This window comes from Paraburkholderia sp. BL6669N2, assembly GCF_003387275.1.
Lineage (GTDB): Bacteria > Pseudomonadota > Gammaproteobacteria > Burkholderiales > Burkholderiaceae > Paraburkholderia.
Genome location: NZ_QUNA01000001.1, coordinates 3,039,229 through 3,096,899, shown reverse-complemented (window position 1 = coordinate 3,096,899; position 57,671 = coordinate 3,039,229). Strand labels below are relative to the sequence as shown.

The 57,671-nt window shown below is 59.3% G+C and carries 44 protein-coding genes, 2 tRNA genes, 2 rRNA genes and 2 pseudogenes (2 of these 50 only partly in view); 24 read left to right on the top strand and 26 right to left on the bottom strand.

Annotation, left to right across the window (positions count from 1 at the left end; translation table 11 throughout):
- Both B0G80_RS13995 and B0G80_RS13990 read left to right on the top strand, forming a co-directional pair.
- Positions 1 to 1,045, top strand: the 3' portion of a protein-coding gene (locus B0G80_RS13995; protein ID WP_116118385.1) for an aminopeptidase P family protein. The gene continues 770 nt to the left of window position 1, outside the view; only the last 1,045 of its 1,815 coding nucleotides appear in the window; its start codon lies off the left edge, out of view; its stop codon occupies positions 1,043 to 1,045.
- Positions 1,046 to 1,076: 31 nt separating this feature from the next.
- Positions 1,077 to 1,700 carry an HAD family hydrolase gene (locus B0G80_RS13990; RefSeq protein WP_116118384.1) on the top strand — a complete coding sequence of 208 codons (624 nt, stop codon included), beginning with the start codon at positions 1,077 to 1,079 and terminating at the stop codon, positions 1,698 to 1,700.
- A gap of 21 nt (positions 1,701 to 1,721) precedes the next feature.
- Here B0G80_RS13990 and B0G80_RS13985 read toward each other — a convergent pair whose 3' ends face one another.
- The 7 genes from B0G80_RS13985 to ugpB all read right to left on the bottom strand — a co-directional run bounded on the left by B0G80_RS13985 (position 1,722) and on the right by ugpB (position 9,690).
- Positions 1,722 to 2,843, bottom strand: a complete 1,122-nt coding sequence (locus B0G80_RS13985) for a DUF748 domain-containing protein (RefSeq protein ID WP_116118383.1) — start codon at positions 2,841 to 2,843, stop codon at positions 1,722 to 1,724.
- Positions 2,844 to 3,150: 307 nt separating this feature from the next.
- Positions 3,151 to 4,815 carry an energy-dependent translational throttle protein EttA gene (gene ettA / locus B0G80_RS13980; RefSeq protein WP_012434465.1) on the bottom strand — a complete coding sequence of 555 codons (1,665 nt, stop codon included), beginning with the start codon at positions 4,813 to 4,815 and terminating at the stop codon, positions 3,151 to 3,153.
- A gap of 233 nt (positions 4,816 to 5,048) precedes the next feature.
- Positions 5,049 to 5,348 (bottom strand): DUF3761 domain-containing protein, encoded by a 300-nt coding sequence (locus tag B0G80_RS13975; protein WP_116118382.1) that lies wholly within the window; start codon positions 5,346 to 5,348, stop codon positions 5,049 to 5,051.
- A gap of 49 nt (positions 5,349 to 5,397) precedes the next feature.
- Positions 5,398 to 6,486: a sn-glycerol-3-phosphate import ATP-binding protein UgpC gene (locus B0G80_RS13970; RefSeq protein WP_116118381.1), complete on the bottom strand. Its 1,089-nt coding sequence runs from the start codon at positions 6,484 to 6,486 to the stop codon at positions 5,398 to 5,400.
- 80 nt (positions 6,487 to 6,566) lie between these two features.
- Positions 6,567 to 7,412, bottom strand: coding sequence for a sn-glycerol-3-phosphate ABC transporter permease UgpE (ugpE, locus tag B0G80_RS13965; protein WP_116118380.1), 846 nt, complete (start codon positions 7,410 to 7,412; stop codon positions 6,567 to 6,569).
- The gene (ugpA, locus tag B0G80_RS13960; RefSeq protein ID WP_116118379.1) at positions 7,409 to 8,293 is read right to left on the bottom strand and encodes a sn-glycerol-3-phosphate ABC transporter permease UgpA; all 885 of its coding nucleotides are present in this window, start codon (positions 8,291 to 8,293) and stop codon (positions 7,409 to 7,411) included. The genes ugpE and ugpA overlap by 4 nt, the downstream gene beginning before the upstream one ends.
- A gap of 71 nt (positions 8,294 to 8,364) precedes the next feature.
- Positions 8,365 to 9,690: a sn-glycerol-3-phosphate ABC transporter substrate-binding protein UgpB gene (gene ugpB, locus B0G80_RS13955; protein ID WP_116118378.1), complete on the bottom strand. Its 1,326-nt coding sequence runs from the start codon at positions 9,688 to 9,690 to the stop codon at positions 8,365 to 8,367.
- Positions 9,691 to 9,994: 304 nt separating this feature from the next.
- Between ugpB and B0G80_RS13950 the strand changes: the two genes are divergently transcribed.
- The gene (locus B0G80_RS13950; RefSeq protein WP_116118377.1) at positions 9,995 to 10,972 is read left to right on the top strand and encodes a glycerophosphodiester phosphodiesterase family protein; all 978 of its coding nucleotides are present in this window, start codon (positions 9,995 to 9,997) and stop codon (positions 10,970 to 10,972) included.
- 95 nt (positions 10,973 to 11,067) lie between these two features.
- Here B0G80_RS13950 and ychF read toward each other — a convergent pair whose 3' ends face one another.
- Complete coding sequence (gene ychF / locus B0G80_RS13945; RefSeq protein ID WP_116118376.1) at positions 11,068 to 12,162, bottom strand: redox-regulated ATPase YchF; 1,095 nt, start codon at positions 12,160 to 12,162, stop codon at positions 11,068 to 11,070.
- A gap of 159 nt (positions 12,163 to 12,321) precedes the next feature.
- Here ychF and B0G80_RS13940 point away from each other — a divergent pair, with 159 nt between their 5' ends.
- Positions 12,322 to 13,473 carry an integrase family protein gene (locus B0G80_RS13940; RefSeq protein ID WP_116118375.1) on the top strand — a complete coding sequence of 384 codons (1,152 nt, stop codon included), beginning with the start codon at positions 12,322 to 12,324 and terminating at the stop codon, positions 13,471 to 13,473.
- A gap of 61 nt (positions 13,474 to 13,534) precedes the next feature.
- Positions 13,535 to 18,538, top strand: a complete 5,004-nt coding sequence (locus tag B0G80_RS13935) for a type ISP restriction/modification enzyme (RefSeq protein WP_116118374.1) — start codon at positions 13,535 to 13,537, stop codon at positions 18,536 to 18,538.
- Positions 18,539 to 18,614: 76 nt separating this feature from the next.
- Here the strand turns inward: B0G80_RS13935 and drt2 are convergent, their stop codons facing one another.
- Positions 18,615 to 19,886: an antiviral reverse transcriptase Drt2 gene (gene drt2 / locus B0G80_RS13930; protein ID WP_116118373.1), complete on the bottom strand. Its 1,272-nt coding sequence runs from the start codon at positions 19,884 to 19,886 to the stop codon at positions 18,615 to 18,617.
- 1,193 nt (positions 19,887 to 21,079) lie between these two features.
- Positions 21,080 to 23,977 (bottom strand): BT4734/BF3469 family protein, encoded by a 2,898-nt coding sequence (locus B0G80_RS13920; RefSeq protein ID WP_181919955.1) that lies wholly within the window; start codon positions 23,975 to 23,977, stop codon positions 21,080 to 21,082.
- Positions 23,978 to 24,379: 402 nt separating this feature from the next.
- On the opposite strand from B0G80_RS13920, the gene B0G80_RS13915 reads away from it, so the two are divergent.
- Positions 24,380 to 25,084: a recombinase family protein gene (locus B0G80_RS13915; protein WP_116118370.1), complete on the top strand. Its 705-nt coding sequence runs from the start codon at positions 24,380 to 24,382 to the stop codon at positions 25,082 to 25,084.
- A gap of 43 nt (positions 25,085 to 25,127) precedes the next feature.
- On the opposite strand, the gene B0G80_RS13910 is transcribed toward B0G80_RS13915, so the two are convergent.
- Positions 25,128 to 25,430 (bottom strand): helix-turn-helix domain-containing protein, encoded by a 303-nt coding sequence (locus B0G80_RS13910; protein ID WP_116118369.1) that lies wholly within the window; start codon positions 25,428 to 25,430, stop codon positions 25,128 to 25,130.
- Positions 25,431 to 25,620: 190 nt separating this feature from the next.
- On the opposite strand from B0G80_RS13910, the gene B0G80_RS13905 reads away from it, so the two are divergent.
- The 6 genes from B0G80_RS13905 (at position 25,621) to B0G80_RS13880 (ending at position 30,813) form a co-directional block, all read left to right on the top strand.
- On the top strand, positions 25,621 to 26,577 hold the full coding sequence (locus tag B0G80_RS13905) for a lysozyme inhibitor LprI family protein (protein WP_116118368.1): 957 nt from the start codon (positions 25,621 to 25,623) through the stop codon (positions 26,575 to 26,577).
- Positions 26,578 to 26,760: 183 nt separating this feature from the next.
- On the top strand, positions 26,761 to 27,576 hold the full coding sequence (locus B0G80_RS13900; RefSeq protein WP_116118367.1) for an alpha/beta fold hydrolase: 816 nt from the start codon (positions 26,761 to 26,763) through the stop codon (positions 27,574 to 27,576).
- A gap of 23 nt (positions 27,577 to 27,599) precedes the next feature.
- Positions 27,600 to 28,583, top strand: a complete 984-nt coding sequence (locus B0G80_RS13895) for an ADP-ribosylglycohydrolase family protein (protein WP_116118366.1) — start codon at positions 27,600 to 27,602, stop codon at positions 28,581 to 28,583.
- A gap of 56 nt (positions 28,584 to 28,639) precedes the next feature.
- Positions 28,640 to 28,855 (top strand): hypothetical protein, encoded by a 216-nt coding sequence (locus B0G80_RS13890; protein WP_116118365.1) that lies wholly within the window; start codon positions 28,640 to 28,642, stop codon positions 28,853 to 28,855.
- 38 nt (positions 28,856 to 28,893) lie between these two features.
- Positions 28,894 to 29,946 carry a PIN domain-containing protein gene (locus tag B0G80_RS13885; RefSeq protein WP_116119652.1) on the top strand — a complete coding sequence of 351 codons (1,053 nt, stop codon included), beginning with the start codon at positions 28,894 to 28,896 and terminating at the stop codon, positions 29,944 to 29,946.
- Between the two features lie 87 nt (positions 29,947 to 30,033).
- Positions 30,034 to 30,813, top strand: coding sequence for a hypothetical protein (locus tag B0G80_RS13880; protein WP_147309864.1), 780 nt, complete (start codon positions 30,034 to 30,036; stop codon positions 30,811 to 30,813).
- Between the two features lie 202 nt (positions 30,814 to 31,015).
- Here B0G80_RS13880 and B0G80_RS13875 read toward each other — a convergent pair.
- Positions 31,016 to 31,114: pseudogene (locus B0G80_RS13875) on the bottom strand (GTPase); the annotation flags it as partial.
- 316 nt (positions 31,115 to 31,430) lie between these two features.
- Between B0G80_RS13875 and B0G80_RS13870 the strand changes: the two are divergent.
- The 5 genes from B0G80_RS13870 to B0G80_RS13850 all read left to right on the top strand — a co-directional run bounded on the left by B0G80_RS13870 (position 31,431) and on the right by B0G80_RS13850 (position 36,553).
- A complete protein-coding gene (locus B0G80_RS13870; RefSeq protein ID WP_116118363.1) occupies positions 31,431 to 31,796 on the top strand; it encodes a hypothetical protein in 366 nt (121 codons plus the stop codon).
- A gap of 90 nt (positions 31,797 to 31,886) precedes the next feature.
- Positions 31,887 to 33,059: a UbiH/UbiF family hydroxylase gene (locus B0G80_RS13865; RefSeq protein WP_116118362.1), complete on the top strand. Its 1,173-nt coding sequence runs from the start codon at positions 31,887 to 31,889 to the stop codon at positions 33,057 to 33,059.
- Positions 33,060 to 33,191: 132 nt separating this feature from the next.
- Positions 33,192 to 33,917 (top strand): DsbC family protein, encoded by a 726-nt coding sequence (locus tag B0G80_RS13860; RefSeq protein WP_116118361.1) that lies wholly within the window; start codon positions 33,192 to 33,194, stop codon positions 33,915 to 33,917.
- 94 nt (positions 33,918 to 34,011) lie between these two features.
- Positions 34,012 to 35,802, top strand: a complete 1,791-nt coding sequence (locus B0G80_RS13855; protein ID WP_116118360.1) for a M61 family metallopeptidase — start codon at positions 34,012 to 34,014, stop codon at positions 35,800 to 35,802.
- A 154-nt stretch (positions 35,803 to 35,956) separates the two neighbouring features.
- Positions 35,957 to 36,553: an FMN-dependent NADH-azoreductase gene (locus B0G80_RS13850; RefSeq protein ID WP_106284235.1), complete on the top strand. Its 597-nt coding sequence runs from the start codon at positions 35,957 to 35,959 to the stop codon at positions 36,551 to 36,553.
- 127 nt (positions 36,554 to 36,680) lie between these two features.
- Here the strand turns inward: B0G80_RS13850 and B0G80_RS13845 are convergent, their stop codons facing one another.
- From B0G80_RS13845 to rpe, 8 genes are all read right to left on the bottom strand, one after another.
- The gene (locus B0G80_RS13845) at positions 36,681 to 37,526 is read right to left on the bottom strand and encodes a uracil-DNA glycosylase (protein ID WP_116118359.1); all 846 of its coding nucleotides are present in this window, start codon (positions 37,524 to 37,526) and stop codon (positions 36,681 to 36,683) included.
- A gap of 89 nt (positions 37,527 to 37,615) precedes the next feature.
- The gene (locus B0G80_RS13840) at positions 37,616 to 38,242 is read right to left on the bottom strand and encodes a CYTH domain-containing protein (protein ID WP_116118358.1); all 627 of its coding nucleotides are present in this window, start codon (positions 38,240 to 38,242) and stop codon (positions 37,616 to 37,618) included.
- 46 nt (positions 38,243 to 38,288) lie between these two features.
- Positions 38,289 to 39,074: an indole-3-glycerol phosphate synthase TrpC gene (gene trpC, locus B0G80_RS13835; RefSeq protein WP_116118357.1), complete on the bottom strand. Its 786-nt coding sequence runs from the start codon at positions 39,072 to 39,074 to the stop codon at positions 38,289 to 38,291.
- A 30-nt stretch (positions 39,075 to 39,104) separates the two neighbouring features.
- Positions 39,105 to 40,136, bottom strand: coding sequence for an anthranilate phosphoribosyltransferase (trpD, locus tag B0G80_RS13830; protein ID WP_106284259.1), 1,032 nt, complete (start codon positions 40,134 to 40,136; stop codon positions 39,105 to 39,107).
- A 17-nt stretch (positions 40,137 to 40,153) separates the two neighbouring features.
- A complete protein-coding gene (locus B0G80_RS13825) occupies positions 40,154 to 40,756 on the bottom strand; it encodes an aminodeoxychorismate/anthranilate synthase component II (protein ID WP_116118356.1) in 603 nt (200 codons plus the stop codon).
- A 13-nt stretch (positions 40,757 to 40,769) separates the two neighbouring features.
- Complete coding sequence (gene trpE, locus B0G80_RS13820; RefSeq protein WP_106284240.1) at positions 40,770 to 42,263, bottom strand: anthranilate synthase component I; 1,494 nt, start codon at positions 42,261 to 42,263, stop codon at positions 40,770 to 40,772.
- Between the two features lie 372 nt (positions 42,264 to 42,635).
- Positions 42,636 to 43,352: a phosphoglycolate phosphatase gene (locus B0G80_RS13815; protein WP_116118355.1), complete on the bottom strand. Its 717-nt coding sequence runs from the start codon at positions 43,350 to 43,352 to the stop codon at positions 42,636 to 42,638.
- Between the two features lie 26 nt (positions 43,353 to 43,378).
- Positions 43,379 to 44,062, bottom strand: coding sequence for a ribulose-phosphate 3-epimerase (gene rpe / locus B0G80_RS13810; protein WP_116118354.1), 684 nt, complete (start codon positions 44,060 to 44,062; stop codon positions 43,379 to 43,381).
- A 279-nt stretch (positions 44,063 to 44,341) separates the two neighbouring features.
- On the opposite strand from rpe, the gene apaG reads away from it, so the two are divergent.
- Positions 44,342 to 44,716, top strand: a complete 375-nt coding sequence (apaG, locus tag B0G80_RS13805) for a Co2+/Mg2+ efflux protein ApaG (protein WP_012434444.1) — start codon at positions 44,342 to 44,344, stop codon at positions 44,714 to 44,716.
- A 56-nt stretch (positions 44,717 to 44,772) separates the two neighbouring features.
- Here apaG and B0G80_RS46820 read toward each other — a convergent pair whose 3' ends face one another.
- Positions 44,773 to 44,946 carry a hypothetical protein gene (locus tag B0G80_RS46820; protein ID WP_258878978.1) on the bottom strand — a complete coding sequence of 58 codons (174 nt, stop codon included), beginning with the start codon at positions 44,944 to 44,946 and terminating at the stop codon, positions 44,773 to 44,775.
- A 16-nt stretch (positions 44,947 to 44,962) separates the two neighbouring features.
- Here B0G80_RS46820 and B0G80_RS13800 point away from each other — a divergent pair, with 16 nt between their 5' ends.
- Positions 44,963 to 46,087 carry a murein transglycosylase A gene (locus B0G80_RS13800; protein WP_116118353.1) on the top strand — a complete coding sequence of 375 codons (1,125 nt, stop codon included), beginning with the start codon at positions 44,963 to 44,965 and terminating at the stop codon, positions 46,085 to 46,087.
- A gap of 195 nt (positions 46,088 to 46,282) precedes the next feature.
- On the opposite strand, the gene paaK is transcribed toward B0G80_RS13800, so the two are convergent.
- The 5 genes and pseudogenes from paaK to paaN form a co-directional block, all read right to left on the bottom strand.
- Positions 46,283 to 47,587: a phenylacetate--CoA ligase PaaK gene (gene paaK, locus B0G80_RS13795; protein ID WP_116118352.1), complete on the bottom strand. Its 1,305-nt coding sequence runs from the start codon at positions 47,585 to 47,587 to the stop codon at positions 46,283 to 46,285.
- Between the two features lie 157 nt (positions 47,588 to 47,744).
- Complete coding sequence (paaI, locus tag B0G80_RS13790) at positions 47,745 to 48,206, bottom strand: hydroxyphenylacetyl-CoA thioesterase PaaI (protein ID WP_116118351.1); 462 nt, start codon at positions 48,204 to 48,206, stop codon at positions 47,745 to 47,747.
- A 2-nt stretch (positions 48,207 to 48,208) separates the two neighbouring features.
- Positions 48,209 to 49,000 carry a 2-(1,2-epoxy-1,2-dihydrophenyl)acetyl-CoA isomerase PaaG gene (gene paaG / locus B0G80_RS13785; RefSeq protein ID WP_116118350.1) on the bottom strand — a complete coding sequence of 264 codons (792 nt, stop codon included), beginning with the start codon at positions 48,998 to 49,000 and terminating at the stop codon, positions 48,209 to 48,211.
- Between the two features lie 50 nt (positions 49,001 to 49,050).
- A pseudogene (pcaF, locus tag B0G80_RS13780) lies at positions 49,051 to 50,246 on the bottom strand (3-oxoadipyl-CoA thiolase).
- A gap of 126 nt (positions 50,247 to 50,372) precedes the next feature.
- Positions 50,373 to 52,073, bottom strand: a complete 1,701-nt coding sequence (gene paaN, locus B0G80_RS13775) for a phenylacetic acid degradation protein PaaN (RefSeq protein WP_116118349.1) — start codon at positions 52,071 to 52,073, stop codon at positions 50,373 to 50,375.
- Positions 52,074 to 52,209: 136 nt separating this feature from the next.
- Here paaN and B0G80_RS13770 point away from each other — a divergent pair, with 136 nt between their 5' ends.
- The 5 genes from B0G80_RS13770 to B0G80_RS13750 all read left to right on the top strand — a co-directional run.
- Entirely contained in the window at positions 52,210 to 52,986 is a 777-nt protein-coding gene (locus B0G80_RS13770; protein WP_106284249.1) for an enoyl-CoA hydratase, read from the top strand.
- Between the two features lie 489 nt (positions 52,987 to 53,475).
- Positions 53,476 to 55,006, top strand: a 16S ribosomal RNA gene (locus B0G80_RS13765).
- 80 nt (positions 55,007 to 55,086) lie between these two features.
- A tRNA-Ile gene (locus B0G80_RS13760) sits at positions 55,087 to 55,163 on the top strand.
- An 85-nt stretch (positions 55,164 to 55,248) separates the two neighbouring features.
- A tRNA-Ala gene (locus B0G80_RS13755) sits at positions 55,249 to 55,324 on the top strand.
- 318 nt (positions 55,325 to 55,642) lie between these two features.
- Positions 55,643 to 57,671: ribosomal RNA gene (locus tag B0G80_RS13750) — 23S ribosomal RNA — on the top strand (it continues 853 nt past the right edge of the window).
- The 16S and 23S rRNA genes sit together here with 2 tRNA genes alongside, the layout of an rRNA operon.

Genomic DNA, 57,671 nt, shown 5'->3' with positions numbered 1-57,671 from the left:
CGTCGAGCCGTATGCGAAGGCGGCGGACGCACTGGCCGCGCTGCCCGCCGGCAGCACGCTGCTGATCGACCCGCGCCGCATCACGTTTGGCTCGCTGCAATCGGTGCCGTCGACGGTCACCGTGGTCGAGGCCGTCAATCCGTCCACCTTCTTCAAATCGCGCAAGACCGAGGCGGAAGCCGAGCATGTGCGCGAGACAATGGAACAGGACGGCGCGGCGCTGGCGGAATTTTTCGCGTGGTTCGAAGGCGCGCTCGGCAACGAGACGATCACCGAACTCACCATCGACGAACGTTTGACGGCGGCTCGCGCGCGCCGTCCGGGTTTCGTGTCGCTGAGCTTTGCGACGATCGCCGGCTTCAACGCGAACGGCGCGATGCCGCACTACCGCGCCACTGAGGAATCGCATTCGGTGATCGAAGGCAACGGCCTGTTGCTGATCGATTCGGGCGCGCAGTATCTGAGCGGCACGACCGACATTACGCGCGTGGTGCCGATCGGCACCCCTAGCGACGCGCAGCGGCGCGATTTCACGATCGTACTGAAGGGCACCATGGCGCTTTCGCGCGCGCAGTTCCCGCGCGGCATCCGTTCGCCAATGCTCGACGCGATCGCCCGCGCGCCGATCTGGGAAGCCGGCGCCGATTATGGCCACGGCACCGGTCACGGCGTGGGCTACTTCCTGAACGTGCACGAAGGTCCGCAAGTGATCTCGCACTACGCGCCGGCCGAACCGTGGACGGCGATGGAAGAGGGCATGATTACCTCGGTCGAACCGGGCATTTACCGTCCGGGCAAATGGGGCGTGCGAATCGAGAATCTGGTGCTGAACGTGCCGGCCGGTGAAACCGAGTTCGGCGATTTCCTCAAGTTCGAGACCTTGACGCTGTGCCCGATCGATACGCGCTGCCTCGACCTGTCGCTGCTGCGCGAGGACGAACGCGCGTGGCTGAACGCGTATCACGAGACGGTGCGCACGCGGCTGTCGCCGCATGTGTCGGGCGACGCCAAGGCGTGGCTGGAGCTGCGCACGCAACCCATCTGATCGCAATCGGAAACGAGCTTACGGAGCGTGCATGGCCATCAAGGCAGTGGTGTTCGATTTCGGCGGCGTGCTGATCGACTGGAGTCCCGAGTATCTGTATCGGGAACTGATCCCTGACGAAACCGAGCGGCGCTGGTTTCTGACCCACGTCTGTTCGATGGACTGGGTGATCCGTCAGGACGGCGGCCAGCCGATCGTCGAGGCCACCGCCGAACTGGTGGCGAAGTTTCCCGATCACGAAGCGCTGATCCGCGCGTTCTACGAGCGCTGGCACGAGATGGTGGCCGGTGTGCTGGAAGAGGGCGTGGCAATCATGGAAAAGCTCGAAGCGGCCGAAGTGCCGCTTTTCGGGCTGACCAACTGGTCGGCGGAAACCTTTCCGTATGCGTGGGAGCATTACCCGGTGCTGCGGCGCTTTCGCGACATTGTCGTGTCGGGGCGAGTGAAGATGGTGAAGCCCGATCCGGCCATTTTCGCGGCCATGCGCGAGCGGATCGAGATGCAATTGCCGGGCATCGAGCCCGCCGAACTCGTCTTCATCGACGACAACCTGAAGAATGCCGAGGCCGCGACGGCGCTCGGCTGGCATGGCGTGCATCACACCAGCGCCGCGGGAACCGAAGCGAAACTGCGCGAGCTTGGCTTGCCGGTTTAAGGCTGAGGCGTTTGCCCCAGCCTACTGGCCGAGCAGATTTTTCAACGCGTTACCCAAGCCTTTCACGGTTTCGCCTGCGCCCTTTGCCACGTCTTCGACGCTCACACCGAGCGCCTTCGCAAAACCGTTGCCGATGCGCTTTATCAGCCCCTCCTGCACCGAGAATTTCGGGTCGCGCAAATTCCCATCCAGTACGAAATGCAGCGTGATGTCGCCGTTGTGCGACTTGAGCGCGGCGACCGCAGCCTTGGTCGGAATCGACATGAACGTGTCGAGCGGATTGCCGCTGTCGGCGAGTTGCAGATTGTGAATGGTCAGTGTGCCGGGTGCGTGCAACTGATAGTTGCTCACCGTCGAGTCCACCGTCAGATCGACCGTGCCGCCTGCCACTTGCGCCTTGGCGCCGGCCTTCTTGATGAGATACGGGTCGAGCATCACGATATCGACGCCGCGCAGCTTGCTCGTAGTCTGCGAATCCTTGCTGGCAACCTTGATCCAGCCGCCGAACGACACCGTGCCCGTATGCTGCGGGCCCTTGATCGAGCCCGTGACATTGACATGGGTCGGGTCAGTGAGCGCGGGCAGGCGCAGATTATCGACGGTCGCGTTGGCATCGCTGACCGTCACCTTAAAGGGCGGCGGCCCAACTGTCATGTCGTAGAAGTGGAAGTTGCCCCGTTCGAAGCTGATGTGGTCGATCTGCTTTTCGCGTGGAATGGACGCCGCCGTGCCGCTGCCTTCGGTGTCGGATCGATTCACCGTTTCTCGTAGATTCGGCATCAGGCGAATCGCGCCGTCCTTCGTGCGCAGCACGGCGATGTCGAAGCCGCGTACCACCACGCTGCGAATATGCATGCGCCGCGCGATCAGATCGCGAATGTCGGGTGTGAGGGTGACTTCGTCCGCCCGGAGCGGATCGCCGGCCGGCCAGCCGGGCGGCGCTTTGAGAAGAACGTTGGTGAGATGAACCGAAGTGAGGCCGACCTCGATAGTTTCGGCGCTGCCCAAGGGACCGAGCGCCGCGATCACACGCTCCTTGACCTCGCGTTGCGCGAATTGCAAAGCGCCGACCGCGACGACGATCAGCACCAGCAGCACGCCGCCCGCGGCGACGGCCCAGCGCTTGCCCTTCGACATCGCCATGCTTGCCTCCTCGTCACCGCCTGTCGCGCGGTGTGGCAGTGATCGGTCTGTGCGCACGCCGGGCGGCGCGCGCTCTTAGATGTGTCTGTCCAAGGCGGAACGCGCGACACGAATTCCGCCGCGATGACGTGTATCACGCCATAGCGAGCAATGCGTGTGCCCTGCCGCTCATACGGGTGACGCCCAGGCGTGTTTGCGCCGCGAGGCAGGTTGCGCTGCGAAGTGACGCCGTTCGAGCGCCTGAGAAACGGCCATCGAAGCGGCGCACGCATCAATAAATCCGACGCGCAGGCCGCCCGATCCGGGCTTATCGCGCGATCGGCTTGTAACGCAGACGCTTCGGACGCGCAGCTTCTTCACCCAGACGCGCGCGCTTGTCCGCTTCGTATTCCTGGTAGTTGCCGTCGAAGAACGTGATTTGCGAATCGCCTTCGAACGCCAGGATGTGCGTGGCGATCCGGTCGAGGAACCAGCGATCGTGCGAGATCACCAGCACCGAGCCGGCGAACTCGAGCAAGGCGTCTTCGAGCGCGCGCAGCGTTTCGACGTCGAGGTCGTTCGACGGTTCGTCCAGCAGCAGGACGTTGCCGCCCGCGATCAGCGTTTTCGCCAGATGCAGCCGGCCGCGCTCACCGCCCGACAGGTTGCCGACGATCTTTTGCTGATCGCCACCCTTGAAGTTGAAGCGGCCGATGTACGCACGCGACGGCGTTTCGTACTTGCCGACCGTCAGCACGTCGGCGCCGCCGGAAATTTCTTCGAACACGGTCTTCGAGCCGTCGAGCGCGTCGCGGCTTTGATCCACGTACGCGAGCTTGACGGTCGGGCCTTGCACGATCTCGCCCGAGTCCGGCTGTTCGCGGCCGGTCAGCATGCGGAACAGCGTCGACTTGCCGGCGCCGTTCGGCCCGATGATGCCGACGATCGCGCCCGCCGGAATCTTGAAGCTGACGTCGTCGAGCAGCAGACGGTCGCCATACGACTTGCTGACATTCTTGAACTCGATCACTTCGTTGCCCAGACGATCGCCGACCGGGATAAAGATTTCCGAGGTTTCGTTGCGCTTCTGGTAGTCCTGGCTATTCAGTTCCTCGAAGCGAGCAATACGCGCCTTCGACTTCGCCTGACGGCCCTTCGGGTTCTGGCGCACCCACTCCAGTTCCTTCTTGATCGCCTTCTGACGCGCCGACTCCGACGATTCTTCCTGCTTCAGGCGTTCTTCCTTCTGGTCGAGCCAGCTGCTGTAGTTGCCCTTCCACGGAATGCCGTGGCCGCGGTCGAGTTCGAGAATCCACTCGGCGGCGTTGTCAAGGAAGTAGCGATCGTGAGTCACGGCGACCACGGTGCCCGGGAAGCGCGTGAGGAACTGCTCGAGCCAGTCGACCGATTCCGCGTCCAGGTGGTTGGTCGGTTCGTCGAGCAGCAGCATGTCGGGCTTTTCGAGCAACAGCTTGCACAGCGCAACGCGGCGCTTTTCGCCGCCCGACAGATGTTCGATCTTCGCGTCCCAGGCCGGCAGGCGCAGCGCGTCGGCAGCGATTTCGATCTGCTGCTCAGCGCTGCCGTCGGTGGTGGCGAGGATCGCTTCGTACTTTGCCTGTTCGGCGGCGAGCGCATCGAAGTCGGCGTCCGGCTCGGCGTAGGCCGCGTAGATTTCGTCCAGTTTCTTTTGCGCGCCGAAGACATCGCCGAGACCTTCCTCGACCGCTTCACGCACCGTCTTGTTCGGATCGAGCTGCGGTTCCTGCGGCAGATAGCCGATGTTCAGGTTCGGCATCGGCGTGGCTTCGCCTTCGATGTCTTTGTCCACACCGGCCATGATGCGGATCAGCGTCGACTTGCCCGAGCCGTTCAGGCCGAGCAGGCCGATCTTCGCGCCGGGGAAAAACGACAGCGAGATGTCTTTCAGGATTTGACGCTTGGGCGGCACGATCTTGCCGACCCGGTTCATGGTGAAGACGTATTGGGCCATTTGCTTGCAATAGACGTTGACGACGCCGGCCGCAGGGGGGCGGGCGGTCGTGGGTGGATGGGTAATCGGTGTTATGGCCGGGCGGAGCGCCCGGCGCCGGCCGGCGCGGCATGTAGCGCGGCGTCGAACTTCGCGACGCCCCGCGCGCGGGCGGGTGGTTCAGGTGGCATTGTACTTCGGCGCAAGCGCGGGGCGGCAGCGGCTACCCGTTCAGCCAGGCCCCGCTCGGGTGTTCAGAGCCAATCCGCCACGCCGCCATGGCGCGAACAGGTGCCGCTGCGATGCCGGCTGAAGCTGTAGGTGGAATCGCGGCAGCGCGCGGTTGCGCCTTCCGGCGCCTTGCCGGATAACGAGCGGGCCGGCGCGTGCACCGTACTGCCGTCGCGATTGGTGTAGGTGTTGTGGTTGCTAAGGTCTGCTTCGTCGGGCGTGGTGCCCGGCGCTACGTAAGCGAACGCGGTCGATGCGCTGAACAGCAGCGCTGCGGCAATCGCCGCGCACGAGCGCAGGCTCTTGTGGATCATGCGTGTCATTGTCTTTCTTGCGCTTGTTGTTCTGAGTTCCGACGCGCTTTGCCGCGCTTCAATTCGCGCGCCGTCCGCTCACCGGATCGAAGAAATGCAGATGCCGCGCGGGCAGCGCCACCTGCAGCGCGTCACCCGCCGCGGGCCGATGCGCGTGCGGCAGGCGTACCGTGACGTCGTGCTTGCCCCAGCGGCCGTGCGCGAGGTTGTCCGCGCCGAGCAACTCGCAGGAGTCGACGGTGAGCGTTCCGTGAGGCGCGTCCGCCTGGCCGGGGCTCATGTGCTCCGGACGAATGCCGAGCGTCCATTCGCGTCCTTTGGCAACTTCCTGGCCGATCGACGCGACGTCGGTCAGCGGCAGCTTCGGGCCATTGCCCGCCACTTCGAAAAACGCGCCGTCGTCCGATACGCGGCCTTCCAGCAGATTCATCCCCGGCGAGCCGATGAAGCTCGCGACGAATACCGTCGCAGGCCGTTCATACACCTCGGTCGGTGCGCCGATCTGCTCGGCATGGCCCTTGTTCATCACGATCACACGCTGCGCCAATGTCATCGCTTCGATCTGATCGTGCGTCACGTACAGACTCGTCGTGGCGAGCCGCGCATGCAGGCGCTGGATTTCGAGCCGCATCTGCACGCGCAGGCGCGCGTCGAGATTGGACAGGGGTTCATCAAACAAAAACACGGCCGGCTCGCGCACGATTGCGCGACCCATCGCGACGCGTTGCCGCTGGCCGCCGGACAACTCGCGCGGCTTGCGTTGCAACAGCGCTTCGAGTTCGAGAATCTGCGCGGCGGCGTCCACGCGCTTCGCAATCTGCGCGCGGTCCACGCCCGCGATCTTCAGCGCGTAGCCCATGTTTTCGGCGACGCTCATATGCGGATACAGCGCGTAGTTCTGGAACACCATCGCGATGTTGCGATCCTTCGGCTCCAGTTGATTGACTACTTTGCCGGCGATCGAAATGCTGCCTTCCGAGATGCGTTCGAGTCCCGCCACCATCCGCAGCAAGGTCGATTTGCCGCAACCCGACGGACCGACCATCACGACGAACTCGCCGTCGGCGACGTCCACGTCGATACCGTGCAGCACGAACTGTTTTCCGTCGTAGGTTTTTTTAACGCCTTGCAGGGTTAGTGCAGCCATGCCGTTTAGCCTTTCGTTGCGTGCCGCGGATTGCGGTGTTATCTATTCCAATGCATCAAGAATGCTCGCTGAAGAGCCGCTTATTTTTCCGCGTCCACCAGTCCGCGCACGAACCAGCGTTGCATCGTCAGCACGACTGCGAGCGGCGGCAGCATCGCGAGCAGCGTCGCGGTCATCACGAGATGCCATTCGGTCGCCGTGTCACCCGACGCGATCATGCTTTTGATGCCGACCACCGCCGTGGTCAGCGATTGCTGGCTCGTGATCAGAATCGGCCACAAGTATTGATTCCAGCCGTAAATAAACGTGATGACGAACAGAGCGGCCATGTTCGTTTTCGACAGCGGCAAGACGACGTCCCAGAAGAACCGCATGGCGCCGGCGCCGTCGATGCGCGCCGCTTCCATCAATTCATCCGGCAGCGTCATGAAGAACTGGCGGAACAGGAATGTCGCGGTGGCCGAGGCGATCAGCGGCAACGTCAAACCGCTATACGTATTGCTCAGATGCATCGACGACACGACTTGCACGGTCGGGAAGATCCGCACTTCGACCGGCAGCATCAGCGTGATGAAGATCAGCCAGAACGCGAGGTTGCGCAACGGAAAACGGAAGAACACGATCGCGTAGGCGGCGATCATCGAGACCGCGATTTTGCCGATCGAAATCACCAGCGCCATCACGAGGCTGTTGAACAGCATGCGGCCGAACGGCGCCGCCGCGTTGCCGCTGCCTTGCGACCAGACGGTCGCGATGTTTTCGAACAGATGCGTGCTCGGCATCAGCGAGAGCGGCACGCTGAACACTTCGTGCTCGCTCATGGTCGCCGCGCAGAATGCGACGTACACCGGAAACACCACCAGCACGACGCCAAGAATCAGCACCGCGTGGCAAAAGAGGTCGAAACCGCGGCGGTTCTCGATCACGAGTATTGAACTCTGCGTTCGATGAAGCGGAATTGCACGACCGTCAACCCAACTACGATCACCATCAGGATCACCGACTGCGCGCCGGAACTGCCGATGTCGAGCCCCTGAAAACCTTCGGCGAAGATCTTGTAGATCAGCGTGCGGGTTGCCTGCGCGGGGCCACCGCCGGTGGCCGCATCGATTACAGGGAAAGTGTCGAAGAAGGCGTACGTGATGTTGATCACCAGCAGGAAGAAACTGGTCGGCGACAGGAGCGGCAGTGCGATGCCGAAAAAGCGCCGCACCGGACCGGCGCCGTCGATCGCCGCTGCTTCGATGAGCGAGCGCGGAATCGCCTGCAAGCCCGCGTAGAAGAACAGAAAGTTATAGCTGACCTGTTTCCAGACGGACGCGAGCACCACAAGGAACATCGCCTGACCCGCGTTCAGCGCGTGATTCCACACGATGCCGTATTTGGCCAGCGCGTAGGTGACGAGGCCGATGCTCGGGTTGAACAGGAACGACCACAACACCGCCGCGATCGCGGGCGCGACGGCGTACGGCCAGATCAGCAGCGTCTGATAAGTCTTGGCGCCGCGCGTTACGCGATCCGCGCAGACCGCGAGCAGCAGCGAGATTACGAGTCCCGACACGGTGACCAGCGCGCAGAAGATCAGCGTGGTATAGAACGACGACAGGTAGAGCGGGTCGGCGAAGAGCTGCTTGAAATTGGCGAGGCCGACGAACTCGCTCGACGTGCCGAACGCATCCTGGCTTTGCGTGGATTGCCAGAGCGCCTCACCGGCCGGCCACAGAAAAAACAGCAACGTGATCGCCAGTTGCGGCGCGACGAGCAGGTAGGGCAGCAGGCTGGTGCCGAAGCTGGAGCGCTTTTCCATCGATGATTTCCAAGGTTCTGCTGCAGGCACGGGTTTCGGCGCGGGCGCGCCGAAACCCCGCCGCCGACCGCTTAGTTGCCGGCTTTCTCGAAGCGGCGCAGCAGTTCGTCGCCGCGCGACACAGCGGCGTCGAGCGCCTGTTGCGGCGTCTTCTTCTGTGCCCAGACCTGCTCGAGTTCTTCGTCGATGACCGTGCGGATCTGCGGCATGTTGCCCAGACGCAAGCCCTTGGTGTAAGGCAGAGGCGGCTTGTTGAGCATCTGCTTGATGGCGGTGTCGCTGCCTGGGTTCTTCTCGTAGAAGCCTTCCTGCTGCGTCAGTTGATACGCCGCCGTGGTGACCGGCAGATAGCCGGTGTCCTGATGCCACTTGGCCGCAACCGGCGCCGACGAAAGATACGAGAGAAATTTCGCCACGCCCTTGTACACGGCCGGATCCTTGCCCGACAGCACCCACAGGCTCGCTCCACCGATGATCGCGTTCTGCGGCGCGCCCTTCACGCTGGCGTCGTACGGCATCATGCCGGTACCGAAGTTGAACTTCGCGTACTTCTTGATCGTGGCGAGCGACCCCGACGAGTTGGTGATGATCCCGCAGTCGCCGCTATAAAACTTCGACACCGGCTCGTCCTTGCGGCCGACGTAGGTGAACGTGCCGTCCTTCTGCATGTTCTGCAGGAACTGGATATGCGCGACCTGCAGCGGCTTGTTGAATTCCAGTTGCGCGTCCGGGCCGTCGAAGCCATTGTTCTTCGACGCGAACGGTGCGCCGTGCCACGCGCTGTAGTTCTCGAGTTGAATCCAGCTCTGCCAGCCCGACGAATAACCGCACGCCATGCCGGACGCCTTCAGCTTCTGCGCGTCGGCCTGCAGTTCGGCCCAGGTTTTCGGCGGCTGGTTCGGATCGAGGCCGGCTTTCTTGAAGGCGTCCTTGTTGTAGTACAGCACCGGCGTGGAACTGTTGAACGGCATCGAGATCAGCTCGCCGGTTTTGGCGTCGCTGTAATAGCTGGCGATGGTAGGCACGAAGGCCTTCTCATCGAGCGGCACGCCGGCTTGCTTGAACACTTCCGAGACGGGGATCACCGCCTTCTTCGCCTGCATCATGGTGGCGGTGCCGACTTCGTAGACCTGCAGAATGGCCGGCGCATTGCCGCTGCGATACGCGGCGATGCCGGCGGCGAGCGTCTGATCGTAGGTGCCCTTGAAGACCGGCACGATCTTGTAGTCATTTTGCGATGCGTTGAACGCGTTGGCGATGTCGTTCAGCCGTTCGCCCAATGCGGCTTCCATGCCGTGCCAGAACTGAATTTCAGTCGCGGCATGGGCCGCCTGGCTAAGGCCGGCGCTCAATACGGCGGCAAGGGAAAGCGAACGGATTAGCGGCTTCAAACTCATCGATTTGTCTCCAGTCGGAACGGGCGCGAATGCGAATCGCGCGATTCTATTTGTGTTCGATGACAGTCCGGCGACGGTTGCCGGGCGGCGTGCGCCATTTTTGACGGGCGCCGAATGCCGCAATTTAACATCGGTGTCATAAAACGGAAACAGTCGGCGTCTGAAGGCGAAGTTTGCGCGAAGGCAAAGCCGGAGGTGCCGGCTGGACGCGGCCGTTTGAGAGAGGGCATGATGGACGCGGGTTTGAGTCGCGCGTGGCGATTCGTGTGCGTTACATCACGGTGTCCATTAATCAGGATTGCAGATGCTGGGTTACTCAGTGCGGTCGGCAACAGGTGGCTGGATGATGGCCCTCGCTTTGGCGGGGTGTGCGTTCACGCCGGTGACTAACAACGATGCCGTCGAGCAGGTGAACTCCTTGCCGGCGATCATCGCGCATCGCGGCGGCACGGGCGACGCGCCAGAGAACACGCTCGAAGCGATCCGCCTGTCGGTCGAGCATCACGCCGACGCCATGTGGCTCACCGTGCAGTTGAGCAAGGACGGCGTGCCGGTTTTGTATCGGCCGGCGGACCTGGCGGCGTTGACCGACGCGAAAGGTCCAGTGGCCGCCTACACCGCGGCCGAACTCGGTCGCGTCAATGCCGGTTGGAGCTTTCGGCGCAGCGAGGCCTATCCGTACCGCGATCATCCTGTGGGAATTCCGACGTTGCGCGAGGCGCTGCATGCCATGCCTGCGACCATGCCGGTCATCCTCGACATGAAAGCGCTGCCCGCCGGGCCGCAGACGCAAGCCGTCGTGCGTGTGCTCGATGAAGAAAAGGCGTGGCAGCGTGTGTCGATCTATTCGACCGAAGCGGATTATCAACGGAGCTTTGCCGCGTATCCGCAAGCGAAGCTGTTCGAATCGCGCGATGCGACGCGTGGGCGGCTTGTGCGGGTCTTGCTGAATCAAGGCTGCGTGGACGCGCCGGCCGAACACGCCATGACCGCTTTCGAGTTGCATCGCGCGCTGACTGTGGTGGAGAAGTTCACGCTGGGGGAAGGGCGCTCGGACGTGCAGGCTACGCTGTGGACGCCTGCAACGGTCGCTTGTTTCCGGCAGAAGCCGGACGTGCGGATCGTCGCGATTGGTGTGAACGAGGCGGACGATTACCGTATGGCGGCGTGCCTCGGCATCGATGCGGTGCTCGCGGATTCGCCGGAGAAAATGGCGGCCATCAAAGACGGCATTGCGTTGCCGTTGCGTTGTGCGCGTTCCAAGGCAAGTAGTGAGCGATAAAAAAGCCCGCTTCGATGAACGGGCTCTCTTGAAGTCACTTGCTGCGGGTGGCGGCGCTCACATTTGCATGCATCGCCGCACGCCAAAGCTGAAGCTCAGACGTTGAACAGGAAGTTCATCACGTCGCCATCATGCACGACGTATTCCTTGCCTTCCGCGCGCATCTTGCCCGCTTCCTTCGCGCCTTGCTCACCCTTATAGGTGATGTAGTCGTTGTACGCGATAGTCTGCGCGCGAATGAAGCCGCGCTCGAAGTCCGTGTGAATCGCGCCCGCAGCCTGCGGCGCCGTATCGCCGATATGGATCGTCCATGCGCGCACTTCCTTCACGCCCGCCGTGAAGTAGGTGTGCAGGCCCAGCAACTTAAAGCCGGCGCGGATCACGCGGTTCAGGCCCGGCTCTTCCATGCCCATGTCGGCGAGGAACACTTCCATGTCGGCTTCGTCGAGGTCGGCGATTTCCGCTTCGATCGCGGCGCACACGGCGACAACCGGCGCATTTTCCGCTGCCGCGTGCTTCGCGACTGCGTCCAGATGCGGATTGTTCTCGAAGCCGTCTTCCTTCACGTTGGCCACGTACATGGTCGGCTTGGCGGTGATCAGGCAGAACGGCTTGAGCGTGGCCTTTTCTTCGTCCGACAAGTCAAGCGCCCGGACCGGCTTGGCCTGGTCGAGCTGCGCGCGCACCTTCTCCAGCACGGCCGCGTTCTTGATGGCTTCCTTGTCGTTACCCGACTTGGCCGCCTTCGAATAGCGCGCCAGCGCCTTTTCGACGGTCGCGAGGTCGGCCAGCGCCAGTTCGGTGTTGATCACTTCGATATCCGACAGCGGATCGATCTTGTTCGCGACGTGAATCACGTTCTCGTCTTCGAAGCAGCGCACCACGTGCGTGATCGCATCGGTTTCGCGGATATTGGCGAGAAACTGGTTGCCCAGACCTTCGCCCTTGCTCGCGCCCGCCACGAGACCGGCGATGTCGACGAATTCCACCACGGCCGGCAGGATGCGCTCCGGCTTGACGATTTCGGCGAGCGCCTTCAGCCGCGCGTCCGGCACCTCGACGATGCCGACGTTCGGCTCGATCGTGCAGAACGGATAGTTTTCGGCGGCAATGCCCGCCTTGGTCAGCGCGTTGAACAGGGTGGACTTGCCGACGTTAGGCAAGCCGACGATGCCGCATTTGAGGCTCATGGAAAAACCTTTTGAATCAGTTGGTTACGGCTTGTTGGTGTGTCGGTGATACCCGGCGAAAGGCCAGAATCCGACAGCCGCAGGGTGAATTCGGGGAAGCGACAAACAGCACGAATCGGGCGTTGGCTCAACGATTTTGTGCGAGTTTTGTACACGAAAATGGCAATTGTAACTCTTTCGGACGCCCTGATTCGTAAGGGATTAGGCAAGACTGGGACCACGGTGAGGGACCGGACACTATGCGGTCTTTGTCTCAGAATCGGATCGCGCACCAAGACGTTTATAGTCGCGACAAGTGTTGGTGGACGGCAGATACGGGTCACTTTAGGGCGATGGCCGCTCGTTACGGTGGATGAAGCCCGCGAATTGGCTCTGCCGATACTTCGCCGGTGCCGGTCCGGGGAATACATCGTGGTACCGGTTCGTGCTCAGTTGCCGACGCTTCGACAGGTGCTGCCGGAATACGCGAAGGCGAAGAAGGTGAAATCATCAAGCTTGGCGCGATACGAGTCCGTTCTGAAAAATCATTTCGCTGACTGGTTTGATAGACCGGTCTCGGCTCTGAAGGAACCGGCTTTCGGCGACCACTGCTACGCGTTCGCTCAGACGAAGGGCGCTGCAATAGTCGATCTGGGGCGCGGGATCGTTGGCTCGATCATCAAGTTTCTCTTCGCTGTCCACGGCCTCAGCATTGAAAACCCCTTTTTCCGCCTGAGCGCTGCGGGTCTGATGCCTGATCGACCACAACCGCGTGCGCGGAACCTGAGCGAATGCGATCTTCTCGCATGGTGGAACGGGGTCGATGGCCTTCCCGAAAAGCAGGGCGATTATCTACGCCTGATTGCGCTCACCGGCCTTCGGAAAAATGAAGGTCGTGCCGTCCGACGTTGCGATGTTGACTTCGTCGGCGGCGTGGTTGTGATCCCGGAGACGAAAGGGAAGAAGCCGCATTCGTTGCCAATTACCATGCAGATGCGGCAAATCTTGGACCGGCGTTGCGCTGGACTTGGACCCGAGCATTATCTGTTCGATGGGCTTTCAGCCGATCATGTAACGGAAATGGCGAAGCGGGCGGGAGCGCCCGAGTTCACACTCCACGATCTGAGAAAGCTTCTCGCAAGCGTCGGCGCACGGATGGAGATTGGGGACGCCGTTTTGCGGAGAATTTTGGGGCACGCGCCGAAGCGTGGCGACGTATTGCACCGACACTACGTGAGTCTTTCCGCTGCTGACGTGCTTCAGCCACTGTCGCGCATCCAAGGAGCGCTTATGCAAGGCGGGTTAAGCCCTCTTAAACACCGCTCCACCTGACCACGAAGGCATAATGTCAGTCGTTTCCGCCCGCTGGACCCTTTCAGGCTACAAGTAATATATGACCGATCTCCAAAAGCTTCTCGAAACCTTCCGCCATGCTGCCGTTACAGAGCGGGAGAAGGGAACCTACTTCGAAGAGTTGATTGTCTGCTACCTGCGGAACGAAGCCACCTACCGCGACCTGTACAGCGATGTATGGACCTATGCGGAATGGGCGGAACTGCAAGGGGTGGATAAGCGAGACGCGGGTATCGATCTGGTGGCGAGGACTGCCGGCACAGGTGAATACCATGCCATCCAGTGCAAGATGTATGCGTCGGATTATCGCGTCCAGAAAGGCGACATCGATAGCTTCTTCACTGCGTCGGGCAAGAAACCGTTTGCACAACGGCTCATCGTTGCGACAACCAACGCTCCGTGGAGCGAACACGCCGAACACGCACTGTTTGACCAACAGCCGCCCGTATCGAAGATCGACTTGTTCGCCTTGGAAAGCAGCCAGATCGAGTGGAGCAAGTATCAGCCGAAGACCGCTCCGGTCATTAAGCCGAAGAAATCGCTACGTGACCACCAAACCAACGCCCTGAATGGCGTGATGACGGGGTTGGCCGATGCCGACCGGGGCAAGCTGATAATGGCATGCGGCACGGGAAAGACTTTCACCAGTCTAAAAATCGCCGAAAAGCTGGCTGGTGCTGGCAAGCGCGTGCTTTTTCTCGTTCCTAGCTTGTCTCTACTTTCGCAGACATTGACTGAATGGACGCAGGAATCGGAGACACCGCTTCACAGCTTTGCCGTATGTTCCGACAGCGATGTGGGTAAGAAGCGGAAAAAAGAAGAGGATTCTGTTCAGACGTTCGTGCACGAACTGCGCTATCCGGCGACAACTGATGCCGCCAGACTTGCTTCAGAGATGTTGAAGCGGCACGACGGCGAACATATGAGCGTCGTGTTCAGTACCTATCACTCGATTGATGTCATCAGCAGGGCGCAGAAGGAACAAGGGCTGGCCGACTTCGATCTGATCGTGTGCGACGAAGCCCACCGCACAACTGGCGCGACCTTCGGTGATGATGACGAGAGCGCCTTCGTCAAAGTTCATGACCGCGATTTCATCCGGGCCAGCAAACGGCTGTACATGACGGCGACCCCGCGCATCTACAGCGATACTGCTGAGGCTCAAGCCGAAAAGGATAAAACCCGCCTATACGGCATGAATAAGGAAGAATGGTATGGCAAGGAGTTGTTTGTCATAACCTTCTCCGAAGCTGTTAAGCGTGGACTGCTGGTCGATTACAAGGTGATCGTGCTGGCGGTAGAGGAAGCGCACGTAAGCCGTCGTCTGCAAGACTTGTTGAAGGATGAGAACAACCAGTTGAAGGTTGACGATGCTGCGAGAATTGTCGGCTGTTGGAAGGCAATGTCGAAACAAGGCTTGGCGGAAGAGTTGATCGGAGACGGCGATCCGATGAAACGCGCCGTGGCGTTCTGCCAAGTCATTGAAATTTCGAAGGGGGCCAAGTCTCACAAAGTCAGTTCGAAGCAGATTTCGGGCATGTTCCAAGAGGTCGTCGAGGCGTACCAGAATGCCGAAGCGACCGAAGAGTTTGAACAAGCGGTTCGCCTGACTTGCGAGGCCGAACACGTTGACGGCGGCATGAATGCCAGTCAGAAGGAAGCAAAGCTGGCGTGGTTGAAGGCCGAAGCGCCCGACAATACGTGCCGCATCCTAAGCAACGTGCGATGCTTGTCCGAAGGCGTAGACGTTCCTTCGCTCGATGCTGTGCTGTTCCTCACGCCGCGCAACTCACAGGTTGACGTGGTGCAGTCAGTCGGACGCGTGATGCGCAATGCGCCCGGCAAGAAACGCGGCTACGTAATTTTGCCAGTGGTCATCCCTGCTGGCGCGGAGCCGCACGAAGCGTTAAACGACAACCAGACGTACAAGGTCGTGTGGCAGGTGCTACAGGCTTTGCGTTCGCATGACGACAAGTTCGATGCGATGGTGAATAAACTCGATCTCGTCGGTCGCGATACCAGCAAGATGGAAGTTATCGCCATTACCGACAAGGTCGAGAAGAAGCAACAAAAACCGAACGATGCGAAGAAAAAGAATGCCGGAAAAGGCAGCTTCGACATCGGCGATTTTGCCAAGAAGAAGACTGAGCCAAGCCAGCAAGGGGAACTTGAATTCGAGATCGGCGAGATCGAGAAGGCCATCTATGCCAAGCTGGTGCAGAAAGTCGGCAACCGCCACCATTGGGAAGATTGGGCGAACGACATCGCGAAGATTGCACGGACGCACATCGACCGCATCACCGGCCTCATCGAAAACCCAAACAATGTTAAAGAGCGCGAAGCCTTCCACGCCTTCGCCCGCGAACTGCGCGACGACCTGAACGGCAGCATCACGGACGGCGAGATCATCGAGATGCTGGCGCAGCATCTCATCACCAAGCCGGTATTCGACGCCCTGTTCGCCGACTACAGCTTCGCGAAGCACAACCCGATGTCGCTGGCGATGCAGAGCGTGCTGGACGTGCTGCAAGAACACCGGTTAGACAAGGAAGCCGACACGCTGGAACGCTTCTATGAGAGCGTGAAACTGCGGGCGGAAGGTATCGACAACGCGGCGGGCAAGCAGAAGATCGTCGTCGAACTCTACGATAAGTTCTTCCGCAACGCCTTCCCGAAGATGACCGAGCGTCTGGGGATCGTCTATACGCCGGTCGAAGTGGTGGACTTCATCATCCATAGCGTCAGCCATGTGTTGCAGACTGAATTCGGCCAGACCTTGGGTAGCAAGGGCGTTCACATCATCGACCCATTCGTAGGTACAGGCACGTTTGTGACCCGCCTTTTGCAGAGCGGGCTTATCAAGTCCGAAGAACTGCCGCACAAGTACAAGCACGAAATCCATGCGAATGAGATCGTGCTGCTGGCTTATTACATTTCTTGCATCAATATCGAGTCGGTCTATCACGGGATCGTCGGCGGCAAGTATCAGCCGTTCGAAGGCATCTGTCTTGCTGATACCTTTCAGCTTTACGAGAACGAAGACTTGGTTGATGCGGTTCAGGCAAGCAACAGCGCCCGCCGCAAGCGTCAAAAGAAGCTGGACATCCGGGTCATCATTGGCAACCCGCCCTATTCAGCCGGTCAGGACAGCGCGAACGACAATAACCAGAATGTGGCGTACCCACATCTCGACAGCCGTATTCGAAGCACGTATGCCGAGCGTTCCAGCGCCACGAACAAGAACGCTCTGTACGACAGCTACATTCGTGCGATCCGGTGGGCCAGCGACCGGATCGGCAAGAGCGGCGTGATCGGTTTCGTGACCAATGCAGGGTTTCTTGAAGCGAATACTGCCGATGGCCTGCGTAAGTGTCTGGATGACGAGTTCAGCAGCATCCACGTGTTCCATCTGCGGGGAAATCAGAGAACTTCCGGTGAAGTGTCTCGCAGGGAAGGCGGCAAGATTTTTGGTGGCGGCAGCCGCGCACCGATTGCCATCTCGATCTTGGTCAAGAACCCTGACGCCGCCCGGCACGGCCAGATTTACTTCCATGACATCGGCGACTACCTGACGCGCGAAGAGAAACTAGCCAAGATCAGCATCTTCGGCAGCATCGACGGGATCACGCAAGTGGGTGGTTGGCGGTCGATCACGCCTGACCAGCATGGCGATTGGTTGAAGCAGCGGGACAATCGCTTTGGGGAGTACATCGCGCTTGGTGACAAGGATGGCAAGGATGATCGAAAGCTGTTTGAAAATTACTCCCGTGGCGTCGCAACTAGTCGCGATACATGGTGCTATAACGCTTCACGGTCGAGCGTGATCACGAATATTTCGGGGATCATCGACTTTTATAACAGCGAACTGGATCGTTTCAACGCGGAGTTCGTCCCGACAGACAGGAAAGCTAGGGAGCGCACTGTCAGCAGCTTTGTTGCTGTTGACCGCACTCGAATCAGTTGGTCGGATGGCCTTAAACAGGAATTCACTCGAAATAATCGCTTCGCGTTTGACGCAGAATGTCTCACGCCAAGCATGTACCGTCCGTTCAGCAAGCAATGGCTGTACTACTCTCGAAGTTTCAACGAGCGTGTGTACCAGATGCCGCGTATTTTCCCCAATACGATGGCTACGAATAAGGTGATCGCAATCTCAGGACCCGGTGGGCGAACCAACTTCACTGCGCTGATGGTCGATTGCATTCCAAGTCTGCATATGGCAGACATTGATGGCTCTCAGTGCTTCCCCTTGTTTCTATACGATGACCCTGCCGAACAGACCCCGGATGGAGTTTCGCGAAACGCTGATCTATTCGAAGAGAAGGCCGCACACCCAGCGCAGAGCAAGCAACGCCATGCATTGACTGATGAAGGTCTGATGCACTTTCAAGCGGCGTATCCGGGCGAACACATCGGCAAGGAAGACGTTTTCTACTACCTTTACGGACTGCTGCATTCGACAGACTACCGTGAGCGATACGGCGACACGCTTCGCAAGGAGTTGCCGCGTGTCCCATGCGTGAAGACCGCTCCGCACTTCTGGGCGTTTTCGAAGGCTGGCCGGATGCTGGCGGACCTACACGTCAACTACGAGACGGTCGAGAAGTACCCGTTACAGATCGAAGGCGGCGGGCTATTGCTGAGCGACGCAGACTACCGTGTCGAAAAGATGAAGTACGGCAAGAAGGGCAAGGACAAGGACCTTACGACGTTGATCTACAACGACAAGATCACGGCAAGGGGCATCCCGCTGGAAGCCTACGAATATGTGGTCAATGGCAAACCTGCGCTGGATTGGGTGGTCGAACGCCAGTGTGTCAAGACGGACAAGGACAGTGGCATTGTCAATGATGCGAACCAGTGGGCGGTCGAAACAATGAACAATCCCCGCTATCCGTTGGAATTGTTCCAGCGTGTCGTGACAGTCAGTCTCGAAACGATGAAGATCGTTCAGGCACTTCCGCGTCTCGATGTTCAGTCGCCGGGGCCGACTGTTGGACAGTTGATAGAAGCGAAGGATGCGCCGGATGCATTGACAGCATAATCGGTCTGCGGGGCCGCGACTTGCGGCTTCGGTTCGCCTACCCCTGCACATTGCTAGACTCATGCACCAATAGACGCTACGTCATCTGCTTCCGAAGTCGCTTCCACAACGGCTTGACTTGGCGCTTAATCTCTTTCGCTTCGAGGATTCCCGCCGCACGTAACGCATACGAGACGAAATTTCGTCTACCGAGATAGGAATACCGCTTATACAGTTTCCGCTTATGAAGGGAAGTCGGCGCTTCTCCGCGTCCCACTCGCAGATCGTTTCGACTTCGCATAGTAGCCTTGGCGAGGCGCACTCCTCGCTTCATTCTGTCTGAATATCGTGCTAGAGACGCAGAACGTAGGACAACGCGTTTGCCGTCGAACAAGAATCCTAGATATTGAAGAGGTTTATCCGTAGTCAATCCATCTGATGTAGCTGTGAACGTGCGTTCTTCTGTCTTGTCTGGGTGTAGCGGCAATTTATAAAGGTCGGAAAACTCCCGCGCAAGGTTTAGCAAATCCTTGCCCTTCCCATGTGGCGCGATAATGAGCATGTCATCGCAGTAACGGAAGTATTTGCCGCCCCAAGCTGTAACAGCGTCCCACATCATCTCATCGAAGTTGACCATATAGATATTCGAGAGCAGCGCACTTATGGGTGAACCTTGGGGGATTCCTCTGGAATGCGGGTTTGTCTCGATCAGTTTGCAGGCACGCACGACCTTGCGGAAGGCTTCCGGTTCGCATATTCGGGGGCCAGAAGCACGCGGATTATTCGGCGAAATGTGTAATGCAGCGTAAAGGTTACGCTTATCCACCCACGAAAATCTCGTAAGTGATTTGAAGACGTTATAGTGATCGCTCGGCAGAGATTCTACGCCCAGTATGGCACGCCACGCCGCCCGTAGAATCTGATGATCCAGATTTCCAAAGAAGTCTTTAATGTCCGTGGTGATTACGTCAGCATTCCCGAGTTTCTTGATGGCGGTAAATGCTTCCTTGGCAAAATGTATATTGCTTTTTCCAAGTTTCCGAAAAGCCAGCACGGCGGATTCATAGTTTGCCGATTTAAGATGCGCCTCGTACTTTTCACTTAAAATCGCTGCGTAGTACGCGTAGATATGACTATCGACATGTGACGCGTAGCTTACGGGGCGTTCCTTGGAGGTCAGCGACAGCTTTTTGAGAACTGGGTCCCACTTCACTTTTTTGCTATTTATGGTGAAGTTAATAAGCGGGTAAAAGGCATGACGTGCGACAACATCAGGATTGCCTGTAATTGCAGTCGCAGCATTCTCGCTAATCGGCATATCAAAGTGAAGATACGTCCGGCGGCGATACCACTCTAACGGCGTAGTCATCGTGAATACCTAGCAAACCGGGAATGCGGCGGTTGGCGGCATTCCAAAAAACAGCGCATTCCCGGATATACACCAATGTTCTTTACATTATCTCACCCGATTATAATTCGGGCTTTGGCCGCTTAATGTTAGAAATGCAATATCATGTCAGTATAAACTTGGAGGTCCGTATGACGGAAATCGCGGTCTACGTGTTGTCTGCACTGCGTCTGTGCTCTACGAGCAATTCGGCGTGGCTTGACAACCTGTCACTTTCCTCTCCGGCGATCCGGAGAGCGGTTGAAATATAAGGCAAACGGAACATCTTCCGCAAGCGATAACTTTGGGGTAAATCTGACCGGATCGCGGCGTCGCATGTCAGGACCGATTCAAGCGCCGCATCAGATACGTCAGTGCCAACGCCACTACCATCATCACGGCATCGATGGCAGCCAGCACCGGCAACGGGTTCGCCCATTCGTCCATGTTGGTTGTCGGGACGAGGGCTAATAAAGATATGCGCCGTGCATTGATGACTGTTGTGGACGTGGAGTGACGGGAGTGGCCGCCGACTGCCACTAGCGTTGCGATGGTAGGCGGCTGCGATACTGTCGCTGCGTAACTCGCTACCGCTGGCGGCGCTTCGGCCTATCAATGGTAATGAACGACGCCGCTGCAATGGTGGGACATCGCGGGACGACTGTTGCAATGGTACCGGGCGGATCGCCATCGAATAATTGATGGTAGCGACGCACTGCATCATGGTAGGCGCACTGTCCTTACAGTGTGCAACGTTGGCTATCACTGTGGGTGACTGTCCGATAACGCCACAGCCAATCATTGGTTCCACACTCTCAGCCACTGTATGGACCATTGATCCCTGTCGTTCAATGGTAGTGACGGGTCTTCATTGGATTACCAGTGGTAGTTGCCCGTGACGGCTACCAGCGACAGGGACCAATCACAGTCACCAATCACAGTCACCAATCACAGTCACCAATCACAGTCACCAATCACAGTCACCAATCACAGTCACCAATCGGCAGTTACCAATCGCAGTTGCCAGTGCGGCTGTTTTCTGTTGCCATCGAACAATGACGATAGATTGGTTGCTGCACAGGGAAGGCATTATTCCTCCGATCCGTGCTGCTGATTGTCACTGCTACCGATGATTATAGCCGTCAGTTGTTCAGTCGGTTTTATTAATTCAGCATTCAGTGCGTGGATTGCTCATCCGAATCAATAGAATGCCATTCAATCAATCGTTCGCCTTTCATTTCGAGGGCTTTCATCAATTTCTGTTCGTCCGAAACAAGGTAATTTCTCGCGCGGGTTGTACCGTTGATGTAACGTACAGTGGCGCGTCGTCGAATCAATCCCGCCGCAGCAAGTTCATTCCGAATCTTTTCCCTGTTTTTCTTCGCTTGACTCTCGGTGAGTTTGAAATGCGAAATGAGTTCGCCTTCAATGTCTTGGATATACCCGCGATCCACCATGCGATCAATGGTTTCAGGTGGAATCAGTGCAGAAACCTTTGGTTCTGTCTTTGTTCTCGACCCAAAGTAATCTCCGAAGGTGAAGAATTCGGCTATCTCAGTATCGGTCGTAAGGTTTTCGTTGGAAAACACGTAGATGTCCTTTTTTGTACCGTGAACAAGTCGTCCGCGCCCCACTGCTTGTAATGTCTCGGCAAGGCTGAAATGGTCATGTATTGCCTGATAGAAGTCGTTCTCGGCGACATATGTGTTAAGTGTGACCGTTCGCCCGTCTTTCATCCTCACTGGTAGATCGCCATACTGCGGCACTGATGTGGCATCTTTACCAAAGATCGCACGAACGTAATTTCTGCTTGCGCTTGGCGGCAGACGAAACCTACCTACAATCAAAAGACAGTCCACGTCTTCAAATTCATTTACGCCACGCAGATTCTTGAAGTATCCCACGTGACTTACATTGAGCGCATTCCCAAGCGTTTTGTAGAACACCGGGTCCGATGCTGTCTTCTGGTAGGTTATCAATCCAACGTTCTTGTACCTACTTACAATTGATTTCAGTCCATTGATGACTGTTTTGACGTTGGCCGGATCGTTGAGGAATTTTCGACTGAATGTCCCATCGGATAGCTGGAAGAGGCGAATCTCATCCTTCTGCTTTACCGGAATTCGATGGAACTGAACATCGGGCAACAGTTTCCTCACTACCGTTTCACTTGCGGTTGCGTCGAGGTATAGCGTCGGAACGTCCTTGTACCGCTTCGCAGCCAATCGTACTGGAAGAAAATGAAGGCTGTCTTTCTCCACCCATATACCGCTGAGATAGTTAGCCTCTTCGTAACGACAATATGTCGCCAATCGATCTACGATAGGTGAGTGCGATTCAAGTGACCTGTTTCTCTCAACGGCTTTCACATAGTCAGCCGCGCTGGTGAATGGCGGCAGTGGGATGCGGACATTCTTGCCACTGTCGCTCAGCACGTGTTCCCGGTGCATCCAGACGGCGTCTTTCAGTGAAGCGCCTTTCTTCACGCTTTCGATTACAAGCCCCAAGGAAGGGAATATAGTGGATGGGATTTCACTAATGACTTCACCTATTCGAACGAAGTCTTCATCGATGACAATTAGATCAGGCGTCCATGCGTTGCGCCCACGGCGCGGCTCATACGTGCCCTCAACACGGCGTCTTCCACTGAACCACGCTGACTGTTCATTTCTCCACTCGTCGTGGGTCATTATGCGAATATTCGAGAGAGGGTCGTCGAACTGCTGCGTGTAGGAACAGTCGCCGTGCATGCCGCAATGATTGGAACAGAACTCCCACGGCATGCTTACGCTTTTGTCCTTGAATATCTTCAATTGTTCTTGGTTCTGGCATGCACGGTCGCGACCCTCAATCGGGATCACGTGTTTAATGCGGACCTTATCTTTCAAATTAATTGCATTTTCTACGCGTTGCTGACGAAGTCGCTTGAATCTCTCGACAACCTCTTTTCCGAGTTTATGCGTGGGGACCAGAATTAGCAGCTTGATGTCATCGGGAACGTATTCGATGATGGTTTTCAGGACTGTTTCAGTCTTCCCGGCACCCGTCGAGACGTTCACGAACTGCGATTGCTTGGTATCGACGAAATGCCGAACGATAGAACGCAGCTTCTCCGTTGCTTCTCCGGGAGTCGCGAGGGGTTCGAGAACAAGGTCGCAAGGTTCAGGCTTTACTGACCATCGCTGTTTCCCTGTGGGCGGCTTGTAGCCGTGCTGACGTGCCACGGCCCATAGGTGGGCGATGGTACCGAACCGGGCACCCTTTAGTTGGTCGCGTAGCTGCCGGTCCAGCTTCCGGGGATCGTCAGTCTGCCAGTGCGCTTTCAATACCGGAATGCCAGCTTCCCGGATCATTGCAAGCACGCACAGGTTAACCGGCAGCCGCTCGTCATAGCTCAAATTCCGTGGAATGGCGGCCAACGCAAGCTCGATCTCGGCTAACCCCTCGTCTTCCGTCCGAGTGTAGACCACTGGCCGATACTCACAAGGGGCGTTCAGGTTAACGAGATCGCAGTGGGGCCTGCAGATCGCGTCGGGGTCATGCGACAAATAGCATGACTGCCGGACGCTTTTGGTTGCCGTATCGACGCTGAACTGGATCGAACAACTGTGGACGATTTCTTCGAGGCAAAGCCTGTAGGCTTGCTTGAATCGTTCAATCATTGCGTCCGTATCTTCGTCTTCCAGTTTGGCGAAGTCAGTGCGAATGCCGAACTTCAAGCCACGATCAGGCGAGAAGAAGGCGTACAAACACGCCGGATGCAGGCTCACGTCCCGCTTCAGGATGTCGAAGTCGAGGTCGATGTTGTCGCTTACGTCAACATCGAACTGGATGATGCCGGTGGCGGCGCATACCCTTCCGTTCTCGTCGAAGGTTGTCGATGGGTAAAAGACAGGCAAGTGTTTTTGCTTGATGCCGTGCTTCTCAGGTTTGGTTTGCGCCCGCCTGATCCTTTCTATGGTGTCCTTGTGGGCGGTGCTGCGAATGATAGAAATGATTTCGTCGAGGCTGACGAGCTTGGTTGCTGGCCGAAAAATCGACTCGGCGGCGTGCAGATAAATACTGGTGGTCACTGAACTTTGTGATGGTAGATAGCCCCTTTTCGGATGCCAGTCCGAGAGGGGCTTTTTGTTTGTAATTCGACGCAATGTCCTGCCGGTGGCGCTCGAACTCTGTGCTGTGGCGTGCGCCGCGAACCTGTGCCTCTTGTAAGGAGAAAAAAACCCTTCACTGTTCTATTTATTATATAGGAACGACGTACCCCTTTTGTGAGGTCCATTCGGCAATAAAGACCAAGTCACTCGCGAAGCGCCGCAACCGTAGGGCGCGGTTCATGTTGTCCAACTAGTGCCAGATGAGTGTACTTCAAGCGAACTGATACCAGACCCCCTGAAACTGGTTCGATATATCGCTTTACAAGACCCTAATCGAACTGGTATATTGCGAACTACTCCAATCAGACCGACAGGTGATCGATGTACCTTCGCGCATACCTTCGAGCATCAACCAAAGATCAAGATGCCAATCGGGCAAAGACCGACTTGGTTGAGTTCGCTAAGGAGCGGGGACTTCGAATCGCGTCGTTCTACATCGAACATGAATCGGGCGCATCGCTTCAACGACCCGAACTGTTTCGTTTGCTGTCCGACTGCCATGAAGGCGATGTGCTACTGGTCGAACAGGTTGATCGCTTGTCGAGATTGAATGCCGAAGACTGGAACCGACTGAAGCACGAACTGCAATCGCGTCGCGTCCGGGTGGTCGCACTGGACCTTCCCACTTCATGGATCATGACCAACCAGTCAGACGACATCACAGGGCGCATGATGGATGCGCTCAATAGCATGATGCTCGATATGCTGGCGGCTATCGCACGTAAGGACTATGACGACCGTCGTCGCCGACAAGCCCAAGGGATCGCGAAGCTGAAAGAGGCCGGTGGCTACAGAGGCCGAAAGCCCGATGACCAACGGAACGCGGCGATAACGAACTTGCTTCGTCGCGGGGATTCGTGGAATTCGATCATCGCAGCAACCGGGTGTTCGCGTTCGACGCTTTCACGGCTGAGTCAGCAGATCAAACAGGAAGAGGCGGGAAGCTCCTTCAGCGCAATCGGCCCGGATGGTGTGCCATGCGCGTTGATCGACTTTTCTGAACGCCGCAAGCCATCAGCGACATGATGTGATCTTGCCGTGCATCGTCGCCGGAGAACCCCGGCGCAAGCTACTTGACCAGTTCGTCAATGAACGCGACAACCTTGGCGCGATGCCTCTTCGGCAGCCGATGAAACTTCAACAGCAGTTCAGCTTCATCGTCGTTGTCTGAGTAGAAATAGGCGGCGGGCGCTTTCAGCACGGCAGCAATCCGCTCCACTAACTGAGTGTCGGGTGCACGTTTCCCAAGCTCATAGCGATTCATCCGCGTACTGGCTGACATGGGATCGAGTCCGGCTTCGATTCCAAGCTTCTCCTGCGACAGCCCCGAGCGTTGTCGCGCTTCCTTCAGTCGTTGTGCGAATACCGACATATATGTCTTCTGCGAGATGAAGACAAGATCGTCGGATTTCGTACTACCTTCGATACTACCGATTTGGTAGTATTTGCCTTTGTTATCAATCCCTTGCTACGCAGCAATATAGGGACCGAACATGTTTGCAAATGCCGACTGAGGCCAACTGTCGGCGGCACCAGACCAACAAGATTACGGGGAACCACCTATGAAAAAATGTCCTTTCTGTTTCGAGTCTATTCAAGACGAAGCCATTAAATGCCGCCACTGTGGCGCGAACATCGCCGCCGCTGTTGCCGCCGCACATGCTGCGCAAGCTGAAGCCAAGCGCAATCGCAAGGACGCCAAGATCATCGGTGTTCTTGGTTTCCTTCTGTTCGGCGCTGTTGGGGTTCGGGCGTTCATGACGGTTGGGCCGACATGGGCCGCCATGAGCGCGGTGTTCGCGGTCGTTTATCTGCTGCTTGGGCCGCGTGCGTGGAAGATGGGTGACGCGGTTCGGAAGGACGACAAGCCCGATCTGATTATTGCGGCGAATCATGGCGATCTCATCGACCAAAAAATGTATTGGGACCTTGGTCCGCAGTTGATCGTCTCGGGCTTCTTGTTCGTTGCGATGGCGCTCGGCTTGGGATTCTTGATGCCGGTGAACGATGTGATCTTCGGTGTTCAGCAAAAGCAGGTTGCAGGTGCAACTACCGTCCCTGATACTTCAGTGACAAACGTACAGCCCGCTGCCACCAAGTCAGCAGATAACGACAGCGATGCGCAGAACACGCCGCAGCCTTCCGTCGCCGGTGCGCCGACCTTGCCGCCGACGCAAGAAGCGTCGATGCCGACCAACATGCCAGCGCTGGCGCAGACATCGGAATCAACGGTTGCGAGTGAAACTCAGGCGGATCAAGCTGCGCCGATTGAGGCGAGTTTTCCGTGTTCGAAAGCATCCACGGACACTGAGCGCCTTATCTGTTCCAGTCCCGAGACAGCTAACGCAGATAAGGCACTTGCGGCAGCTTATGCACATGCACGCAGGCACACCGACAACCCTGCCGGTCTGAAGCAGTTGCAGCGGGCATGGATTGCCAAGTATCGTGACCCTTGCAAAGATACCGCTTGTCTTCTGAGCGTGATGGCGGCGTGGACAAAGGAGCTTTCAGCGATCTGAGGGTTGCCAGCTAAGATTGCATGCTCGAAGCCGCCGCATAGGCGGCTTTTTGTTCACTTAGAGATTTCTAACGAGATTGGTGCGGATACGTTAAAGCAGCTTTTCGCCAAAGAGTTTCTCGTTCGTTGACTACTGGCGGGTGACGGGCGGCTTCGTGGACGTTGAACTTACGGACCAAGCATCATGAAGCGTATTGCCGTTGGATTGGGGATTCTGTTTGCAATCTCATCTTGGGCCGGAGAACCGGAAGGGTTGGCGTCTAGTGCGGCTGCGCCATCTGGTGAATTAGTGACCGTCCCGAGTCGTGATGGCGTTACTGAAAGCCTATATGTCGAAACACTGGGCGCAACTCCGGCGTGGGTCGTCGTTCTGTTCGCCGGTGATGACGGGGCTTTGCACCTGACCGCCGATGGCCCGACCACGCTTCTCGGGAACTTCCTGATCCGAACGGCTCCTTATTGGGTCCGGCAAGGCGACGCTGCTGTGCTGATCGACACGCCGTCTGATTACCCGAATGGGATCGACGACGGGTTCCGTCTAGGAAAGGACGCGCTTCGGGATGTGCAAGCGGCGGTCAAGGCACTGCGGCAGCGCTTTCCTTCATCGAGAATCGCGTTAGTCGGTACCAGCAGGGGAACGACCTTGGTCGGAAACCTGCTTGAACGTAATCCCGATCTTGCAGACGCGTTTGTGCTGACATCGCCTGTGTCTATCGCACGGAACGGCAGAGCCGGTGTTTCTGGCCTTGACGCAGATGGCACCAAGGTGCGCGTGCTGGTCGTGTCCAATCGACACGACGCTTGTCCTGCGGCGATGTTTTACGGTGCCGAGCGGCTTGCTGACAGGAATCACTTCGACCTTATCGCTGTCGAATCTACTGACGGCGGCGGTGACAGGGTGACTGACTGCGGTGGACACTCACCCCACGGCTTCCTTGGAATAGAGAACGAAGTTCTTGGCGACATTAATGGCTGGTTGACGGCCAGCGTGTCTCGGTAGGACATGCATAATCGGAGACAGATTTGACCAGTAAGAATGGTTTCGCTTCATTAACACAATATCGTCAGTTCGATGCCGTACTCGGTGGACTCGTAGGTTTGCTGGTTGGCGATGCAATCGGCGTCGCGTTCGAGTTCAAGACGCCGAACCTGATTCCGCCACGCGATCAGATTGAGATGACAATGGCAGCCACTTTTCGGCGGTCACACGCTGGCGTGCCTGCCGGTACGTGGAGCGACGACGGTGCACAGGCACTCTGCCTGCTTGCCAGCCTGCTTGACTGCGGGAAACTGTCGCTGATTGACTTCGCGGGTAGGTTGCTGCGCTGGCGCGATGACGGCTATCTCGCTGTCGATGGTGACGTGTTCGACATTGGTATCCAGACCGCCGACGCCTTGAACAGACTGCGTGACGGTGCGTCTCCAAGAGAATCTGGCGGCGCGGCGGTGATGGAAAATGGTAACGGCAGTGTCATGCGTGTGCTGCCGTTGGCGCTTTGGCATACCGGTCCCGATGAAGAACTAGCGCGAAATGCGCACCTGCAATCGATACCGACACACGCACACCCGCGTTCACTGGTCGCATGTGCGTTCTATGTTCTGGTCGCAAGGGGTTATTTGCGGAAGACGGCGGACCCTTGGTCATGGGCGGTTCAACGTCTGGAAGAGATTTACAACGATTGGCAGGATCAGCATGAGCAAAGGGCGTTTCTCCGCGAACTGGACGTGCTGAGAAGCTTTCCGAAGACCGACACACCGCGTGGAACCGGATACGTCATCGACACTATATGGTCAGCACGCAAGGCACTGGAAGGGGACACTTTTGAGGATGTGATCCGAACGGCGATCCAGTTTGGGAATGATACCGATACGAGCGCTGCCGTAGCTGGTGGTCTCGCAGGTATCCTTTTTGGACTCGGTGGGATTCCGACTCGCTGGCTTCAACAGCTTCGGGGCTTCAATCTGGTAGAGCCGTTGATTGGCCGTTGGTTACAAGAATCCGAATGACTCGGCGATAATCAGGTTCAAAGTTTTAGCAGACCCCATGATCGAGAAAAAACGCAATGAAGAAGGAAGATTTTCGACAGGCTATCAGGACAAAACTTGGTCAAGTCCCGCTGGAAACGAGAAAGGGATGGAACGGGACGGACCTGTTGCTGTGGTGGCTTGCAGCCAAGGACGAGAATTCATATCTGACGCTGGACCATAGTTCCGGGGATCTATGGCAACGTGTTCATTCGTTGTGTATCGACCTTATCGGCAACGCAGCCGTCTGGTGAGTGCACCGCACTGAATAAAAACTAATGGGTCAATGCGGATGTTTAATGTTCTGATCGACACTAGCGTTTGGCTGGACCTTGCGGAAAATGCGAAGCAAACGCCACTGCTTGATTTGGTAGAGCGCTTGGTGGCGGACGGGCAGGCGAGATTGCTGATGCCGCGCATCGTCGTCAACGAGTTCCAAAAGAACCGTGACCGGGTCGCAAGATCAAGCGCGAAAAGCTTGGCTACGCACTTCAACCAAGTAAAAAGCGCGATCCGTAAAGCCGATGGTGATAAGCGCCAGAAGGACCGGGTGCTGGGCTACCTGTCCGATTTGGATCACCGCATTCCTATTCTAGGCGGTGCTGCTGAAGGCGTACTGACGCGGATTGCCGCCATTATCTCGGCTTCGACAATCATCGAAACTAGTGATGCGGTAAAGCTTCGAGCGGCAGACCGAGCGCTTTACCGGAAAGCGCCGTGCCATCACGAAAATAAAAACTCGATGGCTGACGCGTTGTTGATCGAGACGTATGTCGAATGTGTACGGACGATGAGTGGAGCAGGGCAGCGGTTCGCGTTTGTTACGCACAACAAGCACGACTTTAGCGCGATGGACGGCAATCAAAAGCTGCCGCACGCTGACTTAGCCGCGATGTTCTCGAAGATCAAGTCCATGTACTTCATCAACTTGGCCGAATGCTTGCGGCGCATAGACCCTATGCGTGTAACCCATGCGATGTGGGAGCAGGAATGGGAGCAGGAGCCGAGAAGCCTATCGGAGATGTTGCACGCTGTGGACCGCCTGACGACGCAAGTCTGGTACAACCGGCACAAGTACCGTGAGTGGCAGGTCGAAAAAGGCAAGATCAAGATAATCAGTCAGGCGGCATGGAACGACGGATGGGCCAAAAGGAAGCTGAGTACACAAACCCATATCTCAGATGACATTTGGAAGGGAGCGTTGAAGGCCGCTAAGAAGGCAGAACGAACGCTCGGCGCAGGTAACTATGGCCCTTGGTCGGACTTCGAATGGGGAATGATTAATGGCAAGCTGTCCGCGCTGCGCTGGATGCTTGGCGAAGATTGGGACGAGTTGTACACGTGAACTGCTCTCCCGTTACCGTTGCAAGCGTAGAATCTCCGGCGATCAAGACGAACAAAAATCTGAGAGTGGCCCATGCCGACATGCTTCGTGATTCAACCGTTCAACGACACCTACAACAAGCGGTTTGAGAGCCTATACAAACCCGCCATCGAAGCTGCGGGTATGACCGCTTACCGGGTAGATCAGGATTCGTCCGCAGTGGTTTTGGTTGAAGCGATTGAGACGAACATTAAGCGGGCGGCGGTCTGTTTAGCGGACATCTCGGAAGACAATCCGAATGTATGGTACGAGCTTGGCTTCGCTTATGCAGCGGGCCGACCGGTTGTGATGGCGTGTTCCGATCAGCGGGGAAGGACCGCCAAGCCCTTTCCGTTTGACATCCAGCATCGTGCAATAGTTACGTACAAAACGGAAGCCCCGCAGGACTTTCAGGTGTTCCAGCAGAGACTAACCGACAAGCTGAAGGCGATGCTTGAACAGGGTGAAGCACTGGAAGAGATGGCGGAACAGGCGAACGTGGCAAGCGTTGATGGGCTTTCCTCTCAGGAACTGAACGTTCTCGCCGTCACAGCCAGCAATGTCGCGCAAGACGACGTACCGACATCGCTGTACACAGTGAGAAATGATTGCGACCGGGCAGGGCTAAACAGTCTCGGTTTCAATGTGGGAATGCGTCGGCTGAGAGCGAAAGGTTTCCTAGAATCGGTCCAATTGAGCGACGAACATACCCATGAAGACTATCCCGGTGTCCAAGTGACTGAGAAAGGCTGGCAGTGGATCGAATCGAATGAGGACAAGTTCACCTTCCATTCGACCGGTGCGAAGAAAGCGACTGATGCTGCCTTCGACGACAGTATTCCTTTCTGACACCGCTCTTACGGGGAGAGCGTGGCTTGTGACGATACGGCAGTGCAGCAGGGTGACAGTAGTACGGTGCGCTTGGTACCATCAGGCACTGCCGATGTCGGCGGAATGTACGTCCAGATTTTTGTGCTTGTTTTGTCTCTGTATTCCCGAGTGAGTCTCTAACTATCTGATAACAAAGCGGACGTTGACCCAATCGTTACAACGGATAGTTTTCGGCGGCAATGCCCGCCTTGGTCAGCGCGTTGAACAGGGTGGACTTGCCGACGTTAGGCAGGCCGACGATGCCGCATTTGAGGCTCATGGAAATCCTTCAGTGAATCAGTAAGTTGCGTGATGCGCTCGACGCTGTGTGCAGGATTCGAGAAGCCTTCGCGGGTGGCGTGGCGGACCAGTGCAGCGGAGCGGGACAAGACACCGGATCGGGGCGTTGCTCGACGACCGGGTGCGAGTTTTCACGGAAAGCGCAATTGTAACCCGTTCGGATCGGCTCACCGACGCGGCTGCGGGAAAGCGGTGCTCGCCGCTCGGTCCGCCGTTGCAAGGTTCAGGTAAGGTTTTCTCGGGCGCACTGTAGAATCGCCAGTTCAGGGCCGCTAGAGCCCGAATCCGAGGAAAAAATGAGAACAATACGGTGGGTCTTCACGGGTGTGGCTGTCGTCGCGCTGGGCAGCGCGATTGCGTCATGGGTGTCGCCGAACTTCGACGACGCTCAGGCGAACTCCGACCGGCAGACGGTCAACTGCCTCTCAAGCCACTTAACGCTCGACGATAAAAAACAGATCGCGCAGTTCTCCGATGCCAACGACTTCGATTCACTCTGGCGCGTGTACGACCGCATCTTCCCGGACTGCGCCGTGCGCGGCGATCAGCGGGAGCGCAAGGGCGACCTCGAGGCGAGCGCGTGGCGGCTGCTGTCTTCCGATCGCGCATTCACGCGGCTGCGCGAAGCCAACGCGGCATTGGCGGCGGCCGGTCACCAGTGAGCCGCGGCGCGGTTGTTCGGGCGCAAAGGCGTGCGCGAAAGCCGCCTGCATCGATCCGTCCCCCGCAACCCCCACGGCTATAATGCGCGGATGAACGCACACCACCAGACCTTTGATGCCGCCGTGATCGGCGGCGGGCTCGTCGGCAAGACCGCGGCGCTGGCGCTGACGCAAGGCGGACTGCGCGTGGCGCTGCTCGCGCAACCATGCGCGGCGCTGCCCGCCGGCGCCGCCTTCGACTCGCGGGTCTACGCGCTGTCGTCGAGTTCCCAGGCTTTGCTGGAGCGGTTGCGGGTGTGGCAGGCGCTCGATCTGGCGCGGCTCGGGCCGGTGTACGACATGCGCGTCTACGGCGACGCGCACGCCGAACTGCATTTCTCCGCGTTCCAGGCTTCGGTGCCGCAGCTGGCGTGGATCGTCGAATCGTCGGTGATCGAGCGTGCGCTGGATGCGGCGCTGCGCTTCCAGCCGAGTCTCACCTGGATCGACACGCGCGCTCAGGCGCTCGACTTCACCGCGGACAGCGCCAGCGTCGGCCTGGCCAACGGCAACGTGCTCGACGCGGATCTGGTTGTCGGCGCGGACGGCGCACATTCGTGGGTGCGCGCGCAAATCGGCTCGAAAATGATCCGGCGCGACTACAAGCAAACCGGCGTGGTCGCCAATTTCAAGGCGGAAAAACCGCACAGCGAAACCGCGTACCAATGGTTCAAGGACGGCGAGATCATCGCGCTGCTGCCCATGCCGGACGGTCACGTCTCGCTGGTCTGGTCGGCGCGCACGGAGCACGCCCAGCAGCTGATCGCGCTCGATCCGGCGCAACTCGCCGCTGAAGTGGAACGCGTGACCGGCGGCCAGTTCGGCGCGCTCGATTGCGTGACGCCGGCGCAAGGTTTCCCGCTCGCGCTGCAAACGGTCGACCGGCTGGTGGCGCCGCGCGTCGCGCTGGTCGGCGATGCCGCGCATCTGATTCATCCGCTGGCCGGGCAGGGCATGAACCTCGGCTTGCGCGACGTCGCTGCGCTCGCCGACACCGTCGCCGGCAAGGAGTCGTTCCGCGATCTCGGCGACATGGTGCTGCTGCGCCGCTACGAACGCTCGCGCCGCGAGGACATCCGCGCGCTAATGATCGCCACCGACGGCCTGCAAAAACTCTTCTCCGTCCCCGGTCCGTTTGCCAAGGTGTTGCGTAACACCGGCATGGCGTTTGTCGGCGCGCAGCCGTTCATCAAACGCTGGCTGGTATCGGCTGCGTTGGGTTGAAGCATCCGGCCGGGCATGCCGCGGCCGGCGAGACAGGTATCATGAACGGGTGGACGCCGTTCCGGTCAGACCGGGAGCGTCAGGAAACGAGCACTGCCCGCGCATTGCGCGCGATTGAACCAGGAATTCAGCATGAAAAAAACTTTCCGCATGGCAGCCGCCGTGCTCGCCATCGCTGCCGTCACCATCGGCTGCTCCGCTCAGGCCGACCAGACCACGGACAAGCTCAAGGCCACGCTGCAAACGCGTCTCGCCGACGTGTCGATCAAGAGCGTGACGAAGTCGCCGATTGCTGGTCTGTACGAAGTGAACCTCGGCACGCAGATCGTCTATAGCGACGCGAACGGCGATTACGTGCTGCTCGGCGATATGGTCGACGCCAAGACCCGCAAGAATCTGACCGAAGCACGCCTGTCGGAGACCAACCGCATCGACTTCGCGAGCCTGCCGTTCGGCAACGCGGTGAAGGTCGTGAAGGGCAACGGCGCGCGCAAGATCGCCGTGTTCTCCGATCCGAATTGTCCGTACTGCAAGCAGCTCGAAACGTCGCTCAAGTCGATCGACAATGTGACGGTCTACACTTTCCTGTATCCGGTGCTGTCGCCGGATTCGACGGCGAAGTCGAAGTCGATCTGGTGCTCGACGGATCGCGCGAAAGCCTGGGAGTCGTGGATGCAGGATCACCAGGCGCCCACCGCCGCCGGCACCTGCGACACCGCCGCGATCGACAAGAACCTGGCGCTCGGCCATGCCATGAACGTCGACGGCACGCCCACGGTGTTCCTCGCCGACGGCCGCCGTCTGCCGGGCGCCGTGCCGGCGGACCGGCTGGATAAAGAAATGTCCGCGGTGCACTGAGCACGCGTAAAACATCAAGCAAAGGAGGCGCGTCGTGCGCCTCCTTTCACATCAAGCCCTAACATCCCCGCCTGAGCTCTCCTAATTGCCGCCGATGAAGCCGATCCGCTACACCATCGTTCCCAAGCAGCCTGCCGCCCACCTGTTCGAAGTCACCGTGACCGTCGCCGATCCCGATCCGGCCGGCCAGCGTTTCATGCTGCCGGTGTGGATTCCGGGCAGCTACATGGTGCGCGAGTTCGCGCGCAACATCGTCACGCTGCGCGCTTTCAACGACGCCGGCCGCAAGGTGCGCGTCGAAAAGACCGACAAGCACACGTGGCAAGCCGCGCCGGTCAAGGGCGCGCTGACGCTGCGCTACGAGGTCTATGCGTGGGATCTGTCGGTGCGCGCGGCACATCTCGACGATACGACGGGCTTTTTCAACGGCACGAGCGTGTTTCTCTCGCCGCTCGGTCACGAAGAGGCACAGTGCGTGGTCGATATTCAGAAGCCCGAGGGCGCGGCGTATCGCAACTGGCGTGTCGCGACCGCGCTGCCGGAAGCGCGCGGCACGAAACGGTATGGCTTCGGCGAGTATCGTGCGCAGAACTACGACGAACTGATCGATCATCCGGTCACGCTCGGTGAATTCGCACTGGCGACGTTCAAGGCGCATGGCGTGCCGCACGACATCGTGATCGCCGGGCGCGTGATCGGGCTCGACATGGCGCGTCTGTCCGCGGACCTGAAGCGCATTTGCGAAGCGCAGATCGCGTTGTTCGAGCCGAAGTCGAAGAAAGCGCCGGTGGAACGCTACGTGTTCATGACCCAGGCCGTCACCGATGGTTATGGCGGCCTCGAACACCGCGCTTCGACCGCGCTGATCTGCAATCGCGGCGATCTGCCGGTGGAAGGCCGCGAGGCGCTCACCGAAGGCTATCGAACCTATCTCGGCTTGTGCAGCCACGAGTATTTCCACACCTGGAACGTGAAGCGCATCAAGCCGGCTGTGTTCGCGCCGTACGATCTCAGCGTCGAAAACTACACGTCGCTGCTGTGGCTGTTCGAGGGCTTCACCTCTTACTACGACGATCTGATCCTCGTGCGCAGCGGCCTCATCTCGCAGGACGACTATTTTGGCATGCTCGGCAAGGTGATCGGCGGCGTGCAGCGCGGCAGTGGGCGTCTCAAACAGACCGTCGCGGAAAGCTCGTTCGACGCGTGGGTCAAGTACTACCGGCAGGACGAGAACGCGCCGAACGCGATCGTCAGCTATTACACCAAGGGCTCGCTCGTCGCGCTCGCGTTCGATCTGACGATCCGCGCGCAGACCAGCAACCGCAAATCGCTCGACGACGTGATGCGTTTGCTGTGGCAGCGCTTCGGCCGTGATTTTTATCGCGGCAAACCGGTCGGCGTCGACGAAGGTGAGATCGAGGCACTTTTCGCCGAAGCAACCGGCGCGAAACTGGCCGAGTTGTTCGCCGAAGCCGTGCACGGCACGCGCGATCTGCCCCTCGACACGCTGCTCGCGCCGTTCGGCGTCGACATCGCGCCCGAATTGGACAAAAACGGCAAGCCGACGCTCGGCGCGCGCGTGCGCGGCGGCGCCGATTGCACGCTGGCGGCCGTTCATGACGGCAGCGCCGCGCAAAAAGCCGGACTCTCGGCGGGCGACGTGCTGATCGCGCTCGACGGCCTGCGTGTGACCGGCTCGAATCTTGACGGGCTGCTCGCGCGCTATCAGCCCGGCGCGAAAGTCGAGGTTCACGCGTTCCGCCGCGACGAACTACGCACCACGCAGGTCAAGCTGGACGGGCCTGAGGCGGCACGCTACAAGCTCACCGCCAGCGACAAGCGGCCCGCCGCGCGTAAGGCACGCGAGCGCTGGCTGGCCAGCTGATCGTCGTCGGGGCCGTCGCCAATGGACGGCCTGATCAGGCGGATTGTTCTACCAGTGCAACAATCCGTCGCCGCCGGATGGCTTGTTCCAGGTTCGGCAAAAAACCACAATGGCTCCATTCGCGCAACACTGCGCGCCCCAACTGGAGTCAACCATGACCACGATCCTGCAAATCAACTCGGCAGCCCGTTCGCAAGGCGCAAACTCGACGCTGCTCGTCAACGAACTGACCGCCAAGCTGCAACAATCGAATCCGGGCGCGCAAGTCGTCGTCCGCAATCTGCAAGCTGAACCGCTGCCCCACCTGGACGACGCCGTCCTCGGCGCGTTCTTCACGCCGGCCGAGCAACGCACGGCTGAGCAAGCCGCGATCGCTGCGCGCAGCGACGCGCTGATCGCCGAACTGCAAGCCGCCGACATCGTTGTGATCGGCGCGCCGATGTACAACTTCGGCATCTCGTCGCAACTGAAGACGTACTTCGACTTCATCGCACGAGCAGGCATCACGTTCGCGTACACGGCGAATGGTCCCGAAGGTCTCGTGAAGGGCAAGAAGGTCTACGTCGTGTCGGCACGCGGCGGCAAATATCTGGGCACGCCGAACGACAGCCAGACGCCGTACCTGAAGAGCTTCCTCGGCTTCCTCGGCATGACCGACGTGAACTTCATCTACGCCGAAGGCCTGAACATGGGCCCGGACGCCGCCGGTGCTGCGTTGGCTTCGGCACGTGAAGCGATTGCTGCTGCGTAAGGTTGGCTGCGCCGCTTCGATGCGGTGAACAGACTGCCGGAAAAAAACGCCACGGATCTTTAGGTCCGTGGCGTTTTTGCTTTGAGGCACAGCGGAGGTGTCACGCTCGCTGCCTATTGCCGGCGGTTTACGCCAGCATTTGCGCTTCGTCGGGCAGGCGCCAATCGATCGGTTCACGACCGTGCTGCGCGAGATAGTCGTTGGCTTTCGCGAAATGCCCGCAGCCGAGAAAACCGCGATGCGCCGACAGCGGCGATGGATGTGGCGCTTCCAGCACGTAATGTGACTTGCCGCCGAGCAGCGCGCGCTTGGCTTGCGCATGCGCGCCCCATAGCATGAACACCAAGCCGTCATGGCGCATCGCCAGTTCATGGATCAGCGTGTCGGTGCATTTTTCCCAGCCGCGTTTCGCGTGGCTGGCGGCTGAGTCACGCTCGACGGTCAGCACGGTGTTCAGCAGCAGCACGCCTTGCTTCGCCCATGTGTCGAGACAGCCGTGACGCGGTGTCGCGTGGCCGAGGCTTGCGGCGATCTCCTTGAAAATATTGCGCAGCGACGGCGGCGTGCGCACGTTCGGCGCCACGGAGAACGCGAGTCCGTGCGCTTGCGGCGTGCCGCGGTCTTCGCCGTGATACGGGTCCTGGCCGAGGATGACGACTTTGACGTCTTCCGGACTGGTCAGGCGCAGCGCGCGGAACACGTCGGCGGGATAGACGGTTTTGCCGGCGGCGCGTTCACCATCGACGAAACGGCAGAGCGGCGCATAGGCGTCGCTTTCGATGAACGGTTTGAGATGCGCGCGCCATGCGGGCGGCAGGGCGTCGAATTGCGCTTCAAGCGTCGGCGGGGGCGCGCTTGCGCCGGATTGCTGCGGCTGGCTGCTCGTCATGGCAGCCTTGGCGGGTGCGGAGGTGGCGTCGCCGAACAGCGAGGCCTGCGACGGATTGGAGCGGGTTCGGGAAGCAGAGGTCATGGCGGGGAAGTGTCGCAGCAAACGCGGTGTTGCTCAAGGTGGGGCGGCGCGGCTTGTCGCGTTTGCACGGTAGCTTTCCGCGCCGCCCCTCAGTCAGCCCGTAACTTATAGCCGCGCTGCGCCTTGCTGATATTGTCGGGCGCGAGGCCGGCTATCTGTTTGCCGAGTTCCGCTGCAAGCGTGTGAAGCGCGGCTTCGTCACCGGACTTCAGTTCGAGTTCGACTTCCGAGATCGGTGCGCGGCGCGTTTCTGCGTCGACTTTGGTGAACACGTCGCCCTGATCGATCGCCGCTTCGATGTCCGAGCCGTCCACTTCGACACGCCACAGCGTCCGGGTGAAATTCGTGCGGAACAGTTCGGTCAGTTCAGGCGCGGCCTGACGCAAAGCGTCCGCGGCGGACGGCTCGTCACACTCGCGCAGCAGCGCGTCGATCTCCAGTTTTTCACCGGCCACCGGCATTTCCCATTCGTGCCGGTTGTGCAAACCATCTTTGGCGTCGCCCACCGTCTTGAAGGTTTGCAGCCAGCCGTCCGGCGTCTGCCGCAAACGCAAAGCGCTTTTCGAACTCGCGAGCGTCAGTTGCGGCGTGTCGAAATAAATATTCACCAGCTTGACCGGACGGCCCGCCGCGCCGGTGCGGGTGGCGAACCACTGCGTCGCCGCTTGCACCTGCGCGGGCGGCAGCGCCAGTTTGATTTCGCGTTCCATGCCCATGATCTGCTCCCCTACGTACGCCGCGTGCCGTATGCCGACAGCGCGCTCAGAAAAACATCCGGGCAAGCTCCACGCCCGGCTCGTCCGCGCGCATGAACGCCTCGCCGACGAGGAACGTATGCACATCCATTGCACGCAGGCGCTCCACATCGGCGCGCGACAGAATGCCCGACTCCGTGACGACAATGCGGTCGTCCGGAATCGATTCGAGCATGCCGATGGTAGTTTCGATCGAGGTTTCGAAGGTGCGCAGATTGCGGTTGTTGATGCCGATCAGCGGCGTTTTCAGCGTGAGCGATTCCATCAGCTCGTCTTGATCGTGCACTTCGACCAGCACGGCGAGACCGAGCGAATGCGCGAGCGCTTCAAGGTCCTGCATCTGCGAAGTTTCGAGCGCGGCGGCGATCAGCAGGATCGCGTCGGCGCCCATCGCGCGCGCTTCGACGATCTGGTACGGATCGACGATGAAGTCCTTGCGCAGCACCGGCAAATTGCAGGCCGCGCGCGCTTGCTCCAAATACGCGACGCTGCCTTGAAAGAACTGCACGTCGGTCAGTACGGACAGGCAGGCTGCGCCGTGCTTTTCGTACGAGCGCGCGATCTCGGCCGGCACGAAGTGCTCGCGCAACACGCCTTTCGACGGGCTCGCTTTCTTGACTTCGGAGATCACGGCGGCGAGGCCTGCCGTGTGTTTCGCGCGCAATGCGCCGACGAAGTCGCGAATGTCCCGCGCCGACGCTTCGAGGCGCAGTTCTTCGAGCGGCGCGCTCTGTTCGGCCGCGCGGACTTCTTCGCGTTTGACCGCGATGATACGGTCGAGGATGTCGCTCATAAGTGTCTCGCTACGTTGATTGCTACTTGATCACTGCTTGAATTGCTGGGTGAAGCGAACCAGTTCGTCGACCTTGGCTCGCGCCTTGCCGCTCGCGATCGCTTCGCGCGCCAACTGAATGCCGTCCGCAATCGACGAAGCCACGTTCGCCGAATACAGGGCCGTGCCCGCGTTCAGTGTGACGATTTCGCGAGCCACGCCCGGCTTGTTGTCGAGCGCGTCGAGCAGCATTGCTTTCGATTCGGTGGCGTCGGCCACTTTGAGCGTGCGATTCGACACCATCTGCATGCCGAAGTCTTCGGGATGAATCTCGTACTCGTAAATCTGGCCGTCGCGCAACTCGCCGACTTGCGTCGCCGCGCCGAGCGAGACTTCGTCCATGCCGTCCATACCGTACACCACCAGCACGTGCTTCGCGCCAAGACGCTGCATCACGCGCACCTGAATGCCGACCAGATCGCCGTGGAACACGCCCATCAACTGATTGGGTGCGCCGGCCGGATTGGTCAGCGGCCCGAGAATGTTGAAGATGGTCCGCACGCCGAGTTCGCGGCGCACCGGCGCGATATTCTTCATGGCCGGATGATGGTTCGGCGCGAACATGAAGCCCATGCCGGTTTCCGCAATCGACGCCGCCACCTGTTCCGGCTGCAGATCGATATTCACGCCGAGCGCTTCGAGGACGTCCGCGCTGCCCGACTTGCTCGACACGCCGCGGCCGCCGTGCTTCGCGACCTTGGCGCCGGCCGCGGCCGACACGAACATGGTTGCCGTGGAAATGTTGAAGGTATGCGAACCGTCGCCGCCGGTGCCGACGATATCGACGAAGTTCGAGTTGTCCTGCACCTCGACGTGCCGGGCAAATTCACGCATCACCGTGGCGGCGGCGGTGATTTCGCCGATGGTCTCTTTTTTGACGCGCAAGCCGGTGATGATCGCGGCCGCCATGACGGGCGAGAGTTCGCCGCGCATGATGAGCCGCATCAAGTGCAGCATTTCGTCGTGGAAAATCTCGCGGTGCTCGATGGTCCGTTGCAGCGCTTCCTGGGGCGTAATCGTCATGATGTCGTCTCTTTTCATCAAGCGTTGCGATTGGACGTTGGCGCACCGGCGAGCTTCGACTGCTTGACGAAGTTTTCGAGCAGAGCGTGGCCGTGTTCGGACAGGATCGATTCAGGGTGGAACTGCACGCCTTCGACGGCCAGTTCCTTGTGCCGCACGCCCATGATCTCGCCGTCTTCGGTCCATGCGGACACTTCAAGGCAGTCGGGCAGCGATTCGCGTTCGATCGCGAGCGAGTGATAGCGGGTCACCACGAAATGCTTCGGCAGGTCGGCGAACACGCCCTTGCAGTCGGTTTCGATCGTGCTGACCTTGCCGTGCATGATGGTTTGCGCGCGCACCACGCGTCCGCCGAAGGCCTCGCCGATCGCCTGATGGCCGAGACAGACGCCGAGAATCGGCGTCTTGCCGCTGAATTCGCGCAGCACGTCGAGCGTGATGCCGGCGTGTTGCGGATTGCTTGGCCCGGGCGACAGGCAGATGCGCTCCGGGTTGAGCTTCGCGATTTCGTCGAGCGTGATTTCGTCGTTCCGATAGGTGCGCACGTCTTCGCCGAGTTCGCCGAAGTACTGCACCAGGTTGTAGGTGAACGAGTCGTAGTTGTCGATCATGAGCAGCATGGTGTGTCTCCGGTCAGAAGTCGCTATCGAGGCCGTCTTGCACTTGTTCCGCGGCGCGCAGCACGGCGCGCGCCTTGTTCTCGGTCTCTTGCCATTCGGATTCCGGCACCGAATCCGCGACTACACCCGCTGCCGCCTGCACATACAGATTGCCGTTCGCGATCACGCCGGTGCGGATCGTGATGGCCAGATCCATTTCACCCGTGAACGACAGATAGCCGACCGCACCACCATACAGGCCGCGCTTCACCGGCTCCAGTTCGTCGATCAGTTCCATCGCGCGGACTTTCGGCGCGCCTGACAGCGTGCCGGCCGGGAAGGTGGCGCGCAGCACGTCGAAATTCGTCGTGCCGGGTTTCAGCTTGCCTTCGACCGAACTCACGATGTGCTGCACGTGCGAGTACTTTTCGATCACCATCTTGTCGGTGACGACCACTGAGCCGATCTGCGCGATGCGGCCCACGTCGTTACGCGCGAGGTCGATCAGCATGACGTGTTCGGCGATTTCCTTCGGGTCGTTCAGCAGCTCGGTGGCGAGTTCCGCGTCGCGTTCCGGCGTATTGCCGCGCGGCCGCGTGCCGGCGAGCGGCCGGATCGTGACGATGCGATCCTCGCCACGTTTTTCCTGGCGCACGAGGATTTCCGGCGATGCACCCACGACGTGGAAGTCGCCGAAGTTGTAGAAATACATATACGGCGACGGATTCAGCGAGCGCAGCGCGCGATACAGCGAGAGCGGATTGTCGCGGTACGGCTTGATCAGGCGCTGGCCGACCTGCACCTGCATCAGCTCGCCGGCAGCGATATATTCCTTCGCCTTGCGCACGGCCGTCAGGTAATCGTCTTTGGCGAACTCGCGGTAGGTCTCGGTGCGTACGCTCGCCGACGTGACCGGCGGTTGCACGGTCGTGCGCAAACGCTGGCGCAGTTCGCGCAGACGTTGCTTCGCTTTTGTGTAGGCCTCGGGCTGCGTCGGGTCGGCGTAGACCACGAGGTAGAGCTTGCCCGCGAGGTTGTCGATCACCGCGACTTCTTCAGTCAGAAGCAACTGGATGTCAGGCAGATTCAGATCGTCTTTCGGCGCTGTGTGCGCAAGCTTCTTCTCGATGTAGCGCACTGCGTCGTAGCCGAAATAACCGGCCAGACCGCCCGCGAAGCGCGGCAAGCCGGGGCGCTGCGCCACTTTGAAGCGGCCCTGGAATTGCTGGATGAATTCGAGCGGGTCACCCTCATGCGTCTCGACGACTTTGCCGTCGCGCACTACTTCGGACACGCCGTTGCGCGTGCGCAGCAGCGTGCGCGCCGGCAGGCCGATGAACGAATAGCGGCCGAACCGTTCGCCGCCCACCACCGATTCCAGCAGGAACGAGTTGGCGCCGTTGCGCTCGCTCTGCGCGAGTTTCAGGTACAGCGAGAGCGGCGTTTCGAGGTCGGCGAGTGCTTCGGCGATCAGCGGAATGCGGTTGAAACCCTCATTGGCGAGGGACTGGAATTCGAGTTCGGTCATGTTCCGATCCTGTACGGTGGTCCGGCGGCGGCGTGCGTCGGACAAAGCGGGTCATTGCGCGGCCGGTCAGGCGTTCGTTCGACGTGTCGACACGATGATACCGACCGGCGCGAGTTTCCCATCGACGCGTGCAAGGGGGGATTTCAGCGCACAACTGTACTTTGCGGGTACACGCAGGCCGAATCAACCGATGCAGCGAAACAAGATGATGGAAAAAACGCGTGAGCGCAGCGAAGTAAAAAACGGTTGCCGAAGACGAACTTCAGCGTACCTCAGGCGAGGTTAGCGCGACCAGCGACGCCAGGGCCAGGCTCCCCGGTCGATGCTAATCAGACTCCGTTTTTTATTCAGAAACATGAGGATGAAGGACTTTTAAGTCGTGGAATGGTGCGCTGCGATCGCCTTGGCGGCGTCGAGCAGCGAGCCAACTATACCATCGGATTTTATTGTTTGTATAGCTTGGCCATGATTGTAGCCATAGGGCACCGTGAGCGTCGCCATGCCGGCCGCGCGGCCCGCCAGCGCGTCGTTTTCCGAATCGCCGATGGCAACCGTGGCCCGCGGTTCGACGCCCAACTGCGCGGCCGCGGTGAGCATGGGCAGCGGATCCGGCTTCTTTTTCGCCAGGCTGTCGCCGCCGAGCACGACGCCGAAATACTGGGCGAGCCCGTACTGCTGCAGCAATTCCACCGCGAACCGATGCGGCTTGTTGGTCACGCAGGCGAGCTTGAGGCCGGCGTCGCGCATGGCGATCAATCCGGCTTCGACATCGGGATAGAGCCGCGTGTGCGTGCCGTTGATCTTCGCGTACTCCTCCTGATAGATCGCGAGCGCTTCGTCGAAGCGGTCTTGCGCATGCTCCGTTTCGAAGCGCGGCGCCAGCACGCTGCGGATCAAATGCTCCGAACCCTTGCCGACATAACCGACCACTTCCTCGCGCGATGTTTCTTCCGCGTCGAGTTGCGCGAGCATGCCGTTCAGGCCGGCGGTGAAATCGTCAGCGGTATCGATCATCGTGCCGTCGAGGTCGATGATCGCCGCTTGCAGGCGTGGGCCGGTGAAAGTCGGGGCGGGGAACGGAGTGGTCATGTTGCGTGCCGGTTATGCGTCGGTGCTCAGTGCTGGATGTTGGCGAGTGCCGCGCGCATCTTCTCGATCACGACCTTGTGGTCGGGCTGGCCGAAGATCGCCGAACCGGCCACGAAGGTGTCCGCGCCGGCCGCCGCGATTTCGGCAATGTTGTCGACCTTCACGCCGCCGTCCACTTCCAGATGAATCTCGCGGCCGGTGCGCTCCTTGTAGGCATTGATCCGCCGGCGTGCTTCGCGCAGCTTGTTGAGCGCCTCCGGAATGAACGACTGGCCGCCGAAACCCGGATTCACCGACATGATCAGCACGAGATCGACCTTGTCCATCACGTGATCCAGATAATTCAACGACGTGGCCGGATTAAAGACCAGGCCGGCCTTGCAGCCGTGGTCGCGGATCAGCGACAGTGTGCGGTCGATGTGGTCCGAGCCTTCCGGGTGAAAGCTGATCAGATTCGCACCGGCCTTCGCGAAGTCCGGCACGATGCGGTCGACCGGGCGCACCATCAGATGCACGTCGATCGGCACGTCCACATGCGGGCGGATCGCCTCGCAGACGAGCGGGCCGATGGTCAGGTTCGGCACGTAATGGTTGTCCATCACGTCGAAGTGAATCCAGTCGGCGCCGGCGGCGACAACGTTGCGGACTTCTTCGCCGAGGCGGGCGAAGTCGGCTGACAGAATGCTTGGAGCGATGCGGAATTGCGTCATGGCGGGGGCGGAGGCAAGCGGGAAAGCGCCATTTTACCGTTTTGCGCGTGGGCGTTCCGGTTCGTGGACGCTTTCGGGCGTGAACCTTCGTTCAAGCGGCGAATGTGACAAAACGTCCTAATGTCCCTTGGCCAAAGGGATTTGTCCGGTTGCGGGCGTGCCGCGCATCAAGCAGAATGCCAAAACCATCAGCGCCGCCTCGCCAATGCGCCCGCAAACCATTGGCGTTCGGGCTTTCCCGCGATTTTTCACACCCCGTTTCAGCAGACCGGAATCAGGATGAGCCAGTACGAATTCAGCGTCTCGGCGCAGGTGCAGTATCTGCCCGAAGAGTCGGACCCGGAGCGCCGCCAGTATGCATTCGCCTACACGCTGACCATCCGCAACACCGGCCAGGTGCCCGCGCAATTGATCGCGCGTCATTGGGTGATCACCGACAGCGACAAGAGCGTCCAGGAGGTGAAGGGCTTGGGTGTGGTCGGACACCAGCCGTTGCTCAAACCGGGCGAACATTTCGAATACACGAGTTGGGCGGTGATCGCCACGCCGGTCGGCACCATGCGCGGAGAGTACTTCTGCGTGGCCGAGGACGGTGAGCGTTTCGACGCGCCGGTGCCGGAGTTCATTCTGCGCATGCCGCGTACGTTGCATTGAACCGAGGGCGCGGCCCGCGGTCTTTAAGAAGCTCATGCGCGGTGCAACGCGTAGCTTTACTGCGATTTTTGCTGCTTTTGCTGTTTACTCGCGTTGGCGCGCGCCGCTTTCTTCTTGCCGGACGACGTCCACACAACGATAAAGACGAGCAGGAAGAGCGCGAGGACCGATTCCAGCGCGAAGATGAGCATTGGGTATTCGTCGAACAGATCAGACATGGCGGTTTCCATCAAGAACGAACATTGTATGCGTTTTGTCCGCACGGCCGGAGCATGGCTCGGCGCGCTTTCGGTTGCGGTGATGCTGGCGTCCTGCGGTGGCGGCGGCGCGGTCCGGCCCTCGGTTTCGCCACCCACGGGGGCGGCGATCATACCCGGACAGATTGCCGCGGCGCGGCTAACCGCCGTTGCCTGGCAGCAGGTGCCGGGTTGGCAGGACGACTCGTTGATCGGTGCGACGGCCGCGTTGCGGCAAAACTGCGTGAGGCTCGCGCGTCAACCGAACTGGGTCCGCGCCTGTGCCGCGGCCTCGCAAATCGACGACCTCGACGTCACCAGTGCGCGGGCTTTTTTTGAAGCCTATTTCACGCCTTTCCAGTTAGCGAATACCGACGGCACGCTCGACGGCTTGGTAACCGGTTACTACGAGCCCTTGTTGCGTGGTTCGCGCACACGCCACGGCGTGTATCAGACCGCGCTGTACCGCTGGCCTTCGGGTTATCGCGCGGGCGCGCCGCTGCCGGCGCGTGCGCAACTCGAGCGCGCGGGTGTGCTCAACGGTAACGAACTCGTATGGGTCGACGATCCGATCGAAGCGTTCTTCCTGCAGGTGCAGGGCTCCGGGCGCATTGTGATGGAAGACGGCAGCGTGATGCGGCTCGGCTTTGGCGGGACTAACAACCAGCCGTACAAGTCGATCGGACGCTGGCTGCTGGACCGCGGCGAACTCACGCCCGCGCAGGCGACCATGCAGGGCATCAAGGCGTGGGCGCGCGCGAACCCGACGCGCGTCGATGCGTTGCTCGATACGAATCCGCGCTTCGTGTTCTTCCGCGAGATGCCGTCCGGCGAGAGCGTGCCAAGCGGTGGCGCGGATGGTCCGATCGGCGCACTGGGTGTGCCGCTCACGCCGGAGAGGTCGATCGCGGTCGATCCGACTTCGATTCCGCTCGGTACGCCCGTGTTCTTGCAGACGACGCGTCCGTTGACGAATTCGCCGATGAACCGCCTCGTGTTCGCGCAAGACACGGGTTCCGCGATCAAGGGCGGCGTGCGGGCCGATTACTTCTGGGGCCTCGGCGACGATGCCGGCGATCTAGCCGGGAAGATGAAGCAGGGCGGCCGCATGTGGTTGTTGCTGCCGAATTCTTGAGGTTTCGGCGGTGGACGTTGCCGTTCAACGCTGCCGCTGTTTCCGGTCGATGTGATCGGTATGCGGCGCGGCGAGGCCGCGCTGCTTATTTGATTTGCTGCACTTCGTTTTGGGTGTGGCTGTCCAATTCGATCGTGCGCGCAGGCGGGTGCGACGCATGCATCCTGCTGCATGCGTCGATCAAAGCGGCTTTCGTTACAGCCCCGACTTGCGCTTGTCCACCACGCGCCGCGCCTTGCCTACCGAACGCTCGATTCCATTCACAGCCAGCACATTCACCACCGCGCTCACGCCGATCAGCGCCTTGATGTCATAGGCCAGCGCCTGGCTGGCCGTGCTCAGCGCTGCTGTGTCAGGCGCCGATTCCGGGCAAGGTTCGACGTTCAACGTCAACACGTCGAGCGGGCCTTCTTTTGTCAGCACGATCTGATAATGCGGCGCGAGCGCGCGTTGCTTGAGCAGCAGTTCTTCGATCTGCGTCGGGAACACGTTCACGCCGCGCACGATCATCATGTCGTCCGAGCGGCCGGTGATCTTTTCCATGCGCCGCATGGTGCGCGCGCTGCCCGGCAGGAGGCGCGTGAGGTCGCGCGTGCGGTAACGCACGATCGGCAGCGCCTCTTTAGTCAGCGACGTGAACACCAGTTCGCCGAGTTCGCCGTCCGGCAGCACCTCGCCGGTTTCGGGGTCGATGATCTCGGGATAGAAGTGGTCTTCCCAGATGGTCGGGCCGTCTTTCGTTTCCACGCACTCCGACGCCACACCCGGCCCCATCACTTCGGACAGACCGTAGATGTCGACAGCGTCGATGCCCATGCGCTTTTCGATCGCCCGACGCATGTCGTTGGTCCACGGTTCCGCGCCGAAGATGCCGAGGCGCAGTGAACAATTGGCCGGGTCGATGCCCTGACGCTCGAGTTCGTCTGCAATTGAAAGCATGTAGCTCGGCGTGACCATGATGATGTCCGGCCGGAAATCCTGGATGAGTTGCACCTGCTTTTCAGTCTGGCCACCACCGAACGGGATCACGGTGAGCCCCGCGCGCTCGGCGCCGTAGTGCGCGCCGAGGCCGCCCGTGAAGAGGCCGTAGCCGTAGCTGATATGAACCTTGTCGCCGCGCTTTGCGCCGGCGGCGCGGACCGAACGCGCGACGAGATTCGCCCACGTGTCGATATCGCGCGCGGTGTACCCCACCACGGTCGGCTTACCTGTCGTGCCCGACGACGCATGGATCCGTGAAATCTGTTCCTGCGGCACGGCGAACATCCCGAACGGGTAGCTGTCGCGCAGATCCTTCTTGGTGGTGAAGGGGAAATGCGCCAGGTCCGCGAGGGTTTTCACTTCACTCGGGTGAACGCCGGCTTCGTCGAATTTGTGCCGATAAACCGGCGAGTTTTCATAAGCGTGGTTCAACGACCATTTAAGCCGTTCGAGTTGAAGCGCGGCAAGTTCGTCGCGGCTGGCGGTCTCGATCGGATCGAGCGGAAGGGCGGTGGTCATTGAATGTCTCCTTGCTGCCTCAATGCTTGAGTCTGATGTACGTGCGCTCGTGCGCAAAAACCGGGCGCTGGGTGCTTTTTAGCGGTTTAACGGTTTGGTGGTGAAGTGCGGCCACCAAACCGCGAATCTCTCTTGAGCTGCCGCGGGGCGGCGGTTATCAATCGCCTGCGGGAATCAGATTGCCTTTGATTTGTGCGGATTTGCCGCGGAACATCGCCACGGTTTCTTCGGCGCGGTTCGTCACGCGAATGTCGTAGATGCCGGTTCGGCCGCTCAAGGTTTGCTCGACGGCTTCCGCCGTCAACACGTCGCCGCCTTTCACAGGCCGCAGAAACTCGATCGAGCAGCCGGCTGCAACCGTGTTGATGTTGTACGTGTTGCAGGCGAACGCGAACGTCGAATCCGCGAGCGTGAAAATCAGGCCGCCATGGCAAATCTGATGACCGTTCAGAAAGTCGTCGCGTACGGCCATGCGCAGGCGCGCGTATCCGGGGCGCACCTCGACGATTTCGAGGCCGAGCGCGCGGCTGCACGCGTCGTTCTCGTACATCGCGGCAGCAGTGGCGCGGGCGAGTTCGCCGGGCGTCATCTGATCGGGATGATTGGCTTGCGTGGACATGTTCAACGGCCCTCAAAGCGCGGTGCGCGCTTTTCAACGAAGGCATGCACGCCTTCCGCGTAATCGTGGGAAGCTCCCAGTTCGCGTTGCAGATCGCGTTCCAGATCGAGTTGCTGGTCGAGCGTTTGCGTCGCGCCCGCACGCATGGCCTGCTTGATAGCGGCGATGGCGCGCGTGGGTTGCTGCGCGAGTTGAGACGCGAGTTTCCCGGCGGTGGCGGCGAGCTCCGAGTCGTCGACTGCTTGCCAGATCAAGCCCCAGCTTTCGGCTTTTTCCGCGCTGAGTTTGTCGCCGGTGATGGCGAGTCCCAACGCGCGAGCCATGCCGACACGCTGCGGCAGGAACCATGTGCCGCCCGAGTCCGGCACAAGGCCGATTTTCACGAACGCCTGAATGAAGCTGGCCGAGCGAGCCGCGAGCACGAGGTCGCACGCGAGCGCGAGATTGGCGCCCGCGCCGGCGGCCGTGCCGTTCACCGCGGCGATGACGGGCAGCGGCAATGCTTGCAGGCGGCGGATCAACGGGTTGAAATGTTGCTCGATCAGTTCACCCAGATCGGTCATGGCGCCCGGAGTGAAATCGAGGTCGGCGAGGTCCTGGCCGGCGCAAAAGCCGCGGCCCGCTCCGGTGAGCACGAGCGCGCGCGCGCCGGACGTTTCGACCTCGTCGAGCGCGGCGCTCAGTTCCTGATGCATCGCGCGCGTGAAGCTGTTGAGCTTGTCCGGCCGGTTCAGCGTGATGGTTGCGACATGGCTCGATGAGTCGATGTCCAGGCGAATCGCTTCATATGACATTGGGTGTCTCCTCAAAGTCTCTTCGACCGATGGGCGCTGCGGCGCTGATATCAGAGCCGCTCGATGACCAGTGCAATGCCCTGGCCCACGCCAATGCACATCGTGCAAAGCGGCCATTGGTCCGCTCCAGCTGGTACAGCGCGGTTGTGATCAGACGCGCGCCCGAAGCGCCCAGCGGGTGGCCGAGTGCAATGACTCCGCCGTTCGGGTTGACGCGCGGGTCGTCGTCGCGCAGACCGAGCGTACGCAGAACAGCGAGACCTTGCGAGGCGAAGGCTTCGTTCAACTCGATCACATCGAGTTGTTCGAGCGTCATGCCGAGCTGCTTCAGCAGTTTTTGCGTGGCCGGCGCCGGACCGATTCCCATGATGCGCGGCTCGACGCCCGCCGTTGCCATGCCCACCACGCGGGCGCGGCGGCGCAGTCCGTATTGATCGGCGGCCTGCTGGTTAGCCAGCAACAACGCGCACGCGCCGTCGTTCACGCCCGACGCATTGCCGGCCGTCACACTGCCGTCCGGGCGAACCACGCCCTTGAGCTTGCCCAAACTTTCGAGCGAGGTTTCGCGCGGGTGCTCATCGAGCAGCACGCGTATGGGGTCGCCCTTCTTTTGCGCGATTTCGACGCCGACAATTTCCTGAGCTAACGTGCCGTCCCTCTGGGCATGAGCGGCCTTTTGCTGGCTCGCTAGGGCAAACGCGTCCTGATCCGCGCGGCTCACGCTGAATTCGACTGCAACGTTTTCCGCGGTCTCAGGCATCGAATCAACGCCGTACTGACGTTTCATCAACGGATTGATGAAGCGCCAGCCGATGGTCGTGTCGTAAATGTCAGCCTGGCGCGCGAACGCGCTCGTCGCCTTGCCCATGACGAACGGCGCACGCGTCATGCTTTCGACGCCGCCGGCGATCATCAGACGCGCTTCGCCCGCCTTGATAGCGCGCGCAGCGGTGCCGACTGCGTCCATACCCGAGCCGCACAGGCGATTGATGGTTGCGCCGGGCGCCTGGGTGGGTAAGCCGGCTAGTAACGCCGACATGCGGGCGACATTGCGATTATCTTCGCCGGCCTGGTTCGCGCAGCCATAAATGACATCGTCCACAGCGCGCCAGTCGACGCCTGGATTGCGTTCCATCAACGCCTTGATCGGCACCGCGCCGAGGTCGTCGGCGCGGACATCCTTGAGTGCGCCGCCGTAGCGGCCAATTGGAGTGCGAATCGCATCGCAGATGAAGGCGTCGTTCATATGGATTCCTGCTGGAACGGATCGGCGTGAGGTGCCGATCCAATGCCTCATGTTAGTTGGGGTGCACGGCCCGGTCCATTCGGCCAAACGGCATAGGACGAAAGCCGTGCTTTTGTCTTATGCCATTCAGCCAGCTACCGCCGGCGCCGCTTTGGGTTCAACATGAACGCGGCTTTGAACTACGCGGAAGCGATTCGCGACAAAGGCGGCGTCAGCCAGCGCGGCATTGGCTGCCGGGTTCGCGCCTGTGCCGTGGAAGTCCGAGAACGCTGCCGACTGATTGACGAACACGCCGCCGGTCAGATTGATCGACAAGGCCACGCCGCCGCGGATCGATGCTTCGTGCGCATCTTCAAGCACCGCTTCGTCCGTGCTGTAAACCGACAGCGTCAGCGCGCCGTGTTCCGCGGCGATTGCGCCGGCGAGTTCGAGCGACTGCGCAGTGGAGTCCGTCGCGATCACGAACGAGATCGGGCCGAACCATTCTTTGGTGAACTGCGCCTGGTCGGTGGCGGCATCCAGTTGGAGCACGAGCGGCGTGCGCACGCGGGCGCCGGCGAAAGCGGGATGTTCGAGCGACAGGCTCTCGACGAGAACGCGGCCGAGCTTTGCGGCTTCGTCGATGCGTTGAATCACGCCTTGGTTCTGAATCGCGCCGAGCAGCTCGACAGCGCGGGCCGGGTCGGCGACGAGTTTTTGCACCGCGCCCGCAATGGCTTGGGCAACTTCGTCAAAACCGAGCGTGCCTTCCGAAGTGCGGATGCCGCCGCGCGGCACGTAGATGTTTTGTGGCGCGGTGCACATCTGGCCCGAGTACAGCGCGAGCGAGAAGGCGATGTTGCGGGCAACAGCCTTGATGTCGTCGACCGAGTCGATCACGATCTGGTTCACGCCGGCTTTTTCGGTGTAGACCTGGGCCTGGTGCGCATTGCGCTCGAGCCACGTGCCGTTTTGCGTGCTGCCCGTGAAGTCGATGAGTTTGATTTCCGGACGCAGGGCCAAGTCCTGGACGAGTGCGCCGTCGTTCGGCGCGGTGGCCAGCAAGGTGACGACGTTCGGATCGAAACCCGCTTCGCGCAAAACGTCACGCGCGATTCGCACGGTCAGCGCCAGCGGCAGAATTGCGCCCGGATGCGGCTTGACAATGACTGTGTTGCCTGTGGCCATGTCGGCGAAGAGGCCCGGATAGCCGTTCCACGTCGGGAAGGTGCAGCAGCCGAGCACGAGGCCGGTGCCGCGCGGCACGACGGTGTAACGCTTGTGCATGGCGAGTGGCGGATTCTTCCCTTGCGGCTTTTCCCAGTGGGCGTCGCCAGGAATGCGGCGCAACTGGTCCCACGCATACACAACCGCTTCCAGCGCGCGGTCTTGTGCGTGCGGGCCGCCGGCCTGGAAGGCCATCATGAATGCCTGGCCGGTCGTGTGCATCACGCTGTAGCCAATTTCGAAGCTGGCGCGATTCACGCGGGCAAGGATTTCGAGGCAGACCCCGATCCATGCCTGCGGGCCTGCTGCGCGCCACTCGCGTTGGGCAGCGGCGGCAGCCGCGATCAATGCGGCGGGGTCGGCCTTCGGATAGCGCACGCCGAGCGGGAATCCGAACGGTGAGACTTCGGCGCCGACGGTTTCGCCGGTCGAGGGCTGGTCCAGCTGGAACGTCGCGTTGAGATGCGCTTTGAATGCGGCTTCGCCGTCCGCATTAGCTGTTTCCCCGTACACTTTCGGACTGGGCATTTCGACGAACGGGCTCCAGTAGCCGCGCGTTTTAACCGCGGTGAGTGCCTTTTGCAGCGTGTCTTCGTGCTTGGTGAATAGCGGATGTGTCATGGCAGAGGGCTTGGCTGTACGTTGGGAAAAGCCTGTCGAATAATTGACCGACCGGTTGGTTGGCGAATGGTAGCATTATTAAGATGACCGTGCGAAGCGTTTTCGCGCGCAATTTTTCTAACCTTAGGAGGCGGCAATGGCTTACGAGAACATTCTGGTTGAGACGCGGGGACGGGTCGGCTTGGTGACGTTGAATCGCCCGAAGGCGTTGAACGCTTTGAATGACGCATTGATGGACGAACTGGGGGCGGCGTTGCGCGAGTTCGATGCCGACGATGCGATTGGCGCGATCGTGGTCACGGGCAGCGAGAAGGCGTTCGCGGCTGGTGCCGACATCGGCATGATGTCCACCTATACCTATATGGATGTCTACAAGGGTGACTACATCACCCGCAACTGGGAGACCGTTCGCTCCATTCGTAAGCCGATTATTGCGGCGGTGGCCGGCTTTGCGCTCGGTGGCGGCTGCGAACTGGCGATGATGTGCGACATCATTTTCGCTGCCGACACCGCAAAGTTCGGTCAGCCGGAAATCAAGCTCGGCATCATGCCTGGCGCCGGCGGTACGCAGCGCCTGCCACGCGCCGTCTCCAAAGCGAAGGCGATGGACCTCTGCCTGACCGCGCGATTCATGGATGCCGCTGAAGCTGAACGGGCCGGATTGGTTTCGCGTGTGATTCCGGCTGCGTCCTTGGTTGATGAGGCAGTGGCTGCGGCTACGACGATCGCTGAATTCCCGTTGCCGGCCGTGATGATGGTGAAAGAATCGGTCAACCGCGCCTATGAAACGACACTTGCAGAAGGCGTGCATTTCGAGCGCCGCCTGTTCCATTCCCTCTTCGCCACCGAAGATCAGAAGGAGGGCATGGCCGCGTTTGTCGAGAAGCGCAAACCGGTTTTCAAGCATCGTTAATACGCTTGTCAAAATAACGCTTGCAAGGCGGAGTCTGGCTCGCTAGAATCTCGCTCTTTCGTGCTTCGGACAACGGAGCACGGGAGGCGGGAGAGCCAGCAGTGGCAAGGCTTTCAGCGAAGCGGGCAGGTTCAGGAAGTTAGAAAAACCTGTTGACGGCGTAGCGGAAGTTCTTCATAATCTCGTTTCTCTGCTGCTGATGCAGCGACGCAGAACGAAGCGGTGCCGGGTGGTTGTGATGTTGGCGACCTGCGGTGCGGATTCGGTGGTGAATGCGTAATCGATCTTTAAAAATTAACAGCCGATAAGTGTGGGCGCTTGATGCGCGACGCGCCGGCGGGCCCTTCGGGATCTGCCGGATGAAGCGAAAGTATCAAGTCTCACACAGTAATGAAAGGAAGGTTTTTCCATTGAAGATGGAGAGATCATTCGTCAGTACGTTGAGTGAGCGACCGGTTCTTAACTGAACCGAAAAACAGTAACAGGTTTGAACTGAAGAGTTTGATCCTGGCTCAGATTGAACGCTGGCGGCATGCCTTACACATGCAAGTCGAACGGCAGCACGGGAGCAATCCTGGTGGCGAGTGGCGAACGGGTGAGTAATACATCGGAACGTGTCCTGTAGTGGGGGATAGCCCGGCGAAAGCCGGATTAATACCGCATACGATCTGTGGATGAAAGCGGGGGATCTTAGGACCTCGCGCTACAGGGGCGGCCGATGGCAGATTAGCTAGTTGGTGGGGTAAAGGCCTACCAAGGCGACGATCTGTAGCTGGTCTGAGAGGACGACCAGCCACACTGGGACTGAGACACGGCCCAGACTCCTACGGGAGGCAGCAGTGGGGAATTTTGGACAATGGGCGCAAGCCTGATCCAGCAATGCCGCGTGTGTGAAGAAGGCCTTCGGGTTGTAAAGCACTTTTGTCCGGAAAGAAAACCTCTGCCCTAATACGGTGGGGGGATGACGGTACCGGAAGAATAAGCACCGGCTAACTACGTGCCAGCAGCCGCGGTAATACGTAGGGTGCAAGCGTTAATCGGAATTACTGGGCGTAAAGCGTGCGCAGGCGGTCCGCTAAGACAGATGTGAAATCCCCGGGCTTAACCTGGGAACTGCATTTGTGACTGGCGGGCTAGAGTATGGCAGAGGGGGGTAGAATTCCACGTGTAGCAGTGAAATGCGTAGAGATGTGGAGGAATACCGATGGCGAAGGCAGCCCCCTGGGCCAATACTGACGCTCATGCACGAAAGCGTGGGGAGCAAACAGGATTAGATACCCTGGTAGTCCACGCCCTAAACGATGTCAACTAGTTGTCGGGTCTTCATTGACTTGGTAACGTAGCTAACGCGTGAAGTTGACCGCCTGGGGAGTACGGTCGCAAGATTAAAACTCAAAGGAATTGACGGGGACCCGCACAAGCGGTGGATGATGTGGATTAATTCGATGCAACGCGAAAAACCTTACCTACCCTTGACATGTATGGAATCCTGCTGAGAGGTGGGAGTGCCCGAAAGGGAGCCATAACACAGGTGCTGCATGGCTGTCGTCAGCTCGTGTCGTGAGATGTTGGGTTAAGTCCCGCAACGAGCGCAACCCTTGTCCCTAGTTGCTACGCAAGAGCACTCTAGGGAGACTGCCGGTGACAAACCGGAGGAAGGTGGGGATGACGTCAAGTCCTCATGGCCCTTATGGGTAGGGCTTCACACGTCATACAATGGTCGGAACAGAGGGTCGCCAACCCGCGAGGGGGAGCCAATCCCAGAAAACCGATCGTAGTCCGGATCGCACTCTGCAACTCGAGTGCGTGAAGCTGGAATCGCTAGTAATCGCGGATCAGCATGCCGCGGTGAATACGTTCCCGGGTCTTGTACACACCGCCCGTCACACCATGGGAGTGGGTTTTACCAGAAGTGGCTAGTCTAACCGCAAGGAGGACGGTCACCACGGTAGGATTCATGACTGGGGTGAAGTCGTAACAAGGTAGCCGTATCGGAAGGTGCGGCTGGATCACCTCCTTTCTCGAGCGAACGTGTCAGTTGCGTAAAAGCAATGCGTTGAGCGCTCACGCTTATCGGCTGTGAAATCAGGACAGACTCAGGGGTCTGTAGCTCAGTCGGTTAGAGCACCGTCTTGATAAGGCGGGGGTCGATGGTTCGAATCCATCCAGACCCACCAAAGTCTTGTCTGGTGTGCTGATCGCCGAGTTTGGCGACTAAGACCCCTGGGTATCAACGCAGGTAGAGATTATCTGTGCATGACTGGGGGATTAGCTCAGCTGGGAGAGCACCTGCTTTGCAAGCAGGGGGTCGTCGGTTCGATCCCGTCATCCTCCACCAATCCTCAATGCGTAGCGTTCTGTGCAAGAAGCAGAGCGTTGTGCATTGGCGATTGAGCCAGTCAGAGTGATATGAAGCAGAGCTTTATATCGGCTGTCGTTCTTTAACAATCAGGAAGAAGTAGTAAAGAGATTCACGAAAGCATACTTAGAGATGGGTGTGCGAGTAGGTGAATCAGGGTTGTGATTGTATCAATGTATGAAAAGAGAGATCGAAAGATCGCTTTTGGAATACGGCGCAACACGAATACTCAACCTGTAGCGAGCGTGGCGAGCGTGTGATTCCCAGTGGATCATGCAGGAGACACACCCGTTATAGGGTCAAGCGAACAAGTGCATGTGGTGGATGCCTTGGCGATCACAGGCGATGAAGGACGCGGTAGCCTGCGAAAAGCGGTGGGGAGCTGGCAAACGAGCTTTGATCCACCGATATCCGAATGGGGAAACCCGGCCCGTATGGGTCATCCGTAGCTGAATACATAGGCTACGTGAAGCGAACGCGGTGAACTGAAACATCTAAGTAACCGCAGGAAAAGAAATCAACCGAGATTCCCAGAGTAGTGGCGAGCGAAATGGGACCAGCCTGCATTCTTTATCTGAACTGTTAGCCAAACGCTCTGGAAAGTGCGGCCATAGCGGGTGATAGCCCCGTAGGCGAAAACAGATTGGAAGAACTAGGTATGCGACAAGTAGGGCGGGACACGTGAAATCCTGTCTGAAGATGGGGGGACCATCCTCCAAGGCTAAATACTCGTGATCGACCGATAGTGAACCAGTACCGTGAGGGAAAGGCGAAAAGAACCCCGGGAGGGGAGTGAAACAGATCCTGAAACCGCATGCATACAAACAGTCGGAGCCTTTGAAAGAGGGTGACGGCGTACCTTTTGTATAATGGGTCAGCGACTTACATTCAGTGGCAAGCTTAACCGATTAGGGCAGGCGTAGCGAAAGCGAGTCCGAACAGGGCGATTCAGTCGCTGGGTGTAGACCCGAAACCAGGTGATCTATCCATGGCCAGGATGAAGGTGCGGTAACACGTACTGGAGGTCCGAACCCACTAACGTTGAAAAGTTAGGGGATGAGCTGTGGATAGGGGTGAAAGGCTAAACAAACCTGGAAATAGCTGGTTCTCTCCGAAAACTATTTAGGTAGTGCCTCGTGTATCACCTTCGGGGGTAGAGCACTGTCATGGTTGTGGGGTCCATTGCGGATTACTACGCCATAGCAAACTCCGAATACCGAAGAGTGCAATCACGGGAGACAGACATCGGGTGCTAACGTCCGGTGTCAAGAGGGAAACAACCCAGACCGCCAGCTAAGGTCCCCAAATATTGCTAAGTGGGAAACGAAGTGGGAAGGCTAAAACAGTCAGGAGGTTGGCTTAGAAGCAGCCATCCTTTAAAGAAAGCGTAATAGCTCACTGATCGAGTCGTCCTGCGCGGAAGATGTAACGGGGCTAAGCAATATACCGAAGCTGCGGATGCACATTTATGTGCATGGTAGGAGAGCGTTCCGTAAGCCTGCGAAGGTGCACTGGAAAGTGTGCTGGAGGTATCGGAAGTGCGAATGCTGACATGAGTAGCGATAAAGGGGGTGAAAAGCCCCCTCGCCGTAAGCCCAAGGTTTCCTACGCAACGTTCATCGGCGTAGGGTGAGTCGGCCCCTAAGGCGAGGCAGAAATGCGTAGCTGATGGGAAGCAGGTTAATATTCCTGCACCATTGTTAAATGCGATGGGGGGACGGATCGCGGAAGGTTGTCCGGGTGTTGGAAGTCCCGGTCCTTGCATTGGAGAAGGCGCTTTGGCAAATCCGGGCGCGGAATTCAAGGGTGCGAGGCCATTCACTTCGGTGAAGAAGCAATCGGAAGTGGTTCCAAGAAAAGCCTCTAAGCTTCAGTTTAACAAGACCGTACCGCAAACCGACACAGGTGGGCGAGATGAGTATTCTAAGGCGCTTGAGAGAACTCGGGAGAAGGAACTCGGCAAATTGGTACCGTAACTTCGGGATAAGGTACGCCCCTGTAGCCTGACTGGCCTGCGCCAGAAGGGTGAAGGGGTTGCAATAAACTGGTGGCTGCGACTGTTTAATAAAAACACAGCACTCTGCAAACACGAAAGTGGACGTATAGGGTGTGACGCCTGCCCGGTGCCGGAAGATTAAATGATGGGGTGCAAGCTCTTGATTGAAGTCCCGGTAAACGGCGGCCGTAACTATAACGGTCCTAAGGTAGCGAAATTCCTTGTCGGGTAAGTTCCGACCTGCACGAATGGCGTAACGATGGCCACACTGTCTCCTCCCGAGACTCAGCGAAGTTGAAGTGTTTGTGATGATGCAATCTCCCCGCGGCT

Bases quoted from the DNA above. Each gene is read 5' to 3' on its own strand.
- B0G80_RS13845 (WP_116118359.1), bottom strand. From the start codon at position 37,526: ATGACCTCTGCTTCCCGAACCCGCTCCAATCCGTCGCAGGCCTCGCTG.
- B0G80_RS13975 (WP_116118382.1), bottom strand. From the start codon at position 5,348: ATGACACGCATGATCCACAAGAGCCTGCGCTCGTGCGCGGCGATTGCC.
- ugpB (WP_116118378.1), bottom strand. From the start codon at position 9,690: ATGAGTTTGAAGCCGCTAATCCGTTCGCTTTCCCTTGCCGCCGTATTG.
- paaN (WP_116118349.1), bottom strand. From the start codon at position 52,073: ATGACACATCCGCTATTCACCAAGCACGAAGACACGCTGCAAAAGGCA.
- B0G80_RS13900 (WP_116118367.1), top strand. From the start codon at position 26,761: ATGAAGCGTATTGCCGTTGGATTGGGGATTCTGTTTGCAATCTCATCT.
- ugpA (WP_116118379.1), bottom strand. From the start codon at position 8,293: ATGGAAAAGCGCTCCAGCTTCGGCACCAGCCTGCTGCCCTACCTGCTC.
- B0G80_RS13825 (WP_116118356.1), bottom strand. From the start codon at position 40,756: ATGCTGCTCATGATCGACAACTACGACTCGTTCACCTACAACCTGGTG.
- trpD (WP_106284259.1), bottom strand. From the start codon at position 40,136: ATGACGATTACGCCCCAGGAAGCGCTGCAACGGACCATCGAGCACCGC.
- B0G80_RS13910 (WP_116118369.1), bottom strand. From the start codon at position 25,430: ATGTCGGTATTCGCACAACGACTGAAGGAAGCGCGACAACGCTCGGGG.
- paaI (WP_116118351.1), bottom strand. From the start codon at position 48,206: ATGTCCACGCAAGCCAATCATCCCGATCAGATGACGCCCGGCGAACTC.
- B0G80_RS13905 (WP_116118368.1), top strand. From the start codon at position 25,621: ATGAAAAAATGTCCTTTCTGTTTCGAGTCTATTCAAGACGAAGCCATT.
- B0G80_RS13770 (WP_106284249.1), top strand. From the start codon at position 52,210: ATGGCTTACGAGAACATTCTGGTTGAGACGCGGGGACGGGTCGGCTTG.
- B0G80_RS13935 (WP_116118374.1), top strand. From the start codon at position 13,535: ATGACCGATCTCCAAAAGCTTCTCGAAACCTTCCGCCATGCTGCCGTT.
- B0G80_RS13855 (WP_116118360.1), top strand. From the start codon at position 34,012: ATGAAGCCGATCCGCTACACCATCGTTCCCAAGCAGCCTGCCGCCCAC.
- B0G80_RS13850 (WP_106284235.1), top strand. From the start codon at position 35,957: ATGACCACGATCCTGCAAATCAACTCGGCAGCCCGTTCGCAAGGCGCA.
- B0G80_RS13800 (WP_116118353.1), top strand. From the start codon at position 44,963: ATGCGTTTTGTCCGCACGGCCGGAGCATGGCTCGGCGCGCTTTCGGTT.
- B0G80_RS13915 (WP_116118370.1), top strand. From the start codon at position 24,380: ATGTACCTTCGCGCATACCTTCGAGCATCAACCAAAGATCAAGATGCC.
- B0G80_RS13940 (WP_116118375.1), top strand. From the start codon at position 12,322: ATGGCAATTGTAACTCTTTCGGACGCCCTGATTCGTAAGGGATTAGGC.
- ettA (WP_012434465.1), bottom strand. From the start codon at position 4,815: ATGGCCCAATACGTCTTCACCATGAACCGGGTCGGCAAGATCGTGCCG.
- trpE (WP_106284240.1), bottom strand. From the start codon at position 42,263: ATGACCGAACTCGAATTCCAGTCCCTCGCCAATGAGGGTTTCAACCGC.
- apaG (WP_012434444.1), top strand. From the start codon at position 44,342: ATGAGCCAGTACGAATTCAGCGTCTCGGCGCAGGTGCAGTATCTGCCC.
- B0G80_RS13985 (WP_116118383.1), bottom strand. From the start codon at position 2,843: ATGGCGATGTCGAAGGGCAAGCGCTGGGCCGTCGCCGCGGGCGGCGTG.
- B0G80_RS13815 (WP_116118355.1), bottom strand. From the start codon at position 43,352: ATGACCACTCCGTTCCCCGCCCCGACTTTCACCGGCCCACGCCTGCAA.
- B0G80_RS46820 (WP_258878978.1), bottom strand. From the start codon at position 44,946: ATGGAAACCGCCATGTCTGATCTGTTCGACGAATACCCAATGCTCATC.
- drt2 (WP_116118373.1), bottom strand. From the start codon at position 19,886: ATGACTACGCCGTTAGAGTGGTATCGCCGCCGGACGTATCTTCACTTT.
- B0G80_RS13840 (WP_116118358.1), bottom strand. From the start codon at position 38,242: ATGGGCATGGAACGCGAAATCAAACTGGCGCTGCCGCCCGCGCAGGTG.
- trpC (WP_116118357.1), bottom strand. From the start codon at position 39,074: ATGAGCGACATCCTCGACCGTATCATCGCGGTCAAACGCGAAGAAGTC.
- ychF (WP_116118376.1), bottom strand. From the start codon at position 12,162: ATGAGCCTCAAATGCGGCATCGTCGGCTTGCCTAACGTCGGCAAGTCC.
- B0G80_RS13890 (WP_116118365.1), top strand. From the start codon at position 28,640: ATGAAGAAGGAAGATTTTCGACAGGCTATCAGGACAAAACTTGGTCAA.
- B0G80_RS13885 (WP_116119652.1), top strand. From the start codon at position 28,894: ATGTTTAATGTTCTGATCGACACTAGCGTTTGGCTGGACCTTGCGGAA.
- B0G80_RS13865 (WP_116118362.1), top strand. From the start codon at position 31,887: ATGAACGCACACCACCAGACCTTTGATGCCGCCGTGATCGGCGGCGGG.
- B0G80_RS13970 (WP_116118381.1), bottom strand. From the start codon at position 6,486: ATGGCTGCACTAACCCTGCAAGGCGTTAAAAAAACCTACGACGGAAAA.
- paaK (WP_116118352.1), bottom strand. From the start codon at position 47,587: ATGACCACCGCCCTTCCGCTCGATCCGATCGAGACCGCCAGCCGCGAC.
- B0G80_RS13950 (WP_116118377.1), top strand. From the start codon at position 9,995: ATGCTGGGTTACTCAGTGCGGTCGGCAACAGGTGGCTGGATGATGGCC.
- B0G80_RS13990 (WP_116118384.1), top strand. From the start codon at position 1,077: ATGGCCATCAAGGCAGTGGTGTTCGATTTCGGCGGCGTGCTGATCGAC.
- paaG (WP_116118350.1), bottom strand. From the start codon at position 49,000: ATGTCATATGAAGCGATTCGCCTGGACATCGACTCATCGAGCCATGTC.
- B0G80_RS13860 (WP_116118361.1), top strand. From the start codon at position 33,192: ATGAAAAAAACTTTCCGCATGGCAGCCGCCGTGCTCGCCATCGCTGCC.
- rpe (WP_116118354.1), bottom strand. From the start codon at position 44,062: ATGACGCAATTCCGCATCGCTCCAAGCATTCTGTCAGCCGACTTCGCC.
- B0G80_RS13870 (WP_116118363.1), top strand. From the start codon at position 31,431: ATGAGAACAATACGGTGGGTCTTCACGGGTGTGGCTGTCGTCGCGCTG.